We start from the raw sequence: 57,671 nt of genomic DNA, 5'->3' as shown, positions 1-57,671 counted from the left end.
AGTGCTGCCGGAATTCTCTTCCTGTCTCTCAATCGGTTTCTTTGTAACTATGCAATTCACCAGATGATCCTGTCTGGTGGTAAGCCGTATGCTGCCTGGCACCACATAATCCTGTGCACTTACTTTTTGCCTTACAGACGTCAGTTTGCTTTTCTTGATAAGCCCAATGATCAGTGCGATTACCAGACCGATCAGAAGATCTGCCGGTATCCAGAAAAGGCCCGGGGTCTCTTTGGGAAGGTGATCGGTATCGTATGCCTCTCCTGTTTTCGCCTGTGTCAGGAACTCATCGCAAAGAGAGGTAAAGTCCTCAAATGCTTCGTAATAATCATCATCCTTCAGTTCTGTGGAAATCTGTTCGATGATATACTGCTGTCCTGCATCTGTAAATGCAGTGATCCCAAAGCCGCTGGTACTGATAGCCCAGTTCCTGTCTCCCATATCCAGCAGAAACAGGATACCATCCAGATCTGGTCCCTGTCCATATCCCTGCAGGTCATAATAATCATCTGCGTATACAGAGGCTTCCTTTCCCTCCAGATCCGGCACCGTAACAATCACTACATCACAGGCCTGCTGCGAGCTTACCTCTTCAAGTTTCTTTTCCAACTCTTCATACTGTTCTTTTTCCAGGATCCCGGCATTATCTACCAGAAGGGCTCCGTGTTCCTGAACCTCTTCTGCATTCACAGGCATGATCTGTGTTGCACTCATAGTGGTGAGAACAGTCACAAGAAATAAAGTTACAGTTCTACAAATTCTTTTTCTCATTGTCTTGTCCCCCCTCCTATAACAGCATCAGCAGCCACATAAGTCCATAAAGGACAGCGCCGATGGCTGCGCCTCTGGACAGCACATATTTCCAGAATGCCTGTTTATCAGCCGGCAGATCTCCTACCATCTTTCCTGTCTGACCATTCATGGCAAAAAGATAGTGTTCCCCATTCCATGTGGTGCTTAAAAGCCATACCGGATATAGCACATACATGTACTCTGCATTCAAAATATGTATATCACTGTGCGCCATATTTACAGAAGTATAATGCTCCATATCCTGACTCATGGCGGATTCTGCACTTTTACGGATCCGCTGTGTAACCCGTTCCTGGCTGTCTTTGGCTTCCACATCATACCGGTCTGCAAAGTATCCTGCAAGATAAGCATTCTGAAACGGAACAGCCTCTGCAAAATCAAATGGTTCTATGGATTCCATAAGGGTATTATCCATTTTGCGGGATCCGTCTACCGGTAAATGGGAAAAAGACATATTCCCGCCTCGTTTTACATCATAGGATTTCCGCTCGGTATACTCCATGTCGCCCTGTTCCCATACCCGGATCTTTTCTGCTTTGTAGGAAACATCTGCATGAATATCTGAATCAAAAAGCCAGAAAGGAATATATACTCCTTTTATTTCATCAATATGATTTTCCCTTGCAAATACAGAAGGCAAAAAGCTTTTTCCCTTCAGATGGTTCTTATAAGATTCCTTTGCTGCCTTTTTATCCAGCTTGAAAGGTATGATGCGGTCCGGCTTCAGATCTCCTGCAAACTGACCTTTTACAACGATTTTATTCCCGCAGAAAGGACAGGAAGATGCTCCTGTAGTCTGTTCTGCAATAATTTCACCTCCACAGGACTGACACACATAAACCTTCATATCCTGGGTTTCTTCCTGGGACCAGGTTTCGTTACCTGTTGATGTCCACTGAGCGGTTCCCTGGTCTTTTGCATTCTGTCTTTCCCATTCTTCCACACTGATCTGGGTATCGCAGTATGGGCACTTTAACTGCTGTGTCTTGCTGTCAAACTCCATAGCCCCGCCGCAGGCCGGGCACTTATATTCCATTACATCACTCATCCGGTTGTCTCCTTTCCCTGTGTTAGTACATTAAAAAGGTCTGCTCTTTCCGCACTCCTGGCAGAATTTCCCTTTATTTACTGTGCCACAAGAACAGGTCCACTGATCCTGTACAACCGGTCTTGGAGAACCACATTCCGGACAGAATTTCCCGGTTGCAATCGTGCCGCACTGACACCGCCAGCTTCCTGGCGCAGTCTGCTGTGCACCAGGCATCCCCTGCTGCATCCCTGCCATGTTCTGCTGCGCTCCAGGCATTCCCTGCTGCATCCCTGCCATATATGGCTGTGCCCCAGGCATTCCCTGCTGCATCCCTGCCATATTCTGCTGTGCTCCCATCTGGTAAAGCCCCTGCATATTCATACCGCCTTGTGCAGATGCCATATTCATGCCGGCAAATCCCATCATGGCTCCATTCTGATTAGAAGCAGCCATCTTCATTGCCTCTGCCTGTGCTCCTGCCAGTGTGGCTGCTGCCATCGACGGATTTTGTAAAATAGCCATTCTCTGAGCCTGTTTGATCATCTCAGCATCTTCTTCAGGAAGTGTAACCTGATTCATGCCGATTGCTACGATCTTCAAACCGCGCAGTCCCTGCCATTTCTCACTGAGGATCTTATCCATAGCATCTGTCAGTTCCATTAAATGTCCCGGAATCGCATTCGGACGGATCCCCATCTCTGAAATCCTTGCAAAACCAGGCTGTAATGCTGTAAGGAACTCCGCCTTTAACTGACTGTCCAATTCCTCTCTTGTGTATTCCTCAGAAACGTTGCCGCACACATTTGTATAAAACAGGATGGGGTCAGTGATCCTGTAGGAATACACTCCATTACACCGTACAGACACATCTATATCAAGGCCGATATTTCTGTCTACCACCCGAAATGGGATAGGAGAAGGAGTTCCGAAACGGTTATCCATAATCTCCTTTGTATTAAAATAATATACTCTCTGATCCTTCCCTGTATCTCCGCCAAATGCAAATCTCTGTCCGATCTTGTTAAAGGTATTATTCAGGCTTTCTCCCAGATCACCAGAAAAAATACTTGGTTCTGTGGAAGTATCATAGACGAATTCCCCAGGCTGTGCACACACCTCCACTACCTTGCCCTGATCCACAATAAGCATACACTGTCCGTCTGCAACTGCGATCACAGAGCCATTGGAAATAATGTTGTCATCTCCTTTTTTATTGGAAGATCTTTTCCCAGTCCGTTTCCTGCCCTTCATCACAAGAATGTCCCGATCCATAGCTTCACAATAAAAATATTCCTTCCACTGATCTGCCAGCACGCCTCCAACTGCACCTATTCCAGCCTTAAGTAATCCCATACTTCTACCTCCCGTAAAAATGTTATTATTTATTATTTTACCTCATTTTCCCTTTTTTTTCATCACCTATTTGAATGAAATGCATTTTTCCTTAATTTTTTCAAAAAACGCATTAAAAAAGAAAGCAGAACAAATATCTCTGCTTTCCTTTTATGCTGTCACTGCCGGATAAATTCCAGGCTCTGTCTTTTCAGATCTTTTTAGTCCTGTCCTGTCAAATGCTTTTTCTGTCAGATACTATTTTCTGTCAAGGGTAAACCAGAATTCCACTCCGTTATCAAAATTCACAACTCCATATTTCTGGTTCATGCCTTCCATGATCGCCTTGACAATAGAAAGGCCAATACCACTGCCGCCATATTCCCTGGTGCGGGCTTTATCCACTTTGAAGAACTTATTCCACAGCTTGGGAATATCCTCCTCCGGTATAGGGGTTCCTGTATTAAAGACTGTAACCTTTACTGTACTTTCTTCTTTCAGGATCTTGATCTCTATCTCGTGTTCCCCTTCCAGATGGTTCAGGGCATTGCTTACATAATTGGTAACTACTTCCTCAGTCTTAAACTCATCTGCCCAAACATAAACTGGCTTCTTTTCCTCGAAAATGATCTTTGCCTCTTTTTGCTGGATCATAATATCCATGGTGGACAGAACCCCCTGGATCAAAGCTGTCAGGTCAAAGCGTTCCATCACGATCTCATCCCTGCCGGATTCCAGATGATTCAAGGTAAGAAGATTTTTCACCAGCTTATTCATCTTTGATGCTTCGTCCATGATCACATCACAGTAGAACTCCATGCTTTCCGGATCATCATTGATTCCTTCCTTCAGTCCTTCTGCATACCCCTGTACAAGGGCAATGGGGGTCTTCAGCTCATGAGATACATTATCCAGGAATTCTTTACGCATCTCATCAATCTTAACCTTATCTGCAATATCTTTCTGAAGCTTGTTATTAGCAGATTTAAGCTCTGAAATAGTAGCCTCCAGCTGGCCGGACATCCGGTTGAAATTATCTCCCAGAACATCGATCTCGTTGCCTGCATGGCTTTCATACTTTGCTTCAAAATTCAGATCCGACATTTTTCTTGACAGCTCAGTCAGTTCGCTGATCGGCTTTGTGATCCTTCCTGTTACGAGCCAGATCACAATACCGCTGGCAATAATGATCAGCGCTCCTACAAAGAAATAAAACTTATTGGATATGGCAGCGCTTTCCCGGATACTTTCCAGCGGACTCCGAATCAGGAAATAATTCCCATTATCAAAAACGCCCCAGCATTCTACATAATCCATACCCACAAAACGGTCATGTACCTGTTGTACCACATAGTCGTCAGTGGATTCCAGGATCTTGCTCTTTACTTTGTCATCATCCAGATTGCTTGCATACCCGAAAAACAGCTTGTTTCGCAGCTGATCCTCATTCTCCGGCCAGCAGATATACTTGGTGTTATCGCTGTTGATCAATACCCAGGTAAGATTATTTCTGGAACCTGACTGTGCGATTTGCGAAGGCAATTCCTCTTCTGTACCGTCATCGTGGACCACTTCATCAACATCGATCTGCGCCAGAACCTCTTTGGCTTCCAGCAAAACCTCTTTCTTCCGTGACACATAGTATTTTTCAAGAAAAATTCCATTGATCAACGTAATTGCAAGCACGGACAGTAAAAGAAGCCCTATAAAAGTAAAGGTGATCTGGTGCTTCATAGTGTGCAGTTTTGGGGCTTTTGCGGCTTTTTTATGCTTCCCTGGTGATTTCATTCTCCCACCTCGAACTTATAGCCCATACCCCAAACGGTCTTGATGTATTCCCCTTTCTCACCCATTTTGCTGCGCAGCTTCTTTACATGGGTGTCAATGGTTCTTGCATCTCCAAAATAGTCATAATTCCATACAGAATTCAGGATCTTCTCTCTGGAAAGGGCAATGCCCTGATTCTCCAGAAAATATGTGAGAAGTTCAAATTCTTTGAAACTTAAATCCATAGCCTTCCCATCTACAGTAGCAAGATGCGCAGCCTTATCGATCACGATCCCGCCTGCTGACAGTACATCCTGCTGGCTGCCCTGCCCTGTACGGCGCAGGATCGCCTCTACCCTTGCCACCAGGATCTTAGGACTGAATGGCTTGGATATATACTCATCCACTCCCAGATCAAAACCCAGAAGCTCGTCTCTTTCATCACTTCTTGCAGTGAGCATGATAATAGGCACTTTGGAATCCTTACGAATCTCCCTGCACACTTCCCAGCCATCCATCTTCGGCATCATCACGTCCAGGATCACCAATGCAATATCCTTTTCTTTATAAAATATATCCATGGCCTCTTCACCATCACCGGCTTCCAGCACCTGGAAATTCTTCTTTGACAGAAAGTCCTTTACCAGCTTTCTCATACGGCTTTCATCATCCACTACGAGAATCTTAAGTGTATCCATTTATAAACCTCCTTGTTATTCGCCCAAAAAATTATAAATATATAATATAACTGATTTGTGGGCATTTCAAGGCAAGTTTGTGACTTTTGTGTGAAGGGATATGATTGCTATCCACAAGTTTATCGGGGCCACCGTTCCTCTTTTGGTGGCAGCGGTTCATACCGGTTCTTCCCACCCTCCATTTGATACCAATATGCCACGCTGGACACATCATCCTGCCGCTCAAACAATCCATTATGGGACATTCCGATCTGCTGTACAGTTACGCGGATATCTTCCTGGAAATATATGGGATCCGGAATGTGGAACCTGTACATTCCCCGCATGGGAGGACAGTCATCGTTATGATAAGGATGCGTAGTCAGATCATCATGGGCAGAATAATAAGGATATCCAAGAAAAGGAGTGGAATAGGTCTGTTCTTTCATTTTACCAGGTTCCGGGCTTGCAAAACTCCAGGAACCGCCCACATAATCCTCCATTCCGGTGCCACAGATAGTAGGGTAATCCTTATCTCCATCCAAATAAAATTTCACTTCTCCCTCTCCCCACCAATACCGTTCCAGTGTCTGTAGTGCAATATAAGTTCCTACATAAATGCCTTTTCCATGGACCCCGTCCAGAATGGTATAATCCTTCTTTTTACAGGTTACAGGCTCCCGGTTCCATTTTGCATGAAAATAAAATACTGGATCCGGCAGAGAATCATACAAACAGTAATCAATCTGGTAAAAAAAGGCTGGCACAGGATTTTTATGTTGGCTGATCAAGCGGATCTGTGCTCTTTTCCTGAATGGCATAGGAAAATAACAGTTCAGTCCACGAGACGGCACTACTGCAATGGGATAAGAATTTACCATACATTCTTTCCCAAAACCACAGCAGAAGAAATCCCCCAATGGTACCTCTACAGCTGGATATTCTTCCTCATCCCAGATCATCTGGAGTATCAGGTCCCGAAGCACAAAACAGTCACCCTGAGAGGTTTTGTTATCCACTGTAATCCAAATATGATTAATTACCCCACACCCATGTATATCTGCCAGAACTGTAGTACTGCCTGGTGCAATATCAGTAAAGCATGGATGACCTTTTCGGCCTTTGCCCAGGCTTCCCGATGCCATTCCTCCTTTACCCTTTTCTCCCGTAGGATTTTCCCCATTAATGGCACGGGAACTGCCAAACTTCCCATAAGGAAAAATATTCCCAAATAAATTCATCAGCGCCTCCTGTCATCAGAACACATATCTGACAATCCAATTCTTTGGTTGCAATCTTTTGTTCTGTTATCTGATTTCGTTCTGTTCTTCCCCTTCGTACATTTCAAACTGCTGTACCTGCACGCTTCCGTATTCTGCAAAAACTCCTGCATTACCAGGTTTAAAACCATAACATCTTCCACAAAGGGCCACATCATCAACATAAGCTGCCACAATATCATTAGATGTAAGAATGAAAATCTGTACAGTTCTGTCTTCTTTAAAATGAACAGGGCGGGTTTCTTCAAAAAACTGATCCTTTTCTGTTTTCCCGGATCTTTCCAGTACCATTCGGTCATGCCCCAGTTCCAGACGCAGCTGGCACCATTGATTCATTTTGTCTCCTGATACATGGAACATGATTCCAACTGCATGAGTTCCTTCTGTCCATTGCAATCTGGCTTTTATCAGACATACATTTTTCATTGCCCCCAGCTGTATCCAGCCAAAACCATCCTTGGAAACTCCTTCTGTCAGCAAATCTGCCGTTCCTGTTTTTGAACTGCATTTCCAAAATCCAGATTTAGGAATCTGTTCCAGACTTATTCTTTTAGAAAAAGACTGAAGGATCGTATCCGGTATTTTTACACCCAGTTCTCCATTTTCTCTTGGAACCAGCTGATGGACGATCACATTTCCGCCCCATACGTACCTGCCATCATTGGTACAGTCCTTCCGGATAGACTGCCATCCCACCAGATATCGGTTGATCCCGTCAGAAACTGTTTTTGCAGCATAGAAATCCCTGCCGTCAAATTTTTCATCCCAGAGAGGCGGTACCCATGGGCCATTAAAGGAATCAGCCATTTTATATTTTGTTTCCCATTGTTTTTCATAGGAGGAATACGTCAGATACCATCTTCCATTCATCTGAAAAACGTCCTGGCATTCCAACGTGGGATCTATCCGCGGCGAACAGATGGTATCATAATATTCCCAGCTTCGTATATCCTCTGAAACATATACTGCGGTACAGCCGCTGCGATTCTTATCTCCATCCTTTTCACAGGCGGTAACCAGCATACAATACTTACCAAGAACAGGATTCCAGAATACATGGGGATCTCTCCAATGTCTGCCTGCAAAATGCTCCTCATCCGGGTAGAATATGTAATCCCTGTCTTTTTCCCATATCTGCAGATCCCAGCTTACAGCCCGAAGGATTGCCTGCTCATATTTGCCTGCTTTTCCTCTGTTTCCTTCGCAAAATCCGGTATAATAAAAATAATATTTTTCCCCATCCCAGCACACACTGCCTGTTGCAGCATGCCAGTCCTGCTCCTGTGGTGTTCCATTCTGAAGCACCAGTCTGAAATGGTCATAATGCACAAAATCTTTTGTCTCTATTGCATAAATGCAATACTTATAAAGATAAAGAAATGTATACACTCCGTCTTTGTAAAAAGGCATCAAATCCCCACACATTTCCCCATGAGGCATTCCTTCATACTGATATTCCGGTGTATAAAAAATGTAATTACATCCTGTCATAATCTCCTCACAATCTCAGCCTTTTACTGCTCCTGCCACAACGCCTTCAATAATATGTTTCTGCAAAATAAAGTACAAAATCAGAATCGGTATCACTGACATAACCATTCCTGCCATCATCAATCCATAGTCTGACGAAAAATCCCCATGGAAGGACTGGGCTGCAATAGGAAGTGTGTACAATTCCTTTTTTACCAGCACCAGGCTTGGAAGCAGATAATCATTCCAGATTGCCAGCGAATCAATGATCACCAAAGTGACCACCGTAGGTTTTAATAGGGGCAGTACCACAGACCTGTAAATCTTCATTCTGGAAGCGCCATCAATCTTAGCAGCCTCTTCCAATTCCAATGGGATAGAGCTTACAATAGCACCATGAAACATAAAGGTTCCCATACTGACCCCAAATCCTACATGCATGCAGATTAGCGTAAGCCGGCTGTTCAGCACATGAAGCACTGATCCATACACCGAAACAATAGGAATCATCAATACCTGAAAAGGGATCACCATAGACAGGATCATCAGGGAAAAGAACAGCTTATTGATCTTCCATTTACACCTTGCAAACAGATAGGCTGTCATGCTGGAAAATAGAACGATTAAAAGCACACTGACTACCGTGATCAGCAGGGAATTAAGAAAAACATTCCAGAAATCCATTCTTTTCAAAGCAAGAAGATAATTTTCCGGACAAAAGCCTTCTTCACCAATAAGCGACAGCGGATTCTTAACCACATCTCTTTTGCTTTTGAAGGAATTGATCAGCACCAGGAAAAAGGGAAATATGTAAACCAGCAATAAAACAGTAAGCAGAAAAGAACTTTTCCCGTATGTTTTTTTCTTTCTCATGCCTGAACCTCCTTCTTCTTTGTAAAATAGATCTGCATCAACGAAACAAAAGCACAAACCACGAACAGCAGAATGGCTTCTGTCTGTCCCAGGCCATAGTTTTTCTCTGAAAAAGCTTTTCTGTAAACATACATGGAGGCCATTACTGTTGAACCAAAGGGATTTCCTTCTGTCAATGAAAAGTTCAGGTCATATGTCATGAAGCATCTGGTAATTGTAAGGAAAATACAGATAATAAATGAAGAAATCATCATTGGCATAACGATATATTTCCTGCAGGCTTTTTCATCACAGCCGTCAATTTTTCCGGCTTCCAGCAGTTCTTTGGGTACGTTCATCAGACCGGCAATATAGATCAGCATCATATAACCGGAATACTGCCACACAGTTACCAGGATCAGTGCAGCCATGGCCAGCTTTGTGTCAGACAGCCAGGACTTTGAAAGGAATCCAATATCCAGGGATTTGCCAAAAGCCACCAACACCCTTCCAAAAATAAACTGCCAGATATACCCCAGGACAACTCCTCCGATCAGATTTGGGGTAAAAAAGGATGCACGGTAAAAATTCTGGAAACGTACTCCCTTCGTCACCAGCCTTGCCAAATGAAATGCTATGTAATTTACAAGAAGCAGCGCAATTCCTGTAAAAATAATGGTTAATAGAAGGGACTGCCAGAATTTCACATCCCCAAAAGCCTTTATATAATTTTCCAGTCCCACTATGTTCTTTTCTCTGGAAATCCCATTCCAATCCGTGAACGTTAGATAAACGCCGTAAACAAGCGGAACCAGGATCGTCATCACAAAAAAGAATAGCGATGGTCCGGCAAATACGAGAAATGTACCTGTATTCTTTATCTTTGTCCTGCTTTTTTTAGATATACTCATGCTGCTCTCCTATGTTTGTCTTTCATTTATTCCTATAAATCCTGCATCTTAAGATCCTGTATTCCAGGGGGCCGACACTTGTTTCAAAAGAGATGCTGTATAATCCCGGCACCAGACTTTCATCTATATATGCACAAGATCTGTACAGCATCTCTTTCTCAGGGTTCAACCAGGATTCTTAAGTTCTCTGGCTGCCCCTGGCATTATCATTCATGATTTTTCCAGTAATCGCTGACTTCGGAAATCAATTCATCACGATCCATGTCACCGGAGATATATTTCTGAAGAATAGCACCAACTACTGTATTATGATCACTTGGCATTGCCTGATACCAATATACAGAAGATCCATTCTTTACAAAGGATGCAACAGATGCACTTAATGCAGCCTCAGGCTCCTGTGTATTATTGGAAAATGCAGTAATCAGAGAACATGTATTTACCATGAATTTCTGGCCATAATCGCTGTATACCAGCCAGTTCAGAAATTCAAGAGCTGCCTTCTGCTCATCTTCAGAAGAATATGCTGCGTCAACTGCGAGCATCTTGGTAGCTCCGCTGACCAGATTATGGGCATTCACTTCATCCTTGGTATCCATCGGGTATGGCATAATTCCCACATTATCTGTAAGTTCACTTACATCTGTGGCCCAGCTTCCATTTGGCCAGAATGCAACGGTTCCTTCTTTCAGATACTCATCATTCATATCATAGGTTGCAGAAAGAGGATCATCTTTGTTGATGTTATACTCCATATATACATCGATCAGATCCATTAATGCATTAAAGTCCTCATCATTCGCCAGATCTTCTTCTCCCTTTTTCAGTCCGTCTACAAAAGCCAAAGATGCTTCTTCACTTCCATCTTCTCTTGCACAATAAGCCTGTCCAAATACATGGCTTGCCAGTGACCAGTCATCCTGGTTCAGTGCAACCGGACTTTCCATGCCGCCTTCTACCAGTTTGTCCAAAAGACCTTTAAAAGCTTCCAGATTGCTATAGTCTTCCCAGTTAAATGTTTCTCCTGTAATCTTCTCGATGGCATCCGCATTATAGATCAGCCCCATAGCTTCAATTACAAATGGGAATCCATATACTTTTCCATCCAAAGTCAAACCATACTGGGATCCTCCGTCTCCAATCCATTTCTCTCCGCTAAGATCATACAGATATTCCTGATAATCTGCCACATCCGGATAATCCATCATCATAATGGTGTACGGCTCCCCTGCTGCATACTTCTCGGTAATATGGTTTTCTTCCGTATTGGTATAGAATTCCACCTCAATACCTGTTTCTTCTTTAAATGCAGCTCCCATATCTTCCAGGTAATCCTGGATCTCTGTTTTAGTATTCAGGAATGTGATCTTTGTCCCTGAAAGATCTGATTCCTGTGCCATTACTGTGCCAGCCGGAGCCACCATTGAACCAACCATGCATCCTGCCATTAAAAGTGCAATTGCCTTTTTACTCATTTGCTTTCCTCCTTGTTTTCATTTCTTTACATTTTTTTGGTATGTTTATATTAACATATTTATCATTTATAGTCAATTATCTTTTCTTTTTTTACATCGTTTCGTAAATTATGTATAGTTTTCTTTATACTATTTGTCTTAAATCACAATATTTAGTAATACATTTTTTACTTTTTCATTTTATGTATTTACATTTTTAACATTTTACGCTATACTGAATTATAGAAAGAACCCTATATTCAGGAGATGTGAGATGAATAAGAAAAAAACAACCATACAGGACATTGCAGATTCCCTGGGTTTTTCCAGAGTCACTGTATCTAAAGCTCTGAATAACTCTGGTGATGTGTCCCAAAAGACAAAAGAAATCATTCTGAACCGTGCAAAACTGATGAATTATAAAGCCTTCCGGTCAGACACGATTCCTGAGGCAGTCAAAGAAGAAGCATTGCCTGGGCAAAGCGGCAATATTGCCTTATTTTTACATATGATACCGGATAGCTTCCATATGGCCTCCTATTTCATGATGTCGTTAGAACAGGCACTTGGAAAGATCGGCTATTCTCTGTCCCTTCATCTGATCACAGACTGTGAGCTTGCTAACCATACATTACCAGCTAGTTTCCACATCCAAAATACAGATGCTATCCTTGCACTGGAGATTTTTGACCGGGATTACTGTGAATTTCTATGCACCCTGAAAAAGCCTGTGCTTTTCTCAGACATATACAGTTCCTTTACCCAGGGAGACCTGCCTGCAGATATTCTGGTAGCAGACAATTATACTGCTTCTGTAAAACTGTATTCTTCTGTAATCGAAGAACGCAAGCCAAGCACTATAGGATTTCTGGGTGATCCGAATTACTGCCTCAGCTTTTATGACCGGTTCAAAGGCTTTCTGAACGTGGCACAGACCTACGGTTTTCTATCTACTTACAAAGAACACTCCATTATCTCTGATAATAAAAACTTCCAGGATGACCTGTGGATGCAGGATCGCTTTAAGGCCCTGGAGCTTCCAAGCCTGCTTGTCTGTGCCAATGATATCCTGGCTATGAAAGCACTCACCTGCCTGGAACGGTTGAATATCAAGGTACCGGAGGATGTGATGGTCTGCGGATATGACGGAACCCCTACCATTTCCTCCTTGTATCCATCCCTTACCACCATCATTGCCCCCAGTGAAGAAATGGGGATCATGGCTGCTGAGATTCTCAGCCACAAGATCAAGAATCCACAGCTTCCCAACATGATCATTACCATGAACTCCAAGATCAAGAAGAACCGGACTACTGGGAATTACGAAAGGTAATTGTTATTTCTTGCATATAAAAAACTGCTGCACAAACTGTACAGCAGTTTTTTATAGTGGAAGCAGTGGGGCTCGAACCCGCGACCTCTCGCGTGTGAGGCGAACGCTCATCCCAGCTGAGCTATGCTTCCTTCTCATAAATGCAGGTACACTTAAAAGCCTGCATTCTATGGACCTGGCGGGAATTGAACCCGCGTCCGAAAGTCTATCCCTTGCGGCATCTCCCATCACAGTCAATGTTTTAACATTCCCTCCACAGCACGCCCACAGACAGGCTTACTGCTTCAGTAGCTTCATAATACATCTGCCGGGACAAAGCTTAACCGACAAGGTTTCTCACATAGTCGACGCCAGGCTCCTGATGTGTGAGTGCATCAGGTCTGACGGGCAGCACTTAGGCTGCCATTACTAACTGATCGTCAGCGTTTATATTTAGAATTTCCCGTTTTAACGCAGTTCGGGAGCTGCGGATGGCTTCCTCAACTTCAAAACCCCCGTCGAAACCAGTACAAGCCCGAATAGATAAAATCGGATATCTTTGCTGGTACGCAGACGAATTGAAACTGTGTGGCAGAACATATCTGTCACTACCTGACAGCCGACAGTCTTACTATCAACTCTCTTGTTAAAGAATTATAATCATGTTTCCACCGGCTGTCAAGGCAAATTACAGCATTATTTCATATCAAATCACAACATTATTTCATATCAATCACAGCATTATTTCAAATTATTTCAACTCAAATCCTATTCTCCGAATTCCTGTGCTGCTTTCTTCAGCATCTGACGGATTGGTAAATGATAAGGACATCTTGTCTCACACTTCCCACATCCGATACATGCAGAAGCCTTCACCGGAAGCTTCTCATAACGGGCTCTTGCCCACTCTTCCAGATTGTAACGTGACAGATAACCTTCCATAAGAAAAACATTCGGAATACCGATCCCTACGCTGCAAGGCGCACAGTAATTACATCTTCTGCAGAAATTGGTTCCCAGCTGTCTGCGCACCTCATCCATCTTCTCTTTTTCTTCTAAGGTAAGAGGTGTCTGATCTGAACAGGCAGCAATATTCTCTTCTAATTCGGCAATCTCAGCCATTCCCGGGATGGTCACAGTTACATCCGGATTGGAACAGACATAACGCAGTGCAAGACGTCCATCCTCAATAGCTCCGCCAGCTAAAGGCTTCATATCAATGAATCCGATCCCCTTCTCTGCACATTTACGAATCAGCTCTTCTCCCTGATTCTCCACAATATTATATGGAAACATGATAGTCTCAACCCAGTCAAGCTCCAGTGCCTTCTCAAAAACAGCTGTAGAATGTGCAGTCAGACCTATATGTCCGATCTTTCCGGATGCCTTTGCTTCTTCAAGTGCTTCCAGTGCACCTCCTTTGCCGATCACCTGCTCCAGCTGATCCATAGAAGGATTGTGTACCTGATACAGATCAATATGATCTGTACGAAGATTATTCAGGCTGATCTGGATATCGGCTGCCATTGCATCTTTAGTCCTGGACATGCTCTTGGTTGCGATCACAAACTGATCCCTGATCCCCTCAAGACCATATCCCAGATACTCCTCGCTGACTGTATAGCCTCTGGCTGTATCAATATAATTTACGCCCTCTTCTGCCAGCTTATGCATCAGCGTCCGTGTACCCTCTGCATCAATTTTCTGGATAGGAATACCTCCGAATCCCATCCTTGAAATACGAAGCCCTGTTTTTCCTAAGTATGTATACTCCATCTCTCTCCTTTCCGGGATATTCGTTGTTCTTCAAAAACAGTGTAAAAATCCCTCACTGATAATCATTTACTGCTCATCACCTATAGAGGTGGAAAACCTCTCACATTCGGCATATATTGAAAGGGATGCTGCCATGTGCAGCATCCCTTCTGTCCGTGTATCCACACGCATCGCTCTCATGTCTGTCTGAAGCTTCTGCTGCAGGGCAGCCTGGCCGCATCAAACTCTGGAGAGATACTCTCCTGTTCTTGTATCAATCTTCAGCTTGTCGCCTTCGTTTACGAAAAGCGGTACCATAACCTGTGCACCAGTCTCAACAACAGCCGGCTTGGTAGCACCCTGTGCTGTATTACCTGCAAACCCTGGCTCTGTCTCTGTAACAAGCAACTCTACAAACAACGGCGGCTCAATAGCAAATACATTACCATTGTGAGAACAGATCTTAACCATCTCGTTCTCTTTCACGAATTTAAGAGAATCGCCTACCTGCTCTTCTGTAAGGCCGATCTGGTCAAATGTCTCTACGTTCATGAAATAATACAGTCCGCCATCATTGTACAGATACTGCATATCTACACGCTCAATACGTGCTGTAGGGAACTTCTCAGTAGGACGGAAAGACTTCTCCAGTACAGCTCCTGTAATGATATTTTTGTATTTGGTTCTTACGAAAGCAGCTCCTTTACCAGGTTTTACATGCTGAAATTCTACGATCTGACATACATTGCCATCAATTTCCACTGTGACGCCGTTTCTGAAATCACCTGCTGAAATCATACTTGTGTTTCCTCCTTAATTGTGCTTATCGCTAAAAAATATTTTATAATACCCAGGAATATTTTTCAACTGTTTTTTTACTTATCTTGCCATTTATATTTTTCCGTTTCAAATTGTCCTTTGATTTATACAATTTGTCCTTATAAATGATCTCGTTTCTTTTTATTTCTCTTTTAATTTTTCCTCAATCTCACTGATCAGATCATCAAAGGGCTTTACACCTGTAACAACCTGGATATCGGCAAAACCTGCATAAATAGGATCTCTTTGCTTCAGAAGCTTTTTCATCTTCTCATCCCTGTCATCACCTTCCAGAAGCGGATTGGTATTCCCACTGCCTTCCATACGCTTTTTAAGCACGTCTGCAGATCCTTTCAGGTAAACAACAGTACCCAGCTGTTTTATATACTTCTGGTTCTGTTCCTGTACCGGAAGACCGGAGCCAAGAGAAACGATCTTTTTCTCCTTGTCCTCGATCAAGCCTTTGATGGTCATTGTTTCCAGTGCTCTGTAATACGGTTCCCCAAATCTCTGAAAAATCTCTTTGATAGACATATCCATCTTTTTGCTGATCACTCTGTCCACATCAATAAATGGCAGTCCAAGATCCTTGGACAGACGTTTCCCCACTCGAGTTTTTCCTGAACCCATAAATCCAATGATAACGATATGGTTCATGAATTCCCCTCCTTCTTTTGCTTTTGATAAAAAAATAAAACTATTTTTTCCAGATAACGCTTAAGAACGATCTGAATCTCTTCTTTTGGATGGATCGGCTTCACAAGAATGCAAAAAAGCCCTGCCTTCTTTGCACCGTAAATATCAGTAAATAGCTGATCTCCGATAAAAAGTGTATTCTTCCGCTCCGTGCCCAGAAGCTCCATAGCCTTCTGATAGCCCTTTGGTGACGGCTTGCCAGCCTTATATACACAGCATCCACCTGTCTCTTCACAAAAAGGCTCCACTCTATCCTTTTTGTTGTTGGATACAAAACAGTATCCAAAGCCAAGTTCTTTCAACCTTGCAAAAAGGGCTTTGGCCCTTTCATCTGCCGGTGCCCCATGAGGCACCAGCGTGTTATCAATATCAAACAGAATCCCCCGGAAGCCTTTGGCATATAGCTGTTCAAAATTGATCTGATATGTGGAATCCAAATATTGATCCGGATAAAAGCACTTAAACATTCGCTATCCTCTTTCATACAATTTCTGTTTTTGTGTTTCCGTCCCTGGCCTGGCTTCCTACTTTTCAAGATAAGCCTGCATCTCTTCCATACGCTGCTTCATCAGCTGGTACCCATGATCATAAAACTCTGTCAGCTTATCTACATTCTGCTCAGTTCTTGACACAGGCTCCACCTCCGGACGGATCACAAAAATATGGCCTTCTTCTTCCCATTTCTCCACCAGCTCCATTACCCGGTTGTAATTCCGGTAACGGTTCAAAAGTGCGTTTAAAAGATTGGGATATTTCTTCAATGCAGCCGTATAAAGAAGTCTGCTTTTCCCGGGTGCTTTCTTACGATAGCCTTTATTTCGAGTAAGCACTACCACATTCTTCTGATGCCCCAGCTTCATGGAATGAATCAGAGGCACAGAATCTGCCACGCCTCCATCCACACAAGGAATACCATCCACATCTACCACAGGACTTATTAATGGAATACTGGAAGAAGCCCTGCAGATCGTGAGAAGCCGTTCCCTGTCCTGCTTCTCTGAAAGATACATAGCCTCTCCAGTAAGACAATTGGTCACAACCACTTCACATTGGATATCAGAAGCAAAGTAAGTATCAAAGTCAAAAGGAAAAAGCCGGTTAGGATATTCGTCAAAAAGTCTGTCCATATCAAAAAGATATCCCTTTTTCAAGGCATCCTTTGTACCAATATAACGATTCTTCCGATCCTGGATGATCGTACAGTCCTTTGTCCTGCCGATCTGTTTTGAAACATAATCTATCGCATTACAGGCACCTGCTGAAACGCCGATCACATAAGGAAACTTAACTTCCTTTTCCATCAGGTAATCCAGCACGCCGGCAGTAAACACACCTCTTGTGCCGCCGCCTTCCAGTACCAGTGCTGCCTCTTTTTTGCCATTCACTTGTGTCAATGCCCCCTTACCTGTCGCTAAGCGGCACATACTCTGACGGATCCAGTACATTCTTATAAGCCGGACGGATGATCTTGTCTACATTGATCAGCTCTTCCATACGGTGCGCACTCCATCCTACAATACGTGCCACAGCAAACATAGGTGTATATAATTCCAGAGGAAGATCCAGCATGCTGTACACAAAACCGCTGTAAAAATCCACATTGGCGCTTACGCCCTTGTAGATCCGGCGCTCCTGTGCGATCACCTCCGGTGCCAGGTGCTCTACATTGGCATACAACTGATAATCCTTCATCCTGCCCTTTTCCTTGGCAAGCTTCTCTACAAAGCCCTTCAATACCTGTGCACGTGGATCAGATACGGAATAAACTGCATGTCCCATACCATAGATCAGTCCCCGTTTATCAAAGGCTTCTTTGTGAAGAAGCTTCCTCAGATATACGCGGATCTCATCTTCGTCAGAGAAATCTTTGATATGCTTCTTCATATCATTAAACATGCTCACTACTTTAATATTGGCACCGCCATGCTTTGGTCCTTTTAAGGAGCCAAGAGCTGCTGCCACAGCAGAATATGTATCTGTACCTGAAGAAGACACAACTCTTGTGGTAAATGTGGAGTTATTACCACCGCCGTGTTCCATATGAAGAATCAGTGCAAGATCCAGGATCTTTGCCTCCAAATGGCTGTATTTCTTATCTGGGCGCAGCATACGGAGAATATTCTCCGCAGTAGACAAATCCTTCTTAGGATTATGGATATACAGGCTCTTCCCACATGAATAATGATTGTATGCCTGATAGCCATAAACTGACAAAAGCGGGAATACGCTGATCAGGTTCAAACACTGACGCAGAACATTAGGCAGTGCAATATCATCTGGATTTTTGTCATAACAGTAAAGAGTAAGCACACTCCTTGACAGTGAATTCATAATATCCTTGGAAGGTGCTTTCATGATCACGTCTCTGACAAAATTGGTAGGCAGTGATCTCTGATTTGCAAGAAGTTTGGTAAAATCCTGCAGTTCCTGCGCAGTTGGCAGTTTACCAAACATTAAAAGGTAGGTTGTTTCCTCAAAGCCAAATCGGTCATCCTCAATAAAGCCTCTGGTAAGATCCTTGATATCATATCCCCTGTAAGACAGCTTTCCTGCACATGGCACTTCCTTGCCATCCACTACCTTTGTGGCACACACATTGGATACCTGGGTAAGTCCGGCCAGCACACCTTTACCATTCACATCTCGCAAACCGCGCTTTACATCATATTTCCCATAAAGAGAAAGGTCCAGGGTGGAATGATCTTTACAGATCTCCGTCAGATTTTCAATTTCCGGCGTTACTTTCATATTAAATCCTGTCATTAAACAATCTCCTTTCTATTGGCAATATTATAACATCATATTTCCTTCAGGTAAACCAAAGAATCCATCCAGCTGCATTCCCGCACAAATTCATGTTATTGTTCACTCTATTCAAAGTATCCCGGTATCCTTAAAGAAGCTGTCATAAGCTGATTCTTATCATCGCTGATGATAAGTGGAAAGGAATTCTCTCAACCTGTCAGTTGCCTTTTCCAACTGGCGCACATTTGGCAGATACACAACGCGGAAATGATCTGGCTGTCCCCAGTTAAAGCCTTTTCCAGGCACAAGAAGTACCTGCTTCTCATGAAGGAAATCCAGGGCAAACTGCTCGTCATCCATAATATTGAATTTCTCAGTATCGATCTTAGGGAAAATGTAAAATGCAGCCCTTGGTTTTACTGCTGTAATCCCTGGAATATCAGTAAGTGCCTTGTAGATATAATCTCTCTGCTCATAAATCCTTCCACCCGGCTGGATATATTCATTCACGCTCTGATAGCCGCCAAGAGCAGTCTGTACGATAGACTGAGCAGGAACGTTGGAGCAAAGCCGCATGGAGGAAAGCATATTCAGGCCTTCGATATAACCTTTTGCCTTGTTCTTTGCACCGCTGAGGATCATCCACCCAATACGGAAGCCTGCGATCATATGAGATTTGGACAGTCCTGAAAATGTAACACAGAACAGATCCGGTGCCAGGGACGCAATGGAAGTATGTTCATATCCATCCATAACAAGACGGTCATAAATCTCATCTGAAAAGATGATCAGTTCATGCTCTCTTGCGATCTGTACGATCTGCTCCAGCACTTCCTTGGGATATACTGCACCGGTAGGATTATTGGGGTTAATGATAACGATGGCCTTTGTCCTGTCTGTGATCTTGCTGCGGATATCATCCATATCCGGATACCAGTCAGACTGCTCATCGCAGATATAATGGACAACATTTCCACCTGCAAGAGTAGCTGTAGCTGTCCATAAGGGGTAATCCGGCGAAGGAATCAAGATCTCATCCCCATTATTCAGGAGTGCCTGCATGCACAGATTGATCAATTCACTTACACCGTTACCTGTATAAATATCACTCATGGTAACATTGGGAAGCTTCTTCAGCTGAGAATACTGCATAATAGCTTTTCTTGCAGAAAAAATCCCTTTGGAATCAGAATAGCCCTGGGATGTACGTACATTACTCAGCATATCCAGAATTACCTCCTGGGGTGCTGAAAAGCCAAAGGGATAGGGATTGCCGATATTCAGCTTCAGGATCTCCATACCGTCCTCTTCCATCCTTGCTGCCTCATCTACTACAGGTCCACGCACATCATATAATACATTATCAAGTTTACTGGATTTTTCAAATTTTCTCATAATTACCTCTTTTCTGCCCTGAGGGCACAACGATTATATTTATCTTCTCATATTTACCGATTTTTCGCAAGTCCTCATCCCATGAAGATTGTTAAAAAAAAAATTAATTGTAACTCTGTTAAAAAAAAATAAATGTAGCTCTTTTCTTTTTTAATACTTTAGTGTATAATAGCACTCGAAAAAATTTTCATATCAAAATCAATATGGATGAGGAGGAACTACAATGTCTTATACTGAAGAAGTTTATGAGAGAGTCGTAGCACAGAACCCTGGCGAGCCGGAATTCCATCAGGCTGTAAAGGAAGTTCTTGATTCTCTTAAAGTAGTAATCGACAAAAATGAGGAGAAATACCGCAGTGTTTCCCTTCTGGAGCGCCTTGTTGAGCCGGAAAGAATTATCTCCTTCCGTGTTCCGTGGGTTGATGACAACGGTGTTGTTCAGGTAAATAAAGGATATCGTGTACAGTTCAACAGTGCGATCGGACCTTACAAGGGCGGTCTTCGTTTCCATCCGTCAGTAAACCAGGGTATCCTGAAATTCCTTGGTTTTGAGCAGACCTTCAAAAACTCTCTGACAGGTCTTCCTATCGGCGGTGGCAAGGGTGGTTCCAACTTCGATCCTAAGGGTAAATCTGACAGAGAGGTTATGGCATTCTGCCAGAGCTTCATGACAGAGCTTTCCAAATATATCGGTGCTGACACTGACGTACCGGCTGGTGATATCGGCGTAGGCGGACGCGAGATCGGTTATCTGTTCGGACAGTACAAACGTATCCGTGACCTTTATGAGGGTGTTCTTACAGGTAAGGGTCTTACCTATGGCGGTTCCCTGATCCGTACCCAGGCTACAGGCTATGGTGTTGTATACATGCTGGACGAGATCGTGAAAGCACACAAGGATGCAATTGCCGGCAAGACTTTCGTAGTTACCGGTTCCGGTAATGTTGCTATCTATGCAGTAGAAAAAGCACAGCAGTTAGGCGGCAAGGTTGTTGCCATGTGCGATTCCAACGGATTTATCCATGATCCGGAAGGCATCAAGCTTGATATCGTAAAAGATATCAAAGAAGTGAAACGTGGACGTATCAAAGAATATGCAGACCGTGTTGAAGGTGCTACCTACACAGAAGGTCTCGGCATCTGGAATATCAAATGTGATGTATATCTGCCATGTGCAACTCAGAACGAGCTTTCTCTTGACGGTGCAAAAGCACTGGTAGCAAATGGCTGCAAATATGTAGTTGAGGGTGCTAACATGCCTACTACTCTTGATGCAACAAGCTACCTGATGGAGAATGGTGTTCTCTTTATGCCTGGTAAAGCAGCTAACGCTGGTGGTGTTGCTACTTCTGCTCTTGAGATGAGCCAGAACTCCATGAGACTTTCCTGGACTGCTGAAGAGGTAGATGAGAAGCTTCACAACATTATGATCAATATCTTCCACAAGGCAGATGATGCAGCAAAACGCTACGGCATGGAAGACAACTATGTAGCAGGCGCTAACATCGCCGGCTTCGAGAAGGTTGTTGATGCTATGATGGCTCAGGGTATTTGCTAATTTTCCAGAGCACTTATCGTCCGATAATGATTTACCGCCTGTGTAATTTTACACAGGCGGTATTTTTTCTTTTTGTGTTTTCATATCTGATGTTGGTGGATAGGCATGACTTTCCACATATGCCATCATTCGGTTGTACAGCACTATATAAAAAAATACAGCAATCATACTGCCAATTGCGCCCAAAAGCACATATGCATCTGTATCCTGTAATTTTAGTTTCAGGGATATTACAAGGCCTACCCAGGCAACGACACACAGAATGATCGTTGCAATATGTTCATGCAGCCATTTTTTCTTAAAAAATGTTATCTTTTCTTTCAGCGTAAAAGTGCTGTTATCCAGCGCTGTCATAAGATTGCTGTCGGCAGCTTCCTTAAAGGTCTCTGCAGCAAGCCGTTCTCCACTTATAATCTCGTTAATACTTACGCTAAATTCTTTTGACAGTATTGACAACATTTCAACATCAGGCATATAGTTGCCATTCTCCCAACGTGAAATTGTTTTATTGGTTACACCCAGCTTCTCTCCCAGCTGTTTCTGTGTTAAACCTTTTTCTTTCCGCAAGTCAGCTATAAATTTTCCAATTTTAATTTGATCCATTTTATGCACCTCCGAAAAAAAGTATAGCATATTTTTGATAAAACAGCTTCCCCATAAACAGCGAATGCGTTACCCACAGAAGCAGAATTCTTTTTTTATTGCTAATCACCATTCTTAACAGCATTTTCTTTGCAAAACCAATTCAGATAATCGTCTAAAAGCTTATGATCTATATGTTCCTTATTATATCCATATTTCTGATCCAATTCATAATCCATCAGACCATGGATTGTCATGGCAAAGCTGACCGCACTCATATCTGCATTTTCAAAATGAAGCATCTTATGTACTTCCATTGCATAGAATAACTGCTTGGTTGCAATAATCATCCGTTCCGTTTCTTCTGCTACAATTCTTGCTGCCATTGGTTGGATACTACGCTCAGAGTATATCACCTTATAGAAGGCAAGCATCTTTTCCTGATGGTTCATATTGATATAGCCTTGCACCACTCCCTGCAATGCCTCATATGCAGTTTTTCCCTGAAAAAACAGGCTGTAATCCAACGGTTTTATACCAGCATTCTTCTTGGACTGTTCTCTTAAATACTGATACATTGCTTCCACAATTTCTTCCTTAGAGGAAAAATGCTTATAAAGCGATGGTTTCTTGATGCCAATCTTATCAGCTATCATGCTCATGGAAACACCTGCAAGACCTTTTTCAGCAGCAAGCTCTAGTGTTGTCAATATGATCTCTTCTTTTCTGTTATGATTCAATCCATTTTACCTCTTCAAAAAATTGCATTTATACGGCTTTTAAGCTATCGTTCGTTAGCTATATGGTAATATATTCTTTACATTATTTCAAGGGATTTTTAATAAATTCCTGCAATCATTCCTTTATTTTACTCAAAGCACCAAGATGCAGAACTATGCAAAAAAGACCTTGCGGATCTGATTTCTCAGACCTGCAAGGTCAATTCTTACGTTTGGACAATTATCAGGGTGGCTGGCAAAATCACCTCAAACTAGGATATCCTGCGCTGCCCTTTTATAATAATTTAATTATGCGTTCTTCTCAGCGATTGCTGCCTGAGCTGCTGCCAGACGAGCTACCGGTACACGGAACGGTGAGCAGGAAACATAATCAAGACCGATCTTGTTGCAGAACTCTACAGAAGACGGATCTCCACCATGCTCGCCACAGATACCTACATGAAGGTTTGGATTAACCGGTTTTCCTAATTTGATAGCTGTTTCCATCAGCTTGCCAACGCCAACCTGATCCAGTTTTGCAAATGGATCGTTCTCGAAGATCTTAGCGTCATAGTAAGCATTCAGGAACTTACCAGCATCATCACGGGAGAATCCGTAGGTCATCTGAGTAAGGTCGTTTGTACCGAAGCAGAAGAAGTCTGCCTCTGTTGCAATAGCGTCAGCTGTGATAGCTGCACGTGGGATCTCGATCATAGTACCAACTTCGTACTTCAGATCAACACCTGCTGCTGCGATCTCAGCATCTGCTGTCTCAACAACGAATTTCTTAACATATTTAAGCTCTTTTACATCACCTACAAGCGGGATCATGATCTCTGGGCAGATGTCCCAATCAGCGTGTGCTTTCTTAACTTTGATAGCTGCACGGATGATTGCAGTTGTCTGCATCTTAGCGATCTCAGGATAGGTAACTGCAAGACGGCATCCACGATGACCCATCATCGGGTTGAACTCGTGAAGGGAAGCGATGATCGTCTTGATCTCCTCAACGCTCTTGCCCTGTGCCTCAGCAAGCTTCTTAATATCCTCTTCCTCTGTAGGAACGAACTCATGAAGCGGCGGATCCAGGAAACGGATAGTTACCGGGTTGCCTTCCAGAGCCTCGAACAGTCCTTCAAAGTCATCCTGCTGATATGGCAGAACCTTTGCAAGAGCTTTCTCTCTCTCCTCTGCTGTTGTGGAGCAGATCATCTCACGGAATGCATCAATACGTCCCTCGCCGAAGAACATATGCTCTGTACGGCAAAGACCGATACCTTCTGCACCAAGCTCAACTGCTTTCTTAGCGTCAGCAGGAGTATCTGCGTTTGTACGAACCTTCATAGTTCTGTATTTGTCAGCCCAAGCCATGATACGGCCGAACTCACCAGCGATTGTAGCATCTACAGTCGGGATGATACCGTCATAGATGTTACCTGTTGTACCATCGATGGAGATGAAGTCTCCCTCATGGAACTCTTTTCCGCCAAGTGTAAATTTCTTATTAGCTTCGTCCATAGCGATATCACCGCATCCGGATACACAGCACTCACCCATACCACGGGCAACTACTGCTGCATGAGATGTCATACCACCACGAACTGTCAGGATACCCTGAGCAGATTTCATACCTGTGATATCCTCTGGGGATGTCTCAAGACGAACAAGAACAACCTTCTCGCCTCTCTCAGCCCATTCAACAGCGTCATCAGCTGTGAATACGATCTTACCGCAAGCAGCTCCAGGAGAAGCTCCAAGACCTTTGCCCATCGGTGTAGCAGCTTTAAGAGCCTTAGCATCGAACTGAGGATGAAGAAGTGTATCAAGGTTACGAGGATCGATCATTGCAACTGCCTCTTCCTCAGATCTCATTCCCTCGTCAACAAGGTCACAAGCGATCTTCAGAGCAGCCTGAGCGGTTCTCTTACCATTACGTGTCTGCAGCATGTATAACTGGCCATGCTCAACAGTGAACTCCATATCCTGCATATCTCTGTAGTGTGTCTCCAGAGTATGGCAAACTTCTGTAAATTTAGCGAATGCTTCAGGGAACTTCTGCTCCATCTCAGCAATGTGCATAGGTGTACGAACACCAGCAACAACGTCCTCGCCCTGTGCATTGGTAAGGAACTCACCAAACAGACCTTTGTTTCCTGTAGCTGGGTCTCTTGTAAATGCAACACCAGTACCACAGTCATCACCCATGTTACCAAATGCCATCATCTGTACGTTTACAGCTGTACCCCAGGAATATGGGATATCGTTGTCACGACGATAAACGTTAGCACGTGGGTTGTCCCAGGAACGGAATACGGCTTTGATTGCACCAACTAACTGCTCCTTCGGATCAGATGGGAAATCAGCACCGATTTTCTCTTTATATTCAGCTTTGAACTGCATAGCAAGCTCTTTAAGGTCGTCAGCTGTAAGCTCAACGTCAAGCTTAACGCCTCTCTCAGCTTTCATTTTGTCGATCAGCTCTTCAAAATATTTCTTACCAACTTCCATAACTACGTCAGAATACATCTGGATGAATCTTCTGTAGCAGTCCCATGCCCAACGTGGATTGTTGGATTTCTCAGATAATACAGCAACAACGTCTTCGTTTAAACCAAGGTTCAGGATAGTATCCATCATACCTGGCATAGAAGCTCTAGCGCCAGAACGAACGGAAACAAGCAGAGGATTTTCTTTATCACCAAATTTCTTGCCGGTGATTCCTTCCATTTTGGTGATTGCTTCCATGATCTGACCCATGATCTCGTCATTGATCTGTCTGCCGTCCTCATAATACTGTGTGCAAGCCTCAGTAGTGATTGTAAAGCCCTGCGGAACAGGAAGACCCAGGTTTGTCATTTCAGCAAGGTTGGCACCTTTACCACCCAGAAGGTTTCTCATATCAGCGTTACCTTCTGTAAACATGTAAACCCATTTTGCCATTTTACATTTTCCTCCTAAATAAATTGTTCTTTCAACATGAAATATGTTTTTTATACGCACATAGTTATTTTATAGAGTTATCCGGCAATAGTCAAGGCTATTTTTCGCTGTGTCTGTATTTTTACCAGTCTTTTTTGTCTATTTTCGTTTTTTTCCTGCATTTTTATTTAATACCAGGTGTCTGGGCAGTCCGTTTACCATCATCGGAGGATAGTCTCCCTGGATCAGAGGCTTGATATAATCAATGAAATCCTTGGTAACATTGGTAGCATCCTTATTCATCCAGCTTCTTGGAACCAGCTTCTCCTCATTGGCGATCCTGTGCACATCATAAATCCCGGTAGCAGCCATGTAAGGATCATCTGATACACGGTCGATCACGATCATCTTACCTGTATCTCCTTCATCTGCTGCTTTCACCGCAGCGCCGCCTACCATAAATGCTTCGTCAATGTCAACTCTGGATGCCATATGGGATGCACTTCTTTGTAAAGTAGAAAGCTCCACTGCACGGGTCTTGCATCCACACTCTGCTGCCAGGAAATTGGCCAGATAAGTAGCTGTACCCTGCAGCTGCTTATGTCCGAAGGCATCTACATAGTCTCCTACATTTCCAAGCTCGCATACATAACGTCCATCTGCCAGTTTGATACCCTCAGAGACTGCGATCACAATAGAGGATTTCTTTTTCAGCAGTTCCTTTACCTTTACCAAAAAACGGTCAATATCAAAAGGAACCTCTGGCAGATAGATCAGATCCGGACCTTCACACTCTTCTGTCTTGGCAAGAGCAGTGGCACCGGTAAGCCAGCCTGCATTACGGCCCATGATCTCCATAATAGTGATCATATTTTTCTTATAGGTAAGGCCTTCCGCATCCCGGATCACTTCCTTTGTGGATGCCCCAATATATTTGGCAGCACTACCAAAACCAGGAGTATGGTCTGTCAGTGCCAGATCATTATCAATGGTCTTAGGCACCCCAAGGAACTTCTGGGTCTGGCCGGTAAGGATGGCATAGTCGGAAAGCTTCTTAATGGTATCCATAGAATCATTACCGCCAATGTAGATAAATGCATCAATATCCAGCTTGTTCAGGATCTTGAAAATCTTCTCATAAATATCTCTGTCTTCATGGATCTCCGGCAGCTTGTACCTGCATGACCCAAGAAAAGCAGACGGTGTTCTCTTCAACAGTTCAATATCAATCTCGGAATGGATCTGCGTGGACAGATCAATGTACTGTTCATCCAAAAGTCCCTGGATCCCGTGCAGCATACCATAAACTTTGTTGAAGCCTCGCTCAATGGCATTCTTGTATACGCCTGCAAGACTGGAGTTAATAACAGAAGTAGGACCTCCTGACTGACCTACGATAATGTTTCTTTTTTTCCCCATAGTGACATTTCCTCCTCTACATTGGTTTATAATAGTAAATTTTAACAACCAAAGTGTAGGAAGTCAATGTTTTATTGTAAGATTTTGATTAATATATTTTTTACGCCAAATAAAATCATGGAAATAATAGCTGTACATGCAAATATCAGCACAGGTGCATATGTGCTATATGCCATACTCCACGGATCTGTACCGTCTTTCAGATAAAGATCCATCACTGTGATCACAGCCGGGTGAAGGATATAGATCATTGTTGCACAATTCCTGCCCAGCCATGCAAAAAATCCGGTAAGAATCCTTCTTTTGTAAAAACCTGCCCAGCAAAGGAACACACAAAATACACACACAGTAAGAAACGTAGTGCTGATATAATGCTCCCGTGGTGCATTTGCCTGCACAGACTCCAGATATCGTCTTTCGTAAAAGCTGGTCCAGGTAAATACTGCCCCACCTGCAAGAAACAAAAGTCCCTTCCACCAGCGGCTTTTTTCCAGCTTTTTCTCTTTATGGATCCCTAACGCCCAGCCAATGGCAAAATAAGGAATCCCTACAAACAGATAATTTCTTACGTAAATATAATCAATCTCCTGGTTCCATAAAAGCAGTGAATACTTTCCAAAGATCAGATCCCCGGCAAGAAGAAAGGGTGTCAGGATCAGCATCCAATACTGTTTTTCTTTTTTTACAAGCCAGGCTGCCAGGATCAGCACATACAGGATAGCACCCAGATACCACAGATGGGAACGAAAAGGAGATTCATTGGTAATGAGCAGATCACGGATCTTCTCAGGGGTAAGAAGCTTCTGAAGCTTTCCCTCAATATTGCCTGTGCCATAATAATACACAATAAAAAGATCCCATACAAAATAAAACAGGTTCGCCAGGATCCCTATCCTCAGGATCTTAAGGATCTGTTTTTTTTGTTTCCCTTTTCTTATGGTATCACTGTAGAAAAACCCTGTGATCATAAAAAACACAGGAACTGCAAACCTGAAAAAGATCTTCAGATACATCCCAGTGTCTCCCGGAAATCCCCGATGTATGCTGATCACACCAAAAGCACATATACATTTCAGGATATCCAGTGTTTCCCATCTTTTTTCCATAAAATAAACAGGGGCCTGCCCTTTCACAGGCAGACCCTTTTACCTCCGATTATTTACCTACCTCAAAAGTGAACTTATCTGCAAAATATGCATCCAGCTCATCGATCTTAATACGTACCTGCTCCATGGAATCACGCTCACGTACGGTTACGCAGCCATCTGTTTCAGAATCAAAGTCGTAAGTGACACAGAACGGTGTACCGATCTCATCCTGTCTTCTGTAGCGCTTGCCAATATTTCCTCTGTCATCATACTCACAGTTATATTTCCTGGAAAGACTGTGATAAATAGCCTCAGCACCATCATTCAGCTTCTTGGAAAGCGGAAGTACACCAATCTTTACAGGTGCAAGTGCCGGATGGAAACGAAGCACAGTACGTACATCATTCTTCTCAGCATCCAGAACTTCCTCATCATAAGCGCTGCACAGAAATGCCAGTACCATACGGTCAGCACCAAGTGATGGCTCGATCACGTATGGGATGTATTTCTGCTTCTTCTCATCATCAAAATAACTCAGATCCTGGCCGGATACGTTCTGGTGCTGTGTCAGGTCATAATCAGTCCTGTCTGCAATCCCCCACAGCTCGCCCCATCCAAATGGGAACAGGAACTCAACGTCTGTGGTAGCCTTGCTGTAGAAGCTTAACTCCTCCGGTGAATGGTCACGGTAACGTACCTCATCCTCCTTAAGGCCAAGGGCACTAAGCCAGTCAAGACAAAACTTCTTCCAGTATGCAAACCACTCCAGGTCTGTATCTGGCTCACAGAAGAACTCCAGCTCCATCTGCTCAAACTCACGGGTACGGAATGTAAAGTTACCTGGTGTGATCTCATTACGGAAGGATTTACCGATCTGAGCAATACCAAATGGAATCTTCTTTCTGGAAGTTCTCTGTACATTCTTGAAGTTAACAAAAATACCCTGTGCAGTCTCAGGTCTTAAATATACAGTGTTCTTAGCGTCTTCTGTAACACCCTGGAATGTTTTGAACATCAGGTTAAACTGACGGATGTCTGTAAAGTTGTGCTTCCCACAGGTGGGACACGGAATGGAATGGTCTTTGATAAAGTCCATCATCTTCTCCTGGGACCATCCGTCAACGGATCCGCCTTCGATCTCCAAGCCTTTCTCTGCACAGAAATCCTCGATCAGCTTATCTGCGCGGAAACGCTCATGGCACTCTTTACAATCCATCAGAGGATCAGAAAATCCTCCCAGATGTCCGGAAGCGATCCATGTCTGAGGGTTCATAAGGATGGCACAGTCAACGCCTACATTATAAGGAGACTCCTGAACAAATTTCTGCCACCAGGCACGCTTTACGTTATTCTTTAATTCCACACCCAGATTGCCGTAGTCCCATGTGTTCGCCAGACCACCATAAATCTCTGAACCGGGATATACGAAGCCTCTGGCTTTTGCCAATGCTACGATCTTGTCCATTGTTTTTTCCATAACAGTTCTCCTCATTTTCTCTTCATGATATTCCGCCTGCAAGCAGCGGTTTTATTTATTCAGGAATGCTGTCATTCCTGCTGCAAGATGCGCATGTCACCTTACATCTGATGTTCCTAATTATACTAGCATCCCCTTGGTTTTTCAACCTTGAAATTATTTCATCACTTCCAGGACCTGAAGACTTTTAAACTTTCTGTCTGTATTTCTTTCCACATATGTATGGATGCAGCGCTCCAGTTCCTTAAGTACCTGTTCGTTCACAGTAAAGGTATACAGCTTATTCATTGGCTGGCTTACAATAAATTCCATGGCATATACTGCAGCACCGGAGACCCTGATGGCATCCGGTGCTGTCCTTTGCTCCACACATTCCCGGCAGACAATGCCGTGAAGGCTCTGGGAAAAGAAAAGCTCTTTCATTTCTCCTGCTCTGCGTCCGCAGCTGCCACAGGAAAAAACCTCCGGCATCAGTCCCTGTTCCGCCATAGTACGCAGTTCAAATATGCACCGCACCAGTCTGTCATCAATCTTTGGATTCAAAAGCGCACGTACAGAAAGATATAAAAGATTCATCATTTCTTTTTCATCTGTGCCTTCCTGTCCAAAATAATCAGCCAATTCCAGGAAATAGTAACCATAATAGATACCCGGCTGCTCTCCTGCAAGCTCCACAAAATGATGGGTAACTGATACCTGGTTCAGGTTGTAACTGCTGCGCCCTTCATAAAGGGTAAAACTTCCAAAAACGAAGGGATTGGCAGCTGCCATAAACGGACTGTTCTGCCGCCTTGCTCCCTTTGCAAAAGCTGAAATCTTCCCCCGCTCCCTTGTAAGAAGAAGGATCCGTTTGTCATATTCTCCTACAGGCATTGCAGACAGAACGACTCCCTGTACTGTGATCAGATCACTCATTTTCAGATTTCCTTCTTGTCATAACCAAAATTCTTGATCATAAAATCACTGTCGCGCCAGTCTTTCTTTACTTTTACCCAAAGCTTAAGATTTACCTTTGCTTCCAGCATCCGTTCCAATTCATATCTGGCATTGCTGCCGATCTTTTTCAGCATGGCACCGCCTTTGCCGATAATGATCCCTTTATGGGAATCCCGCTCACATATAATAGTTGCTTCTATATCATACATCAGGTTCTTCCCAGGACGCTCCTTCATTCTGTCAATGGCCACTGCGATTCCATGGGGGATCTCTGCATCCAAAGCATGAAGAGCCTTTTCACGGATGATCTCTGCTACGATCTGTCTCTGGGGCTGGTCTGTAACAGTATCCTCATCGTAAAACATGGGGCCATAGGGAAGATACTTGAAAATACTGTCAATAATGTCCTCTGTATTCTGTCCGCGAAGCGCAGAGCAGGGAATGATCTCTGCAAAATCACAGATTTTGCGGTAAGTGTCAATGGCAGGAAGGATCTCTTCTTTTTTGACGGTATCGATCTTATTGATAATCAGGATCACCGGAACCCCTACCTGCTGAAGCTGCTCGGCAATATGCCTTTCGCCTGCCCCGATAAAGGTGGTGGGTTCTACCAGCCACATAATGGCATCTACCTCTTTCAGGGTACGTTCTGCCACAGCAACCATATACTCTCCCAGTTTATTTTTGGCCTTATGGATACCAGGTGTGTCCAGGAATACGATTTGTCCCTGATCACAGGTATATACGGTCTGGATCCTGTTTCTTGTAGTCTGGGGCTTTTTAGAAGTAATAGCGATCTTCTGGCCGATCAGATGGTTCATTAATGTGGATTTTCCCACATTCGGCCTTCCGATAATAGCCACAAAACCGGATTTAAAATTTTCATTCATAAAATACGTATTCCTCTCTAACAGGTGATCAGTGACTTTGTTTCCATGAAAAGATCTCTGTTCTTTTCTACTTCGCTTTCGCTTCCTACCACGCAGATCTGGCCGTCAGACAGCACAGCCTCCACAACAGGTGCCAGATTGTGGATGTCTTCTACGGTTGCATCCAGGATCTGATCACGCTCCCTCTGAAGCATTTCCTCTGTAACATGAGAAAAATAGGCTGTTTTGGAAATCGCCCCCTGCATCATTGGAGTCCTTGGCACATCCTTGCCACTGATGGTACCGATAATATATTTGGTCATTTCTCTTTCATCTGAGTTGAAATGACGGATGTATTCCGGAACCCCTTTATATACATCCAGAGTACGTGCCAGATGAGGATCCCTGTAAGAAACAAAAAAGCTTTCTCCATTTCTCTTAAATCCGCTCATACAACCGTATGCGCCGCCTTTTACACGAAGATTGATCCAGAGATAGTCATAGCTTAATGCCACTTTCAGAATATCCAGAGCACCTGTATAAGCAAAGCCCTTTTCCACAAAATTACCTGTCTGGGCTACATACTGTACCTGCCCGGCTGTTTTGAAGCCTTCGTTTTTCTTTGTACAACTGATCTGCTGTTTTCCGTCTGTTTCAGTCATATGTGCCATAAGCTTTTTCAGGGAAACAAACTGTGTCTTTACCATCTCCACAGATTCTTTTTCACCGGTATAGCTAATGCTCATATTTTCCTGGCAAAGGATCTGTCCCATCACCAGCTGCAGGTTCTGCACGATCTCATCTTTCTTTGCTTCAAAATCCTTTTCCAGATTTTCGATAAAGTGATAATAACCGATTCCTGCCATTTCATCCTGAAATGCAGCCATCCGGGATCCATAGGATGAGCCTCGAAGCACAGCTGTCTGATGTCCTGCTGATACAAGAGATGCCTGTGCTCTGGATTTGATCTGGGCAATGATCTCATAGAGCCGCTTTGTATCTGTAAGCTTTGAAGTACACAAAATCTCACGGATCATAGAAAACAGAAATTCATACTTAGGATAAAGAGCTTTACCTCTTACTGAAAACATCGCTGTGAATTTCTGAGGATCCTTTGCATCATCAAAAACTTCCACACCGCACATGATCCCGCCTGTGTTTTCATTGATCTCATTAAACAATGCACCGTAGGTATAATTCTCTGTATCTACCAATCCAAGCACAGACTTTAACAATCCAAGATAATGGATCTTTTCTATTTCCATATCCTGTACCTGGAACATCAGATCTGTATATCCGATGCCATTAGTACACACATCATGGTAAAGGAACAGACTTCCATCCACCTGCTGGGGATCGTTGGTCAGCTTTGCAGCTTCCCTTTTAATGTCTGTCCGTTTCAACATAGGGATACACTCCAGAAAAGCCGGATCCTCCTCAGCTTCCTGATAGGCTTCCAGTTCCTGTGTCCTTTTAACCATTTCAGCCAGTTCTTTTTCTGACAGACTCTTGCGGTAGTTCTCCAGCTTATCTGCCAGTTCTTTTTCACGCTTTGCTGCCAGCCCTTTTTTGGGAACAAGACAAAGCACAGCCCCATGGGGATTCTCAAGCAGGCAGTCGCGGATCAGCTGTTCAAAATATCCCTCATCTACAGATTTTTTCAACTGCTCAAAAACAGCCAGCTGCTGAACCTGTGCAAAGGGCTTTTCATCACCATACAGCCAGTCACCCATAATGTCCAGTCCGTACATCAGCCCCTTGGGATAAGAACCAAAGTCTGCTTCTCTGTATCGGAACTCCATATAATTGATTCCTGCCAGGATTGCTTTTTTATCTACACCATTGTGGACGATCTCACCTAAAACCTGACGGATCAGACTTACAAATTCCTCTTTTTTATCAAGATTGGATCCTTTTGCCACAATTGTAAAATATGGCTGTAAAATCCCATCCTCAAAGGAACCGTAAATGTCTTTACCAATCCCTGCATCCAGAAGGGCTTTTTTCAAAGGTGCCCCCGGTGCACTTAAAAGGGCATAATCCAGCACCTCAAATGCCAGGCATTTCACATTATCAGTAGTATCTCCCACGACCATATTGTAAGAAAGATAAGAGTTGTCCTCTTCTCCTTCATTCTCTGCCACAGGATATTCCTTCACAGTATCCCTGCAGGCTTTAAATGCAGGTTGGGGAGCAATGTGGGAATCCACATCCAGTGCTTCAAACCCGGACAGATAATGTTTGTCAATAAATTCCAGCTTTTCGGCCATATCCATATTGCCATACAAGTAAATATAGCTGTTGGAAGGGTGGTAATAGGTTCGGTGAAACTGAAGGAACTGTTCATAAGTCAGATCCGGGATAGACTCCGGGTCACCGCCTGATTCTACCCCATAAGTAGTATCCGGGAAAAGAGTATTCATGATCTCCCTTTCCAGTACATCATCCGGTGAAGAGAAAGCTCCTTTCATCTCATTATAAACAACTCCATTATAGGTCAGCGGTCCTTCCGGCTTTTCCAAATGGTAGTTCCAGCCTTCCTGGCGGAAAATCTCTTCTTTTTGATATATATTTGGAAAAAATACAGCATCCAGATATACATGCATCAGATTCTGGAAATCCTGATCATTACAGCTGGCTACCGGATAACAGGTTTTGTCCGGATATGTCATTGCATTTAAAAATGTATTCAGGGAACCTTTTACAAGTTCCACAAATGGATCCTTTAACGGAAACTCCTTAGACCCGCACAGCACGCTGTGCTCCAGAATGTGAGGAACTCCAGTGCTGTCCCTGGGGGTAGTGCGGAATGCAATGGAGAAAACCTTGTTCTCATCATCATTTTCAATCAGCATTACCCTTGCCCCTGTTTTCCTGTGGGAAAGAATATATCCCTTAGAATGAATATCTGTCAGATTCTCTTCCCTGATCAGTTTGTAGGCTGTTAATTTTTCTTTATCCATAAATGCCTCCAGTTATTTACCATTGATCTTTTTTATGCACTGATTATAAATACGCTTATAGGTAGTACTATCATAGTGAAGACCGTCATCATACCGTACAGTCTTTCCCACACCGCCTAAAGTACTGTAGCCTGTACGCATCAGAAAGCGGTATGTATCAATATAAGTAAAGCTGTCACTAAGTCCGGCTTTCAGTCTGTTATTAAAGTCCCGGATCTTGGTCTCGTTTTTATATACAGACCTTCGCATAGCATTATTCATTGGATTCACAGACATGTAAAAAAGCTTACATCCTCTTGCTTTCAGCTTTTCTGCCAGTTGATTCATATAGGTAATGTATGCGTTACAGTAGGACAGGTCATTTGCACCAAGGTTAAATATTACAGCTGCAGGCCGTTTCTCTGAAGCAGGGCAGCGAACCTCCGCAAACAATCTTTGCACTGCAGTCTGCTTCAGCCAGTATAGCCCCTGTCCTCCTCTTGCGATCATGGATACGCCCTTAGGCACCTTTCCAAAATCAACCAGAAAGGTTTTCTCCATGCCCCGTGTTCTGGAATCCCCTACAAAAATCACCTTACGGTATTTGGACAGGTTTACTTTCTCCAGCTGATTTTCTTTCAGATCCGGCTCCCTGTTTCTTCTGAACATCACTGCATAAAGCTTCTGATTTCTATTAATCCGTATCCTCTGACCAGTTTCATATTTTGGTGCTTTCGTCTGCCCCGGTTTGTCCGACCAGCCCATAAATGTGCAGGCAGATGTATTCTTTATCCCAGGCAGGGTAATATAACCTTCCTTATCTACGGATACTGTTTTATATAGTGTGCCGTTTTTTCTGTAAAAAGATACTTTATTTGTATTTTTGCTGTCTGAAACTGCAGGCGGAATATCCTTGATCTGTATGCTGTTCCCTGAGGAAACAGCAGGTCTGCCGTATACAGTCTGGGGCATGCAAAGACAAAGCGCACAAACTGCTGCTGCCGTTTTTTTAACAGCCTTGCCCCATCTTCCCTTTATCCAATCTGTAAACTCCCTCATGTTAATAATCAGATGCCTCCCTCTCCGGGAAAGTAGAGTTCATACACCTCACGGGCGGCTCTGGTGATAAGACTAAGTTCTTCTTCCATTTTGATGGACATTGGGAGATGAATGGCTGTTTCATAAATATCCTTCTGGATCTTCTGCTTTGCTTTGTCCTTGCTAATGCTTACGATCCCGCAAAGAGTGGTATTATAGGATCTGTCTGTCTGGCAAAGATCCACATACATCTGTACAAGATGACAGCATTCTCTGTACAAAATCTCCTCATACAGCTCCCCCTTGCTTCTCAGCTGATCAAACTGAAGGCGGTTTAAATGCTTGTTGATCTCTTTCTGTGCACCTTTAAATCCAAACAGCTTCTTACCTGCTTCTTTATTGAATTCCATGACCATCCACAGTGAAAGGAAACCGTCTGCACGATTCTCCTTGTCTACTTTGGATGGCTCTGCATAACGGATCTCCCACAGTTCCTTACGGATCTGATTCTCCTCGGGACACTCTCCTGCTGCAATGGACTGCTCCAGCAGCTCTTTTCTTTTCATGGGGTCATGTTCCTTATAATACTGTGTAATAATAGGTGTATCCATAAATTCAATATCCTCCTGGTTTTCTCTTTCTGTTGTTACGATTGGCGGCAGGTCACTGTTCCTCATAGGTCAGTTCTGTCTCTGCCATATTCAGGGCTTCTTCGATTACTTTATCCATATCCATATAACGATACATACCCAGACGTCCGCCGAACAGTACATTTTTCTCTTCTAAGGCTCTGCGCTCATATTTGTCAAACAGTTCACTGTTCTTCATGTCGTTGATAGGATAATAGGGCTCTTTGCCCTTTTCCCATGCTGCCGGATATTCTCTGGTGATCACAGTCTTAGGCTGTGTGCCAAACTCAAAATGCTTATGTTCAATGATCCTGGTATAAGGCACCTGATAATCTGTGTAATTCACAACTGCATTGCCCTGGTAATTGCCCATATCCAGAACCTCAGTTTCAAAGCGAAGTGAACGGTACTCCAGTTCCCCATAGCAGTAATCATAAAATTCATCGATCATTCCTGTAAACAGGATCTTGTCAGCCTGTGCAGACAGCTCCTGACGATTGGCAAAAAAGTCCGTTTTCAGGCACACTTGCACTCCTTCCAGAAGTTTCTTAATGATCTTGGTATATCCCCCCACTGGAATTCCCTGATAAGGATCTTTAAAGTAATTGTTATCATAAATGTAGCGAAGCGGCAGACGTTTGATAATAAATGCAGGAAGATCCTTACACTCTCTGCCCCACTGCTTTCTGGTATAGCCCTCTACCAGTTTTTCGTATACGTCCTGTCCAACCAAAGCAAGAGCCTGCTCTTCAAGGTTCTTTGGATGGGTGATATGCATACGGCTGATCTGCTCCTGGATCTTTGCCTTTGCCTCTGCCGGAGTCTTTACTCCCCACAGCTGATGGAAGGTGTTCATGTTAAAGGGCAGGTTGTAAAGCTCATCCTTGTAGATAGCTACCGGAGAATTTACAAAATGATTAAACTCTGCAAACTGGTTCACGTATTCCCACACATTCTTCTTTGATGTATGGAAAATATGGGCTCCGTATCTGTGTACCTGGATCCCTTCTACTTCTTCTGTATAAATATTTCCGCCAATATGATCTCTTTTATCGATCACAAGACAAGTTTTCCCTTTTTGGGCCGCTTCATGTGCAAACACAGCCCCAAACAAACCTGCTCCAACGATCAGATAATCATATTTCTTCATTTAAAAAGCCCCCTTTTGTAAGTTTGTTATTTACGAAGATATACATTTTTAATATAATGAAGCGCTTTTTCTTCCCCATGGTCACTAAGGATCCGAAGAAGCGCTTCCAGATCTCTTTTGGTCTTTGGATGTACAAACCATAATTTATTTTTGCTTTTCAGATAATACTGTAATGGAGCCTGACAGGTATAAGCATCTCCCATATAGGTTCTGGATGCACTGATCCTGTCCATCACCATCTCCGCAATATATTTTCTGGGCATAGGCGCACCCATGATCACATGTGAATCATCAAGGGAATAATCTACCCAATGCTCATAATGATGTTTATTCCTTCCCTTATGGTGAAGCCATGCTGTGGAAACTCCGGTGGCCTCCCTTTCTGCATTGTTAGGGCTACGGTCTCCCTGATAATACCTGCATCCTACAAGAAATTCCGCAGGCGAATACTTGGAAAGATCATGAAGAAGGCCCTGCTTATATAGTCCGATACGAAAGCAATAACCCATTACCATCAGTTTATGCTTTGTGATTGTTTTGAAGTGAAGCCACGGATGCATGTTTTACCTCCTGCCCTGCATTTTTTGTATCACGTATTTTCTTTTTTCTTTTGCTGGGAACAGGAAGCCGTTCTCCAAGAAGCACTACAATGCTCCTTGGCTGGATTTCCACAGACTTGGTATACTCCCTGGCATTCTCTTTCTCATAGAAGCCGTCTCCGGTCAGATCCCAGGTATCAAGCACCTTTTTCCATTGCATGGTATCCGGCAGATCCGGTAATGCCAAAGAACGCTTTTCCCAGTAGAAATTATATCCAATGTAAATATTCTCATCGGCTGTTTGATCTCCTGCATATGCACCGCAGTACAAAATGCCCAGCATGCGGCTGGTATTCTCTGAGCTGCAAAACCAGGCACGTTCGCCGTGGAAGGACATATCTGGAAGCCCCATTGCCAGATAATCTGACTCTCTTAGCTGCGTTGCCCCGTGAAGGATGGGATGCTCCATTCGAAAACGGATCAGCTTCTTTACAAACGTATGGATTCCCTGATTTCTCTTTTGGCCTTTCCAGTCTACCCAGCCAATGCTGTTATCCTGACAATAGGCATTGTTATTTCCTTCCTGGGAATTACAGATCTCATCTCCACCGTAGATCATAGGTGTCCCCTGTGCAAGAAGTACCATGGCAAATGCATTACGGATCTGCCGTTCCCGAAGCTGCCGGATGGCTGTCTTCCTGCTTGAACCTTCTATACCACAATTCCAGGAATAATTATAAGCGCAACCGTCCGAATTATCCTCTGCATTGGCTTCATTGTGTCTGTAATTATAAGATACCATATCATTCATGGTAAATCCATCCTGGCTGGCCATATAATTGATCACACCGTAAGTGTCCGGATTTCTGGAGAGGCGGTATCTGGCTGCTGAAACCATATCCTCGTCACTTTTCAGAAAGCGCCGCATATCCTGAAGAAATCCCGGATTGTATTCAGCAAAGCTACGGTGCACAAATTTCCGTCCTCTGTAAAATTCATTCATATCGTATCCCTGGGTCATGATCATTGTGCCGGCAAGAAGGCCATCCCGAAGAAGCAGTTCCAGCGGAACTCCGTCTCCCAGAAGATGAAAACCGTCTACATGGTAATATTCTTTCCAGAACTGAAGGGCATGTAAAGGAATCAGTGGACTGATATCCCTAGGGAAGAACATTTCCATAATGCAGCCGATTCCAGCCTTATGAAGTGCTTTGACCATATCCTTAAACTCCTGTACCGGATCTCTGCCGGCGCAGTAGGCTTCCTTTGGGGCAAAGTAACTTCCAGGAATATACCCCCAGAAATTCACTTCGTCCTTTTTCCTTCGGCTGGTGATCATCCCTTCCTGTTCCTTTTTATCGGCCACTTCCTGAAATTCATAGGCAGGCATCAATTCAATGGTATTGATCCCTAAATCCTTCCAATAAGGGATCATCTCTGTCAGCCCCTGAAATGTACCTTTTTTCTTTATGGTACTTCCGGCAGCCTTTGTATAGCCTCTTACGTGAAGCTTGTAAAGGATCATATCCTTATATTCTCTCTGGATCCCTTCATCTCCTTCCCAGTCATATGGAGTATCTTTAAGAAGCTCACACCGTACTGCATGAGGATCCTCAGTATACGGACTTCCAAATTTCCTCCTGCCTGTCAGACGGCAGGCACAGGGATCCTGAACCACGCTTCCGTTGATCAGAAAATTGTACTGGCAGCTGGCAACGCTTTTATCTGTAAGACGGATGGCAAAAACTCTGCCTGTCCGGTATTCCCGGCCAATAGGAATCTCCTCAACTGGTGCAAGCTGATTTCGTTTATATAAGAGCAGGGAAACCTGGGCATCCTCAGGAGCTTCAACTGCAAAATTGTATCCGCCCTCCAGCTTGTAAGCTCCAAGGACCTGTGGATATCCCGGTTTAATTCTGGTGTTATTCATAGACTGCATATGCTGCCCTCCTACTTTTTATTCAAGAATGCCTCGGCATTCTTGCTGCGAGGTGCGCGTCATGCAATTGCATGACATACTTCTCCTGCGCACCTCTGCAATCCTGCCGGAGGCTATATCAGCTGGGGGATTGGCTCCCAGCTGATATCAAAGATCGATCTCCAATTCCACCGGACAATGATCGGATCCCATGATCTCTGTATGGATCTTTGCATCTTTTAATCTATCTTCTAATGAAGAAGAGGTAAGAAAGTAGTCGATCCTCCATCCTGCATTTTTCTCCCTGGACTTAAATCTGTAGGACCACCAGGAATAAATCCCTTCCTGTTCCGGATAAAAATACCGAAAAGTATCTGTAAAGCCATGATCCAGTAATTTTGAAAAGCAAGCTCTCTCTTCATCAGTAAATCCTGGATTCATGCGATTATTCTTAGGATTCTTAAGATCGATCTCTTTGTGTGCCACATTCATATCGCCACAGCAGATCACAGGCTTTTGCTCATTGAGCTTCTGCAGATAAACAAGAAAATCCGCTTCCCACTGCTGCCGGTATGTAAGGCGGCGAAGTTCACTCTGGGAATTGGGTGTATATACAGTAACTATATAAGCTTCCGGAAATTCAAGTGTGATCATCCGCCCCTCTTTATCATGCTCTTCTATACCCATTCCATAAAAAACTGAAAGAGGTTCCTTTTTTGTAAAAATGGCTGTACCGGAATATCCTTTACGATTGGCATAATTCCAATACTGATGATAGCCCGGAAGTTCTATTTTCACTTGCCCTTCCTGACACTTGGTTTCCTGCAGACAGAAAACATCTCCGTCCAGCTTCTTGAAACTCTCCTCAAATCCTTTGGTCAGGCAGGCTCTGATCCCATTTACGTTCCATGAAATAAGTTTCATTCTTTGCTCCTTTACCAGGGCAGGATACCTGCCCATATGATGCTGCGAATCTGTTTTCAATTGCTTTTATCCATTTTCGCATACTGTTATAAGTATAACACAATTTGACAGATAAAAACAGCTTTTCTTGCTTGCATACCTAAAACAGCAATGCTATAATTGTTCCGTTACAAAGGAACCTTAAAATACCTATTATATGAGGGGGAATTATGAATGGAAACTTATGAGATTTTTAAAGATCTGGCCATTATCCTGATCTCTGCCAAATTGTGCGGTCTTCTCGCCGGAAAGCTGAAAGCACCGCAGGTTGTAGGGGAGATCATTGCAGGACTTCTGATTGGTCCTTGTATGCTTGGTCTTGTTCAGCAAACAGATCTGATCAGCGGTCTGGCCGAGATCGGTGTTGTTCTGCTTATGTTTTTTGCCGGTCTTCAGACCAGTCTGAAGGATCTGATGCGTACAGGCTGGAAAGCCTTTCTGATCGCCTGTTCAGGAGTACTGGTCCCGCTTCTTGGCGGATATCTGCTTTATAGCTGCTATTATGGTTTTGCTCCCGGCGGTTCTTCCGGTTTTTACTCTGCGATCTTTACCGGAGTGATCCTGACAGCCACCTCTGTAAGTATTACGGTTGCCACCTTGAAGGAGCTGGGCTATCTTAAAACAGAAACCGGAACAACCATTATGAGTGCTGCGATCATTGACGATGTGATCGGGATCATTGTACTGACCTTTGTAATTGGTATGAAAGATCCTAATTCCAAGCCTTCCAAGGTGATCATTTCCACTGTGCTGTTTTTCCTGATCTTCTTCATCCTGGGTGTTCTGATCTGCAAATTCTTCCAGTGGCTGGACAAGCGTTATCCTCATACAAGGAGACTTCCTATTTTCGGCTTTGTACTTGCCTTTGCCATGGCCTATATTGCAGAAAAATATTTCGGCATCGCTGATATTACCGGTGCTTATGTGGCAGGTATTATCCTGTGCAGCATTGATGATGCAGAATACATTGCCCGCAAGGCAGATGTAAGCTCATACATGGTATTCGCTCCTGTTTTCTTTGCCAGCATTGGATTGAAAACAAACATTGATCAGCTGACACCTGCTCTTCTTCTTTTCTGTGTACTTTTTGTGGCAATAGGACTGATCACCAAGATTATAGGCTGTGGACTGATGTCCAAGGTACTTGGTTTTAGCGGCGAAGATTCTATCAAAATCGGAATAGGCATGATGACTCGTGGAGAGGTTGCCCTGATCGTTGCTCAAAAGGGCCTTCAGGTTGGTATGATCGAGTCCAAGTATTTCACAGCTGTGATCCTGCTGATCCTGGTATCTTCCGTGATCACACCTATTTTCCTGAAATTGATTTACTCCCGTTCCTCTTCCAGGGCGTTAAGCAAATAAGGAATACCAGTGATATATTGAGTAAATATACAATACCAGTCATACATTAAGTAAATAAACAATACCAGTCATACATTAAGCTACATTAAGCAAATAAACAATACCAGTCATTGCAATCTGGTTACATATCTGTTAGTATAATGATACCTGTGGGTGTGCAAAGCATAAAGCGATCCACAGGTATCATATTAAAGAAAAGCGAGGTTCATTTTTATGAGCGATACAGAATTTGGCTGCAGTGGCAGTACTTCCTGCAGCCCCAGCGACTGCGCTTCCTGTGCAGGCGGCTGTGGCGGCAGTGACATTTCTTCCCACCGTACCATCACTCTCACCATGGAGGATGATACAGAAGTAGAATGTGCCATCCTGACCATCTTCCCGGTAGATGCAAAAGAATACATTGCACTTCTTCCTCTGGATGAGAACGGTCAGAATACTGATGGAGAGGTATATCTTTACTCCTTCACCCGCACAGAATCCGGCGATCCAATGCTGGCAAATATTGAAGATGATGAAGAATACAATAAAGCAGCCGTTGCTTTTGATGTTGTCCTTCAGAATGCACGGGATGCAGAAGAAGCCGGAGCTCCCCTGGAATAATCTTCCAGGGGCTCCGGCCTCTTTTTTGTCTGCCAGGTTTTCCTTATTTTCCTGTGGTACTTCCAAACCCGCCATTTCGCACATCTGTTACATCATCATCTACTGTAATACCGTATTCTACAAAGATTCCCTGCATGAAGCCTGTGCCTGCAGCAATCTCCACAATTTTCCCTTCCTTTGAATCATTGGTCAGCTTTGCAAAAATATGTCCCTCATTATCAGAATAGAAATAATCACTGTCAATGATCCCTACTGTATTATTCAGCTGCAGCCTATATTTAAATCCAAGACCGCTTCTTGGATAACATTTCAATACCCAGTCCTGTTCCATTTCCACACGGATCCCAGTAGGGATCTTCACAGTTTCACCAGGCTTAATGGTATAACTTACCGGTGCAAAAAAATCATACCCGGCACTTCCTGCAGTGGCTCTTCTGGGAAGAGAAAGATTCTCATATACAGCCTTTACTTCTTCCTCTTTCATTTCCGGAAATGAATCCTTCCAGTCACCGGCAAATCTTTCAAAGCTTACTTTATGGAATTTTCCGATTCTTCTCATAATTCTAACTCCTGTAAAAAGAGCTGCCACATCAATCCTGCAGCAGCCCTTTGCTCTTATTGTAATAATAGAATTTATTTTCTTGCTTCTGCCGGAACATCCTTGATGCTGAAGCTCATTCTTCCCATCTTGTCTTTTCCAAGGCAGATCACTGTCACCTTATCTCCAAGTGTAAGTACATCCTCTACCCGGTTGATGCGCTCCTTGCAGATCTTGGAAATATGAACCATACCCTCTTTGCCTGGTGCAAACTCAACAAATGCGCCAAACTCCTTAATACTGATCACACGGCCGGTAAAGATCTGACCCTGTTCAAAATCTGTAGCAATGATCTCAATCATTTTCTTGGCTTCTTCCATACTCTTGGCATCAACACCACAAATGGAAACTGCGCCTTCGTCTGTAATATCGATCTTAACACCTGTACGCTCAATAATCGTATTGATGGTCTTTCCACGCTGTCCAACTACATCACCAATCTTCTGCGGATCGATCTGGATCTGGATGATCTTAGGTGCATAAGCACCAACGCTTGGACGTGGACCTGGGATACATTTCTCGATCACTTCTGTAAGGATGTACTCTCTTGCCTCTTTGGTACGTGCAATTGCTTCCTCTACGATCTGTCTGGTAAGACCATGGATCTTAATATCCATCTGGATAGCTGTGATACCATCATGGGTACCTGCTACCTTAAAGTCCATATCACCAAAGAAATCCTCAAGACCCTGGATATCGGTCAGTACGATGTAATCATCATCTGTATCTCCGGTAACAAGACCGCAGGAAATACCTGCAACCGGTTTCTTGATTGGTACTCCGGCTGCTTCCAGAGACATGGTAGATGCGCAGATACTTGCCTGAGAAGTAGAACCATTGGACTCAAAAGTCTCAGACACTGTACGGATTGCATATGGGAACTCTTCTTCACTTGGAAGTACTGGTACAAGAGCTCTCTCTGCCAGTGCTCCATGACCAATCTCACGACGTCCCGGTCCTCTGGACGGCTTTGTCTCGCCTACAGAGTAGGATGGGAAGTTGTAGTGATGCATATATCTCTTGGATGTTTCAAACTCATCCAGTCCGTCCAGTCTCTGTGCCTCGGCAAGCGGTGCCAAAGTAGTCACTGTACAGATCTGTGTCTGTCCTCTTGTAAACATGGCAGAACCATGAACTCTGGGGATAATATCCACTTCTGCAGCCAGAGGACGGATCTGCTTGATGGCACGTCCATCCGGACGCTTGTGGTCTTTCAGGATCATCTTACGTACAGTCTTCTTCTGATACTGGTATACAGCCTCGCCAAGTACAGCCAGCCATTCTTCTTTATCTGCAAAAGCTTCTTTCAGCTTCTCAGTAACCTGTGCCACATTGTTCTCTCTTGTCTGCTTGTCATCAGAGAATACTGCCACTTCCATTTCTTCTGGAGGAACGATCTCTTTGATGGCTGCAAAAAGCTCTTCCGGAACTGCACAGGACTGATACGTATGCTTTTCTTTACCACACTCTGCTACGATCTTATCGATGAATTTGATGATCTCCTGATTGACTTCATGTGCCTTGTAGATGGCTTCGATCATCTTTGCTTCGGGAACCTCATTGGCTCCGGCCTCGATCATGATCACCTTGTCTCTTGTGGAAGCAACTGTCAGCTGAAGGTCAGACATATCCTTCTGTGCAAGAGTAGGGTTGATAATAAACTCTCCATCAATCAGTCCAACCTGTGTGGTTGCACATGGACCGTCAAATGGAATATCGGAAATACAGGTAGCAATGGAGGAGCCCAGCATTGCAGGGATCTCAGGATTGCACTCCGGATCAACAGACATAACCATATCTACCAATGTAACATCATTTCTATAATCCTTAGGAAACAGAGGACGCATTGGACGGTCAATCACACGGGAAGTAAGGATCGCATGCTCACTGGCCTTTCCCTCTCTCTTGTTGAATCCGCCCGGGATCTTCCCAACAGCGTACATCTTCTCTTCATATTCTACACTTAAAGGGAAAAAGTCAATTCCCTCTCTTGGCTCCTTTGATGCTGTAGCTGTTGCCAGTACAGTGGTATCGCCATAATGCATCAGGGCTGCACCGTTTGCCTGCTTTGCAACACGTCCGATGTCTACAGTAAGCGTTCTTCCAGCTAATTCCATGGAATAACTTTTGTACATCTTTTTTCTCCTTTTCAATTCTCTTATTTTCTTTGATCTGACACAGAAGCCCGAAACAACTGAAAAAACCATTTGCCTGCCAAAGCAACTGGGCTTTTCAGTAGTCTCGGAATAACTTCTGCTGCCTTAACATAAGAATCCTGCAAAGCAGGATTCTCCGCCTGCGGCGGGTCGCCTTAAGCGACATCTACCCTTCCGCCGCAGTGCGATCCTGCCCGGTAGGGCTTTTTTATGTACTAGGAAATTCCAACGGAATTTCCTAGTACATAAAACAGGGACGGATGGAAATCCGTCCCTTCCGCATACTAATTACTTTCTTAAACCTAATTTTTCAATCAGTGCACGGTATCTTGCGATATCTGTTTTCTTTAAGTAAGCTAACAGACCACGTCTCTGTCCAACCATTTTCAGAAGACCTCTTCTTGAATGATGGTCTTTGTGGTTGCTCTGAAGATGCTCGGTAAGTTCCTGGATCCTTGCTGTAAGGATAGCTACCTGAACCTCCGGTGAACCTGTATCACCTTCGCTTCTTGCATACTCTTTCATGATCGCTGCTTTCTTTTCTTTTGAAATCATCTTTGATTTCCTCCTTAAAATAATATTATAGATGCTCCGGCAAATCCTTACCGTAAGCCTGCAGGTAAACGCCGCATATTAAGAGACGGTCGGAGTTTCCAACCTCTGAATATGGGCTGTACCCACACAAAAGACAGTATAGCATATCCGCCTTTTTCTGTAAACCTTTTTCCATAGAACTTTTCAGTTGTTTTTCATGAAATTTATCATGACTTTTCATGAAACGTTCCTTTTGTTTCTCATAAAACTTTTCAGTTGTTTTTATAAAACTATTCAGCTGCTTTCCCAGTTTAATTGTTACCAGATACAGCTTTATCTTCCAGCGGCTTTTGCACGCTCCTCTTTCTGCTGCTCAATAGGATCGTCGTCCAAAAGGGAAAAAGCAATGTTGGTAGCATGGTCAGATACTCTCTCCAAACCGGATATAATATCAGAGAACATCATACCTGCGCTGGCTGTACATTCGCCTCTGGTAAGACGCTGGATGTGTGACTCCTGCAGTTCCCTTTCTGTTTCATCTACATGATCTTCCAAATCCAGGATCTCCTGCATATGTTCCTGATTATTGCTTGAGAACATATCCAGCGCATATGTGGTAATCTTGATCACCATGTCCAGCATGCTGGACAACTCACGCTTGGCAGATTCGCTGAAGCCGATATTCTGCTTCAACCGGGCTACTGCTGCGTCTGCAATATTCTCCGCATGATCCCCGATACGCTCAATATCATTCACCACATGGAACAAACCGCCAATGCTCTTTGCGTCATCTGCCGGAAGAGTAGTACCATTTACCTTTACAAGATAACTGGTGATCTCATGATTCAGATAATCGATCTGCCTCTCCACCTGATATACCTGTTCGATCTCCTGCTCATCCAGCGTAACCAGTGCATTCATGGCACGCTCCAGATTGGAAATGGCCATATGTCCCATTCTCTCCATCTCCCGGATCGCATCGAATACAGCAGTTGTAGGAGAATAAACTGATTTTTCGCCAATATACTGAAGATGGAAGCCTTCTTCTTCCGTCTCTTCCTTTCCTCTTACAACCCAGCCGGTCATCTTTACGATCTGCTTGATAAACGGTGCAAGGATCAATACCTCCACGATCTTGATCAATGTGTGGGCATTTGCCACCTCACGGCCCGGATTGCTTCCGGAAACAAATTCAATAAAGTGTGTGATCGGTTCCAATGCCACAGTCAGGGCCACATACATGATGATCGTACCCAAAATATTAAACAGCAGATGGATCATTGCCGCTCTCTTTGCATCACGCTTGCCATTCAGACCGGCAAGAAGTGCAGATACACAGGCTCCAATATTACATCCAAGGATAATGAAGAAACAGATCCTCATATCCAGCAGCCCCTGATTTGCAAGGAGGAGCACAATACCAACCGTAGCTGAAGAGCTCTGAAGGACTGCTGTAACCACAAGACCTACGATCAATGCTGCAAAATGACCGTTAAGAGATCCCATGATCTCAACTACCTGAGGGGATTCCCTCAAAACTGCCATGGAACTGGACATTGTATTCAGTCCCATAAACAGGATACCAAAGCCAAGAAGTACCTCGCCCACTCTCTGGACTTTCACCTTCTTGGAAATCATTACCAGTATGATACCAGCCATAACAATGGCAGGTGCCAGTGCGGAAAGGTTAAATGAAATCAGCTGTGACGTGACTGTAGTACCAATATTAGCTCCCATGATCACGCCTGCGGCCTGGTACAGATCCATCAACCCTGAGTTTACAAAGCTGACCACCATAACTGTACAGGCACTGGATGACTGGATCACTGCTGTAAAAAGAGTACCTACAAGGATCCCACGTAATGGGGTCTTTGTAAAGAACTCAAGAATCGCTCTCATCCTGGCTCCAGCCGCCTGTTCCAAGCTGTCGCTCATCAACCTCATACCATATAAGAAGAGCCCAAGCCCTCCCATAAGTCCAAGAATAATCTCTGCCATTGCTCAATTATCTCCCTTGTATTTTACACTTTTTTTACTGTTTCTTTACAGTAGCTACATCATTAACTATATATGATATTTTGGTTTTTGTCCATGAAATCTTTTCCCTGTTGTGCATCTTTTAAAAGCTGGGTCTTCAAAGCCTCAAGGGATGGGAATTTATGTTCTGGCCTCAGATAATGCAGAAATTCTACCTTACAGGGCTTTCCATATAGATCCTGGCTGCAATCAAACAGGTAGGTCTCAACGCCGATAAAGGATTCTCCTCCCACTGTAGGCTTACACCCAATATTGGTGATTCCCCCATATACCTGGTTTTCAAAATGAGAAACGGTTACATAAACACCGTTTGGAGGCATCAGCTTATCCGGATCAGGAATCATATTTGTTGTTGGAAGAAGCATTCTGTGTCCAAGGCCTCGCCCATGCAAAATCTCTCCGGCAAGAAAATAGGGTCTGCCCAGCAGATCCTCTACTTTTTCCATTTTTCCCTTTTTCAGTTCTTCCCGTATAAACGTACTGCTTACCTTTCGTCTGCCATCCATCTCTTTTGAGATAACTTCAGCATGGAAACCGTATTTTGCACCAAAACTTTTCAAAAGCTGGGGAGTACCTTTCCTGCCGTATCCAAACCGATAATCTTCTCCTACTGCTACAAAACCGGCATGCAAATCTCCAAGCAAAATCTCTTTTATAAAATTCTCAGCCTTCTGATGCTTAAAGCTGTCAGTCAAAGGACACTCCACCAAAACATCTATACCTGCTTTTTCAAGGAAATCAGCCCTTTCCTTACGGGAAAGGATCATCTTTTCATTTACATCAATGGCAAAAAGCACTGCCTTAGAGCCTGTCATATTCTTGTATTCCAGTACCTTTTCCACCAGACGCATATGGCCTCTGTGGATCCCGTCGAACTTTCCCAGGGTCACACCGCAAGGTGCAAGCCTTGGAAATTCCCCGTTTATCTTCAGATATTCCATCATCTGCTCCTTAATTCAATTCATGTCCAATACTTGTAAAAATATCACTCATTCAAATAAACATTTTTACAGGGAAATACCTTTGTTTCCCTTGATCCCACTGATAGATCCCCACAAAATTCCCTGTGCTGCCATACATACGGACCCAGCCTTCTTTAACATTTTCATTTACCAGCTCCTGGATCAGGGGATTTCCATTTTGAAGAAGCCTGTCACCAGCCTGGGTACACATCAATTTGGGATACTCACCAAGGACCTGTTCCACAGGAATCACAAGATGGGATATCTTTCCCTGATCTCTTATCTCTTCCACCTGTGCCAGCGTATAGGCTTCTTCCAGCGTATATCGTCCCACCTTTGTCCTTACAAGGCTTTCCATACAGCCTCCGCAGCCTAATGCCTCTCCAATATCATTGCACAGGGTACGTATATATGTCCCCTTGCTACAGGTGACTGTAAGCTTTATAAGCGGCAGGGCAATCTTCTGGATCTCTATACCGTAGAAAAATACAGGCCTGGCCTTACGCTCTACCGTCTTACCTTCTCTTGCCAGTTCATACAGCTTTTTACCATTTACCTTCAGTGCAGAATACATAGGTGGAACCTGCATCTGCTCTCCAAGGAAACCATTTACTGTATCTTGGATCTGCTCTTCGGTTACATGTACAGGATGCTCTTCAAGAACCGTACCGGTCATGTCCTGGGTATCTGTTACCACTCCCAGGCGAAGTACCGCTTCATAAGTCTTTTCTTTGTCTGTAAGCATATCCACCAGACGGGTACCCTTGCCAAGAGCAACCGGAAGCACACCTTCTGCCTCCGGATCCAGGGTACCTGTATGGCCGATCTTTTTCATGGATAGAATCCCACGAAGCTTAGCTACCACATCATGGGAGGTATATCCTTTTTCTTTTCTGATTACAATGATTCCGTCCATTATTTGTCCTGTCCCAACAGCTGTTTTTCAATCTGTTCGGATATGTTATTGATCACATCATATACAGAACCTGCCATATCACAGCCTGCTGCTCGCATATGTCCGCCTCCTCCGAAATAAACGGCAATCGCACTTACATCCACCTGGCCATTAGATCGGAGAGAAACCTTAAACACCTGGCTTTCTACTTCATACAGGAACATGGCTACCTCTACGCCCTGGGTAAGGCGGAGCTGGCTTACAACTCCATCCAGATCCTTGCCTTCCACACCGTAAAAATCCATGTCTCTTTTTTTCATGCAGCCTACAATGCATCTTCCATCCAGCAGCATAATGCTTTCTGCCAAAATACGACCCATTACCTGATTCTGCAGGTAGGTTTTCTGATAAAAAGATTCATCAATGATCTTGCTGAAATTAAATCCTGTTTCCATCAGCGTGGCAGCGATCCGCATCGTTTTTGGTGTGGTGGAAGAATACTGGAACACGCCTGTATCATGAACGATCCCTGTATAAATAGCAGTTGCAATGTCCTTATCCACTTTTTCAGGATCGAGAAGCCCGTAAAGCACTTCGCAGGCTGAACTGACTTCTCCCTCCACATGATTCACATCTGCAAAGCCAAGATTGCTTACATGATGATCCACGCAGGCAGTTTTCTTTGCATGTTCAAAATATTCCCCGGCAACTGCCAGCCTGTCTCTTGAGCTTACATCACAGGTAACAAAAAGGTCATACTGTCTGTCCCCGTCTGCTTCTGTCTTAATATCTTCAATGTGACTGATATAATGAAAAACCGGCTTTGGGCTTTCCAGATAAATGTCCGCTTTGATCTGCGGAAAATATTTTCTGATGTACAGATATAATGCCATACAGGAGCCTACACAGTCTCCATCCGGCCGGACATGACCTCCGATTCCCAATGTCTTAACGCCATTCAGTATCTCTTCAATCCTCTCCATATCTTACCTCGTCACTCTTCCCTTCCGTCTCCTGATTTTTCTTCCTGGTCAGGCTGTGATGTTTTTGCATCCTTCATCATTACGTCATCGATCAGCTTTGACATATTCACGCCATATTCAATGGACTCATCCAGAATAAAACGGATCTCCGGTGTATTCCGCAGATTCAATGTCCTTGCAAGCTCCCGGCGGATATATCCTTCTGCATTCTTCAGACCCTTGATCGTGGACTGCTTTGCTTCCTCGTTACCCAGGACACTGATAAATGCCTTACATGTTTTCAGGTCAGGCGCTACTTCCACTGCCATGACAGATGTCATTGGATGAATACGTGGATCCTTGATCTCTTCACGGATGATCTTGCTTAATTCTTTCTGCACTTCACCGTTTATCCTGGTATTCTTAATGCTGTTTTTCCTCATAATTATCTCCTATCCTGACGCTTGCCCGGATGTTCTATCTTGGCACTTCTACCATGATATACGCTTCAATCTTATCTTCTTCTTTTACGTCATTGAAATCATTAAATACAAGACCACATTCGTAGCCTGCCTTAACTTCTTTCACATCGTCTTTAAATCTCTTCAGGGATGAAAGCTCGCCTTCATAGATCTGCTCCTCACCTCTGGTAATACGTACTTTGCAGTTTCTCTGGAACATACCGTCCAGAACGTAACTTCCTGCGATCGTACCGATACCGGAAGCCTTGAACAGCTGACGAACCTCTGCATGGCCGATCACCTTCTCTTCGTAGATTGGATCCAGCATACCCTTCATAGCTGCTTCCACATCCTCGATTGCCTGATAGATCACTTTGTACAGACGCAGATCTACCCCTTCCTGCTCAGCCAGCTGCTTTGCAGTAGTATCAGGACGTACATTAAAGCCAATGATGATCGCATTAGAGGTAGCTGCCAGACTTACGTCAGATTCATTGATAGCACCAACACCACCATGGATCACTCTTACTACAACTTCCTGGTTAGAAAGCTTTACAAGACTCTGTTTTACCGCTTCCACAGATCCCTGTACATCTGCCTTCACGATGATAGGCAGTTCTTTCAGGTCACTTGCCTGGATCTGGTCAAACAGATTGTCAAGAGAAAGCTTGCCTTTCGTTTCTTCCAGCAGACGGTTTTTATTCTCAGATACAAATGCTGCTGCAAAATTCTTGGCGTCTTTATCATTCTCAAAGGACATCAGCACCTCTCCTGCGTTTGGCACATCACCAAGACCCAGGATCTCCACAGGTGTGGATGGTCCGGCTTCTTTTACCCGGCGTCCCTTGTCATCCATCATTGCACGAACCTTACCACTGCAGGCACCTGCCGCAATAAAGTCTCCCACATGGAGAGTACCCTTCTGTACAAGAATGGTAGCAACAGGTCCTTTACCTTTATCCAACTGTGCCTCGATCACAAGACCTCTTGCCGCACGGTTAGGATTGGCTTTCAGTTCGGAAACCTCTGCAGTAAGAAGGATCATCTCAAGCAGATCCTCAATACCCTCCCCTGTTTTTGCTGAAACAGGTACAAAGGCTGTGCTTCCGCCCCAGTCCTCAGGGATCAGTTCATATTCGGAAAGCTCCTGTTTTACACGCTCAATATTGGCACTTGGTTTATCGATCTTGTTAATAGCAACAATGATCTCCACTCCCGCTGCCTTCGCATGACTGATCGCCTCTACAGTCTGTGGCATCACACCATCATCTGCTGCAACTACAAGAACTGCAATATCTGTAGCATTGGCACCACGCATACGCATAGCTGTAAATGCCTCATGTCCTGGTGTATCAAGGAATGTGATCTTCTGACCATTGATATCTACCACATAAGCACCAATATGCTGAGTGATACCACCAGCCTCGCCTCTTGTAACATTTGTCTTACGGATCGCATCAAGAAGAGATGTTTTACCATGGTCAACGTGACCCATTACACATACAACCGGAGGTCTGGGAACCATAGTGGACTGATCTTCTTCATCTTCTTTCAGAAGCTCGCCGATCACATCTACCTTTTCCTCCTGTTCTGCAATGATGTCGAATTCCATGGCGATTTCCTGTGCTTTTTCAAAATCGATCTCATGGTTTACAGTTACCATCTGTCCCTGCATGAAAAGCTTTTTCACGATTACAGATGGCTGCATCTTCATAGCTTCTGCCAGTTCACGGATGGTCATTTTCTCCGGCAGGGTAATTTCTTTTACTTCAGGCTGTTTTTTCTCTTCCGGCTGTTTCTGCTGGGGAGCCAGCTTCTGAAGTGCCTTTGGCAGTCTGGATACCATACCACGGCCACCCTGGTTTGGTCTGTGTCCGCCACTTGTCTTATCAAAATCTTTCTTTTTGTTTTTATTTTCTCTGTCACGCTCACGCTTGCTGTCCTTGGTGCCTTTGGTAAGTTCTGGAGTAAATACTGTATCGGAAGCACCTGTGCTTCTTCTTGCACCCTGACGCTGTCCGCCTCTTCCCTGGCTGAAACGTCCGTCTCCTCTTCCTTCACCTCTGTTATCACGATTATCCGGACGGCCTTCTCCTCTGCCTGCACCCTGTGGTCTGCCCTGGCCAAAACGTCCGCCCTGGCCTGCACCCTGGCGCTGTCCTGGTCTGGAATCTCCTGGTCTTGACGGTCTTCCCTCATTGGAACGTGCCGGGCGTCCGCCTGCTTCTCCGAATCTTGGATTTCGCTGTGTACTATCTCCGTTTCTCTGAGGACGGCCGCCGCCCTGACGGTCAAAGCTTCTTCTTTCCCCATTACGGTTATCATTCCCACGGAATCCTCGTCCGGACTGTCCGTTGCTGTTTCCAGCTGGACGGCCTTCTCCTCTGCCTGCGCCTTGTGGTCTGCTGCCTTCATTTCTCGGTCTGTCAGATCCCTGTCTTGACTCAGCCGGTTTTGCTTCAGCCGGTTTTGCAGCCTGTACCGGTGCTGCAAATGGTTTTGCTGTCTCTGCTGGTTTTGCAGTCTCAACCGACTTTGCACTTTCTGCCGGTTTAATGCTCTCCACTGGCTTTGCTGCCTGTACTGGTGCTGCAGATGGTTTTGCAGTCTCAACCGACTTTGCACTTTCTGCCGGCTTTACGTTCTCTGCAGGCTTTGCTGCAGCAGGTTTTGCCGGTGCCACTGCCTGGCTTCTTGGCTGTGCAGGGCGTGCCCCCTGTGGTCTCTGGCGCTTCTCGCCAAGCGGTTTCTTTCTTCCTTTTCCGCCATCACTGGCATTCTGTGCATGATATACGCGGATAATATTTTTTTTCTTTTTCGGCGCTTCTGTTTTTTCAGCATCCGTCTTCGCCGTAACTACCTTTTCTTCTGTCTTAGGAGTCTCCAATTTCGTATCTTTCTCCTTTCCTAGATCCTTTATTTTTTTTCTGATAACAGCTGCCTGGGATTCCTCCACATTGCTCATATGGCTTTTTACGTCAATCCCTTCAACTCTTAATAATTCCATAATCTCCCGATTTTGCTTTCCCAGCTCTTTGGCAAGCTCATGTACCCTGATTCTGGTCATTTACCTTCCTCCTTCTTACCAAATACCTGTAAAGCAGATGAACTGCTTTATTTCTCTTTTGCAAAACGGAATCTGTAACAGCTGGTGGTTATGCCTCTTCTGGAAACACACCACTACCAGCCAGTTTCTTAATGAGAGCATTTGCAAAATTCTCATCCTGCACTGCTGCACTGGCCCGAAATTCTTTGCCCATGGCTTTTCCCAGCATTTCCTTGTCTTCTTTCAGGATAAACAAAGGCACCTGATAATAAGCACACATATTCCGGAATTTCTTTTTTGTGTTATCGGATGAATCACCGGCAACAAGAACCACATAACCTTTGCCGGACTTTACGGATTTTTCAGTGGAAAATTCGCCGCTTACCGTCTTTCCGGCCTTTGTGGCCAAACCTAACAATGATAATGCTTTATTTTGAATCAATTCCGTCGAACTCCTTTTCCAGGCTGTCATAAACCTCATCCGGTATGGATACCTTCAGGGAGCGCTCCAGTCCATGATTTTTCCTGGCCTTTTCCAGGCATTCCCTGGAAAAACAGAGATACGCACCACGGCCATTCTTCTTCCCTGTTGCATCCAGAAGGATCTCTCCTTCTCCGGTTCTTAAAACCCGGATCATCTCTTTTTTATTTTTCATTTCCCTGCAGCCAGTACACTGCCGCATAGGGATCTTGCCTTTTGTTTTCATGCTTCCTCTGTTTCTTCTGAAGATGGCTCTTTGTCAGCTTCCGGCTGAGGCTCCTGGGAATCCTGTACTTCTGCTTCTACAGGCTCCTCATATTCGTCCTCATCGTAATACTCCTCATCTTCATCCTCATCATAGTCATAGAAGTCTCCGGATTCTTTAGCCTGTGTCTCACTCTTGATATCAATTTTGAAACCTGTAAGACGGGCTGCCAAGCGGGCATTCTGTCCTTCCTTGCCAATAGCAAGGGAAAGCTGGTAATCCGGCACTACAACAAGTGCAGTCTTCTCATCCGGATCCGCCATAACAGCGATCACCTTTGCAGGGCTTAATGCATTCTCGATGAGAATAGCCGGATTCTCATCCCAGTTGATAATATCGATCTTCTCTCCGCGAAGCTCATTTACGATGGCTCCTACACGGGAACCGTTCACACCCACACAAGCTCCTACAGGATCTACATCCGGATCATTGCTCCATACAGCGATCTTTGTACGGGATCCAGCCTCTCTGGCAATGCTCTTGATCTCTACAGTACCGTCTTTTACTTCTGCAACTTCAGACTCAAAAAGACGTTTCACCAGGCCCGGATGGGTCCTGGACACAAGAATACGGGGACCCTTCGGGGTATCCTTTACTTCCAGGATATAAACCTTGATATGCTCTGTAGGCTGGAATGTCTCCCCCTTCACCTGCTCATTCTCGCTAAGGACTGCATCAGCCTTTCCAAGGTTAATGCTTACATTTCTGCCCATCACCCGCTGTACAATACCTGTTACAACTTCTTTCTCAATGCCGTAATACTGATCATACAGCACTTTACGTTCTTCCTCACGGATCTTCTGAAGGATCACATTCTTAGCATTCTGTGTAGCGATCCTGCCAAACTTATCTGAATGGATCTGAACCTTTACCACATCGCCGATCTCTGCATTTGCATTGGTCTTTCTTGCATCCTCCAGGGATACTTCCTCCACCGGATCCTCTACATATTCAACAACGGTCCGGTCTGCATATACGCTAAAGTCGCAGGTATCCCTGTCAATGCTTACATGCACGTTGTCAGCCTTTCCAAAATGGTTCTTGCAAGCCTGGATCAGAGACTGCTCAATTGCTTCCAAAAGAGTTTCTTTGCTGATATTTTTTTCTTTTTCCAGCGTATCCAGTGCCTCCATTAACTCTCTGTTCATTTTTCTCTTTTCCTCCTAATAAGTCCTTAAAACTGAATTGCCAGCCGGATCAGTGCGATCTCTTTCCTATCGAATACTCGGTTCTGTCCATCTTCGTCAATTGTCACACTGTTACCATCATATGCGGTCAGAACACCGCAAAATTCTTTCTGTTTTTCGATTGGCCGGTAGGTCCGGATTTCTACCAGCTTTCCAAGGCTCCTGGCAAAGTCCTTTTCCTTTTTCAGTGGACGGTCAAGCCCAGGAGAACTGATCTCCATAATATAGCTGTCTTCGATAAAATCCTGTTCATCCAGCTTATCACTGAAAATACGGCTTACAGCTTCACAGTCATTCACTGTAATCCCGCCGGGTTTGTCAATATAGCCTCGCAAATACCAGCATCCTGCTTCCTTTACATATTCTACGTCTACCAGTTCAAAGCCCTGTTCTTCTACAATAGGAGCCAAAAGTGCTTCTGCCCTCTGCTGATATTCTTCTCGTCTGCTCATGCTTCCCACCTGCCTTTCCAACATGTCCCTTTATCAGCAAAAAGAGTGGGCGTCTGCCCACTCCTATGCCAACAAGTTCTTAGTTTCTTTTGCCATTGTAGCACCAATCCTAGGGAATTGCAAGGGCTTTTTCCTTAATAAATGTGTTACAGCCTTGGTTTTACCCCTTTTGTATCCCTTTTTGCCAGTTTCACCTTATTCAGGGAATACTCCTTCTCTTTGTAAGTAATGTTATATTCCCTGTGGCCTTCCAACAAATAAGCGTGCTCCACAGCATCACCCTCTGTCAGCTTCATGCCTCTTACACCAACTGCTGTTTTCTTCATGGATGAGACTTCCTGTTTCAGGAACCTTAGGAAATATCCCTCCCTGGTCTGAAATACCACCTGCTCCATCTCATCTGCAAGACCAACAAAGATCAGGTAATCCTCCGGGTTTAATTTGGTGGAAGCTATCGTTCTTTTTGCCACATCAAATTCTTCGCCTTTTACCAGCTTACACATGGAAGCTGCTGTCACAAACATAAGGGAGCCATTTCGAATCTGCTCCATAGGTGCCACATATATGATCTGTTCCTTTGCACTTTCATAATTGCTCAAATTATCTGCAGGTGTGCCCT

General features: G+C 44.1%; 50 protein-coding genes, 1 tRNA gene and 1 other RNA gene (2 of these 52 cut by a window edge). 4 read left to right on the top strand and 48 right to left on the bottom strand.

Annotated features, from left to right (window positions below):
* The 10 genes from AB5916_RS01595 to AB5916_RS01550 form a co-directional block, all read right to left on the bottom strand.
* Window positions 1-771: the 5' portion of a TPM domain-containing protein gene (locus tag AB5916_RS01595; RefSeq protein WP_173727067.1), read on the bottom strand. Its footprint begins 54 nt before the window's first position; only the first 771 of its 825 coding nucleotides appear in the window; the start codon lies at window positions 769-771; the stop codon falls past the left edge of the window.
* Window positions 772-787: 16 nt separating this feature from the next.
* Window positions 788-1,861: a hypothetical protein gene (locus AB5916_RS01590; RefSeq protein WP_368188982.1), complete on the bottom strand. Its 1,074-nt coding sequence runs from the start codon at window positions 1,859-1,861 to the stop codon at window positions 788-790.
* Window positions 1,862-1,891: 30 nt separating this feature from the next.
* Window positions 1,892-3,196 carry an SPFH domain-containing protein gene (locus AB5916_RS01585; RefSeq protein ID WP_368188981.1) on the bottom strand — a complete coding sequence of 435 codons (1,305 nt, stop codon included), beginning with the start codon at window positions 3,194-3,196 and terminating at the stop codon, window positions 1,892-1,894.
* 237 nt (window positions 3,197-3,433) lie between these two features.
* The gene (locus AB5916_RS01580; RefSeq protein WP_368188980.1) at window positions 3,434-4,963 is read right to left on the bottom strand and encodes a sensor histidine kinase; all 1,530 of its coding nucleotides are present in this window, start codon (window positions 4,961-4,963) and stop codon (window positions 3,434-3,436) included.
* Window positions 4,960-5,640, bottom strand: coding sequence for a response regulator transcription factor (locus tag AB5916_RS01575; RefSeq protein WP_158422808.1), 681 nt, complete (start codon window positions 5,638-5,640; stop codon window positions 4,960-4,962). The genes AB5916_RS01580 and AB5916_RS01575 overlap by 4 nt, the downstream gene beginning before the upstream one ends.
* Before the next feature lie 119 nt (window positions 5,641-5,759).
* Window positions 5,760-6,860, bottom strand: coding sequence for a glycoside hydrolase family 172 protein (locus AB5916_RS01570; protein WP_368188979.1), 1,101 nt, complete (start codon window positions 6,858-6,860; stop codon window positions 5,760-5,762).
* A gap of 66 nt (window positions 6,861-6,926) precedes the next feature.
* Window positions 6,927-8,390: a hypothetical protein gene (locus tag AB5916_RS01565; RefSeq protein WP_368188978.1), complete on the bottom strand. Its 1,464-nt coding sequence runs from the start codon at window positions 8,388-8,390 to the stop codon at window positions 6,927-6,929.
* A 15-nt stretch (window positions 8,391-8,405) separates the two neighbouring features.
* Entirely contained in the window at window positions 8,406-9,242 is an 837-nt protein-coding gene (locus AB5916_RS01560) for a carbohydrate ABC transporter permease (RefSeq protein WP_158422811.1), read from the bottom strand.
* Window positions 9,239-10,132, bottom strand: coding sequence for a carbohydrate ABC transporter permease (locus tag AB5916_RS01555; RefSeq protein ID WP_368188977.1), 894 nt, complete (start codon window positions 10,130-10,132; stop codon window positions 9,239-9,241). The genes AB5916_RS01560 and AB5916_RS01555 overlap by 4 nt, the downstream gene beginning before the upstream one ends.
* A gap of 206 nt (window positions 10,133-10,338) precedes the next feature.
* Window positions 10,339-11,607 (bottom strand): ABC transporter substrate-binding protein, encoded by a 1,269-nt coding sequence (locus AB5916_RS01550; protein WP_173727063.1) that lies wholly within the window; start codon window positions 11,605-11,607, stop codon window positions 10,339-10,341.
* Window positions 11,608-11,860: 253 nt separating this feature from the next.
* On the opposite strand from AB5916_RS01550, the gene AB5916_RS01545 reads away from it, so the two are divergent.
* Entirely contained in the window at window positions 11,861-12,919 is a 1,059-nt protein-coding gene (locus tag AB5916_RS01545; protein ID WP_158422814.1) for a LacI family DNA-binding transcriptional regulator, read from the top strand.
* 57 nt (window positions 12,920-12,976) lie between these two features.
* On the opposite strand, the gene AB5916_RS01540 is transcribed toward AB5916_RS01545, so the two are convergent.
* From AB5916_RS01540 to AB5916_RS01500, 9 genes are all read right to left on the bottom strand, one after another.
* A tRNA-Val gene (locus AB5916_RS01540) sits at window positions 12,977-13,050 on the bottom strand.
* A gap of 36 nt (window positions 13,051-13,086) precedes the next feature.
* Window positions 13,087-13,435, bottom strand: a transfer-messenger RNA (tmRNA) gene (ssrA, locus tag AB5916_RS01535).
* Window positions 13,436-13,666: 231 nt separating this feature from the next.
* Entirely contained in the window at window positions 13,667-14,674 is a 1,008-nt protein-coding gene (locus AB5916_RS01530; protein ID WP_368188976.1) for an aldo/keto reductase, read from the bottom strand.
* 219 nt (window positions 14,675-14,893) lie between these two features.
* A complete protein-coding gene (gene efp, locus AB5916_RS01525) occupies window positions 14,894-15,451 on the bottom strand; it encodes an elongation factor P (RefSeq protein WP_158422019.1) in 558 nt (185 codons plus the stop codon).
* 162 nt (window positions 15,452-15,613) lie between these two features.
* Complete coding sequence (locus AB5916_RS01520) at window positions 15,614-16,129, bottom strand: shikimate kinase (RefSeq protein WP_368188975.1); 516 nt, start codon at window positions 16,127-16,129, stop codon at window positions 15,614-15,616.
* Window positions 16,126-16,635: a YqeG family HAD IIIA-type phosphatase gene (locus AB5916_RS01515; RefSeq protein WP_158422021.1), complete on the bottom strand. Its 510-nt coding sequence runs from the start codon at window positions 16,633-16,635 to the stop codon at window positions 16,126-16,128. Before AB5916_RS01515 ends, AB5916_RS01520 begins: the two co-directional genes overlap by 4 nt.
* A 57-nt stretch (window positions 16,636-16,692) precedes the next feature.
* Entirely contained in the window at window positions 16,693-17,553 is an 861-nt protein-coding gene (locus AB5916_RS01510) for a patatin family protein (RefSeq protein WP_368188973.1), read from the bottom strand.
* Between the two features lie 16 nt (window positions 17,554-17,569).
* Window positions 17,570-18,931: a citrate/2-methylcitrate synthase gene (locus AB5916_RS01505; RefSeq protein ID WP_368188972.1), complete on the bottom strand. Its 1,362-nt coding sequence runs from the start codon at window positions 18,929-18,931 to the stop codon at window positions 17,570-17,572.
* Between the two features lie 159 nt (window positions 18,932-19,090).
* Window positions 19,091-20,308, bottom strand: coding sequence for an aminotransferase class I/II-fold pyridoxal phosphate-dependent enzyme (locus AB5916_RS01500; RefSeq protein ID WP_368188971.1), 1,218 nt, complete (start codon window positions 20,306-20,308; stop codon window positions 19,091-19,093).
* A gap of 223 nt (window positions 20,309-20,531) precedes the next feature.
* Here AB5916_RS01500 and gdhA point away from each other — a divergent pair, with 223 nt between their 5' ends.
* Window positions 20,532-21,866 (top strand): NADP-specific glutamate dehydrogenase, encoded by a 1,335-nt coding sequence (gdhA, locus tag AB5916_RS01495; protein ID WP_368188970.1) that lies wholly within the window; start codon window positions 20,532-20,534, stop codon window positions 21,864-21,866.
* 48 nt (window positions 21,867-21,914) lie between these two features.
* On the opposite strand, the gene AB5916_RS01490 is transcribed toward gdhA, so the two are convergent.
* From AB5916_RS01490 to AB5916_RS01420, 15 genes are all read right to left on the bottom strand, one after another.
* Window positions 21,915-22,469, bottom strand: a complete 555-nt coding sequence (locus AB5916_RS01490; protein ID WP_368188969.1) for a helix-turn-helix domain-containing protein — start codon at window positions 22,467-22,469, stop codon at window positions 21,915-21,917.
* A gap of 101 nt (window positions 22,470-22,570) precedes the next feature.
* The gene (locus tag AB5916_RS01485; RefSeq protein WP_368188968.1) at window positions 22,571-23,188 is read right to left on the bottom strand and encodes a TetR/AcrR family transcriptional regulator; all 618 of its coding nucleotides are present in this window, start codon (window positions 23,186-23,188) and stop codon (window positions 22,571-22,573) included.
* Window positions 23,189-23,476: 288 nt separating this feature from the next.
* The gene (ppdK, locus tag AB5916_RS01480; RefSeq protein WP_368188967.1) at window positions 23,477-26,107 is read right to left on the bottom strand and encodes a pyruvate, phosphate dikinase; all 2,631 of its coding nucleotides are present in this window, start codon (window positions 26,105-26,107) and stop codon (window positions 23,477-23,479) included.
* A 138-nt stretch (window positions 26,108-26,245) separates the two neighbouring features.
* Window positions 26,246-27,505 carry a 6-phosphofructokinase gene (locus AB5916_RS01475; RefSeq protein ID WP_158422027.1) on the bottom strand — a complete coding sequence of 420 codons (1,260 nt, stop codon included), beginning with the start codon at window positions 27,503-27,505 and terminating at the stop codon, window positions 26,246-26,248.
* A 71-nt stretch (window positions 27,506-27,576) separates the two neighbouring features.
* On the bottom strand, window positions 27,577-28,611 hold the full coding sequence (locus tag AB5916_RS01470; protein ID WP_368188966.1) for an acyltransferase: 1,035 nt from the start codon (window positions 28,609-28,611) through the stop codon (window positions 27,577-27,579).
* Window positions 28,612-28,660: 49 nt separating this feature from the next.
* A complete protein-coding gene (locus AB5916_RS01465) occupies window positions 28,661-30,070 on the bottom strand; it encodes a glycine--tRNA ligase (RefSeq protein WP_158422029.1) in 1,410 nt (469 codons plus the stop codon).
* Window positions 30,071-30,226: 156 nt separating this feature from the next.
* The gene (gene recO / locus AB5916_RS01460; RefSeq protein ID WP_368188965.1) at window positions 30,227-30,985 is read right to left on the bottom strand and encodes a DNA repair protein RecO; all 759 of its coding nucleotides are present in this window, start codon (window positions 30,983-30,985) and stop codon (window positions 30,227-30,229) included.
* A 2-nt stretch (window positions 30,986-30,987) separates the two neighbouring features.
* The gene (gene era / locus AB5916_RS01455) at window positions 30,988-31,896 is read right to left on the bottom strand and encodes a GTPase Era (RefSeq protein WP_368188964.1); all 909 of its coding nucleotides are present in this window, start codon (window positions 31,894-31,896) and stop codon (window positions 30,988-30,990) included.
* A gap of 17 nt (window positions 31,897-31,913) precedes the next feature.
* A complete protein-coding gene (locus AB5916_RS01450; protein WP_368188963.1) occupies window positions 31,914-34,838 on the bottom strand; it encodes an insulinase family protein in 2,925 nt (974 codons plus the stop codon).
* Window positions 34,839-34,850: 12 nt separating this feature from the next.
* Entirely contained in the window at window positions 34,851-35,876 is a 1,026-nt protein-coding gene (locus tag AB5916_RS01445; protein WP_158422033.1) for an SGNH/GDSL hydrolase family protein, read from the bottom strand.
* 8 nt (window positions 35,877-35,884) lie between these two features.
* On the bottom strand, window positions 35,885-36,532 hold the full coding sequence (locus AB5916_RS01440; RefSeq protein ID WP_368188962.1) for a DUF6553 family protein: 648 nt from the start codon (window positions 36,530-36,532) through the stop codon (window positions 35,885-35,887).
* Complete coding sequence (gene glf / locus AB5916_RS01435; RefSeq protein ID WP_368188960.1) at window positions 36,519-37,634, bottom strand: UDP-galactopyranose mutase; 1,116 nt, start codon at window positions 37,632-37,634, stop codon at window positions 36,519-36,521. The genes AB5916_RS01440 and glf overlap by 14 nt, the downstream gene beginning before the upstream one ends.
* Before the next feature lie 26 nt (window positions 37,635-37,660).
* Window positions 37,661-38,194: a DUF5662 family protein gene (locus tag AB5916_RS01430; RefSeq protein WP_158422035.1), complete on the bottom strand. Its 534-nt coding sequence runs from the start codon at window positions 38,192-38,194 to the stop codon at window positions 37,661-37,663.
* A complete protein-coding gene (locus AB5916_RS01425; protein WP_368188959.1) occupies window positions 38,154-40,112 on the bottom strand; it encodes a Type II secretory pathway, pullulanase PulA and related glycosidase in 1,959 nt (652 codons plus the stop codon). The genes AB5916_RS01430 and AB5916_RS01425 overlap by 41 nt, the downstream gene beginning before the upstream one ends.
* 147 nt (window positions 40,113-40,259) lie before the next feature.
* The gene (locus AB5916_RS01420) at window positions 40,260-41,015 is read right to left on the bottom strand and encodes an exodeoxyribonuclease III (RefSeq protein WP_368188958.1); all 756 of its coding nucleotides are present in this window, start codon (window positions 41,013-41,015) and stop codon (window positions 40,260-40,262) included.
* Between the two features lie 213 nt (window positions 41,016-41,228).
* Between AB5916_RS01420 and AB5916_RS01415 the strand changes: the two genes are divergently transcribed.
* Entirely contained in the window at window positions 41,229-42,416 is a 1,188-nt protein-coding gene (locus tag AB5916_RS01415; protein WP_158422038.1) for a cation:proton antiporter, read from the top strand.
* 213 nt (window positions 42,417-42,629) lie between these two features.
* Entirely contained in the window at window positions 42,630-43,016 is a 387-nt protein-coding gene (locus AB5916_RS01410; RefSeq protein ID WP_158422039.1) for a DUF1292 domain-containing protein, read from the top strand.
* A gap of 43 nt (window positions 43,017-43,059) precedes the next feature.
* On the opposite strand, the gene AB5916_RS01405 is transcribed toward AB5916_RS01410, so the two are convergent.
* The 14 genes from AB5916_RS01405 to AB5916_RS01340 all read right to left on the bottom strand — a co-directional run.
* Complete coding sequence (locus AB5916_RS01405) at window positions 43,060-43,575, bottom strand: deoxyuridine 5'-triphosphate nucleotidohydrolase (RefSeq protein ID WP_158422040.1); 516 nt, start codon at window positions 43,573-43,575, stop codon at window positions 43,060-43,062.
* 74 nt (window positions 43,576-43,649) lie between these two features.
* Window positions 43,650-45,749, bottom strand: coding sequence for a polyribonucleotide nucleotidyltransferase (locus AB5916_RS01400; RefSeq protein ID WP_158422041.1), 2,100 nt, complete (start codon window positions 45,747-45,749; stop codon window positions 43,650-43,652).
* A 309-nt stretch (window positions 45,750-46,058) separates the two neighbouring features.
* Window positions 46,059-46,325 (bottom strand): 30S ribosomal protein S15, encoded by a 267-nt coding sequence (gene rpsO, locus AB5916_RS01395; protein WP_158422042.1) that lies wholly within the window; start codon window positions 46,323-46,325, stop codon window positions 46,059-46,061.
* Between the two features lie 312 nt (window positions 46,326-46,637).
* Window positions 46,638-48,302 (bottom strand): Na/Pi cotransporter family protein, encoded by a 1,665-nt coding sequence (locus tag AB5916_RS01390; RefSeq protein ID WP_368188957.1) that lies wholly within the window; start codon window positions 48,300-48,302, stop codon window positions 46,638-46,640.
* A gap of 62 nt (window positions 48,303-48,364) precedes the next feature.
* Window positions 48,365-49,282, bottom strand: a complete 918-nt coding sequence (locus AB5916_RS01385; RefSeq protein ID WP_368188956.1) for a bifunctional riboflavin kinase/FAD synthetase — start codon at window positions 49,280-49,282, stop codon at window positions 48,365-48,367.
* A 52-nt stretch (window positions 49,283-49,334) separates the two neighbouring features.
* Window positions 49,335-50,222, bottom strand: coding sequence for a tRNA pseudouridine(55) synthase TruB (gene truB, locus AB5916_RS01380; RefSeq protein WP_368189023.1), 888 nt, complete (start codon window positions 50,220-50,222; stop codon window positions 49,335-49,337).
* Window positions 50,219-51,181, bottom strand: coding sequence for a bifunctional oligoribonuclease/PAP phosphatase NrnA (locus AB5916_RS01375; protein WP_368188955.1), 963 nt, complete (start codon window positions 51,179-51,181; stop codon window positions 50,219-50,221). The genes truB and AB5916_RS01375 overlap by 4 nt, the downstream gene beginning before the upstream one ends.
* 11 nt (window positions 51,182-51,192) lie before the next feature.
* Complete coding sequence (rbfA, locus tag AB5916_RS01370; protein WP_158422046.1) at window positions 51,193-51,603, bottom strand: 30S ribosome-binding factor RbfA; 411 nt, start codon at window positions 51,601-51,603, stop codon at window positions 51,193-51,195.
* Window positions 51,604-51,637: 34 nt separating this feature from the next.
* Window positions 51,638-54,688, bottom strand: a complete 3,051-nt coding sequence (gene infB / locus AB5916_RS01365) for a translation initiation factor IF-2 (RefSeq protein ID WP_368188954.1) — start codon at window positions 54,686-54,688, stop codon at window positions 51,638-51,640.
* A gap of 88 nt (window positions 54,689-54,776) precedes the next feature.
* On the bottom strand, window positions 54,777-55,109 hold the full coding sequence (locus AB5916_RS01360) for a L7Ae/L30e/S12e/Gadd45 family ribosomal protein (RefSeq protein ID WP_368188953.1): 333 nt from the start codon (window positions 55,107-55,109) through the stop codon (window positions 54,777-54,779).
* Entirely contained in the window at window positions 55,096-55,374 is a 279-nt protein-coding gene (locus tag AB5916_RS01355; protein WP_158422049.1) for an RNase P modulator RnpM, read from the bottom strand. Before AB5916_RS01355 ends, AB5916_RS01360 begins: the two co-directional genes overlap by 14 nt.
* A complete protein-coding gene (nusA, locus tag AB5916_RS01350) occupies window positions 55,371-56,561 on the bottom strand; it encodes a transcription termination factor NusA (RefSeq protein ID WP_368188952.1) in 1,191 nt (396 codons plus the stop codon). Before nusA ends, AB5916_RS01355 begins: the two co-directional genes overlap by 4 nt.
* A 26-nt stretch (window positions 56,562-56,587) precedes the next feature.
* Complete coding sequence (gene rimP / locus AB5916_RS01345) at window positions 56,588-57,052, bottom strand: ribosome maturation factor RimP (protein ID WP_158422051.1); 465 nt, start codon at window positions 57,050-57,052, stop codon at window positions 56,588-56,590.
* A gap of 146 nt (window positions 57,053-57,198) precedes the next feature.
* Window positions 57,199-57,671 carry the 3' portion of a DNA topoisomerase (ATP-hydrolyzing) subunit A gene (locus tag AB5916_RS01340; protein ID WP_368188951.1) on the bottom strand. It continues 1,774 nt past the right edge of the window, so the window shows 473 of its 2,247 coding nt (coding positions 1,775-2,247); its start codon lies off the right edge, out of view — the gene reads right to left on this strand; it ends in the stop codon at window positions 57,199-57,201.

This window comes from Blautia sp. 1033sp1_1033st1_G9_1033SCRN_220408, assembly GCF_040929965.1.
GTDB lineage: Bacteria > Bacillota > Clostridia > Lachnospirales > Lachnospiraceae > Blautia_A > Blautia_A ammoniilytica.
This window is presented reverse-complemented; position numbering and strand designations above follow the sequence as displayed.

Excerpts from the sequence above, each read along its gene's own strand:
- AB5916_RS01575 (WP_158422808.1), bottom strand. The coding sequence starts at position 5,640 with ATGGATACACTTAAGATTCTCGTAGTGGATGATGAAAGCCGTATGAGA.
- era (WP_368188964.1), bottom strand. The coding sequence starts at position 31,896 with ATGAATGAAAATTTTAAATCCGGTTTTGTGGCTATTATCGGAAGGCCG.
- AB5916_RS01440 (WP_368188962.1), bottom strand. The coding sequence starts at position 36,532 with ATGAGGAACAGTGACCTGCCGCCAATCGTAACAACAGAAAGAGAAAAC.
- gdhA (WP_368188970.1), top strand. The coding sequence starts at position 20,532 with ATGTCTTATACTGAAGAAGTTTATGAGAGAGTCGTAGCACAGAACCCT.
- efp (WP_158422019.1), bottom strand. The coding sequence starts at position 15,451 with ATGATTTCAGCAGGTGATTTCAGAAACGGCGTCACAGTGGAAATTGAT.
- AB5916_RS01515 (WP_158422021.1), bottom strand. The coding sequence starts at position 16,635 with ATGTTTAAGTGCTTTTATCCGGATCAATATTTGGATTCCACATATCAG.
- nusA (WP_368188952.1), bottom strand. The coding sequence starts at position 56,561 with ATGAACAGAGAGTTAATGGAGGCACTGGATACGCTGGAAAAAGAAAAA.
- AB5916_RS01385 (WP_368188956.1), bottom strand. The coding sequence starts at position 49,282 with ATGGAATATCTGAAGATAAACGGGGAATTTCCAAGGCTTGCACCTTGC.
- AB5916_RS01410 (WP_158422039.1), top strand. The coding sequence starts at position 42,630 with ATGAGCGATACAGAATTTGGCTGCAGTGGCAGTACTTCCTGCAGCCCC.
- AB5916_RS01530 (WP_368188976.1), bottom strand. The coding sequence starts at position 14,674 with ATGGAGTATACATACTTAGGAAAAACAGGGCTTCGTATTTCAAGGATG.
- AB5916_RS01355 (WP_158422049.1), bottom strand. The coding sequence starts at position 55,374 with ATGAAAACAAAAGGCAAGATCCCTATGCGGCAGTGTACTGGCTGCAGG.
- AB5916_RS01430 (WP_158422035.1), bottom strand. The coding sequence starts at position 38,194 with ATGCATCCGTGGCTTCACTTCAAAACAATCACAAAGCATAAACTGATG.
- AB5916_RS01505 (WP_368188972.1), bottom strand. The coding sequence starts at position 18,931 with ATGACAGGATTTAATATGAAAGTAACGCCGGAAATTGAAAATCTGACG.
- rimP (WP_158422051.1), bottom strand. The coding sequence starts at position 57,052 with ATGAGCAGACGAGAAGAATATCAGCAGAGGGCAGAAGCACTTTTGGCT.
- AB5916_RS01520 (WP_368188975.1), bottom strand. The coding sequence starts at position 16,129 with ATGAACCATATCGTTATCATTGGATTTATGGGTTCAGGAAAAACTCGA.
- AB5916_RS01585 (WP_368188981.1), bottom strand. The coding sequence starts at position 3,196 with ATGGGATTACTTAAGGCTGGAATAGGTGCAGTTGGAGGCGTGCTGGCA.
- AB5916_RS01445 (WP_158422033.1), bottom strand. The coding sequence starts at position 35,876 with ATGAGGGAGTTTACAGATTGGATAAAGGGAAGATGGGGCAAGGCTGTT.
- AB5916_RS01420 (WP_368188958.1), bottom strand. The coding sequence starts at position 41,015 with ATGAAACTTATTTCATGGAACGTAAATGGGATCAGAGCCTGCCTGACC.
- ppdK (WP_368188967.1), bottom strand. The coding sequence starts at position 26,107 with ATGGCAAAATGGGTTTACATGTTTACAGAAGGTAACGCTGATATGAGA.
- AB5916_RS01475 (WP_158422027.1), bottom strand. The coding sequence starts at position 27,505 with ATGGGGAAAAAAAGAAACATTATCGTAGGTCAGTCAGGAGGTCCTACT.
- AB5916_RS01545 (WP_158422814.1), top strand. The coding sequence starts at position 11,861 with ATGAATAAGAAAAAAACAACCATACAGGACATTGCAGATTCCCTGGGT.
- AB5916_RS01465 (WP_158422029.1), bottom strand. The coding sequence starts at position 30,070 with ATGGAAAAAACAATGGACAAGATCGTAGCATTGGCAAAAGCCAGAGGC.
- AB5916_RS01590 (WP_368188982.1), bottom strand. The coding sequence starts at position 1,861 with ATGAGTGATGTAATGGAATATAAGTGCCCGGCCTGCGGCGGGGCTATG.
- AB5916_RS01450 (WP_368188963.1), bottom strand. The coding sequence starts at position 34,838 with ATGGATAAAGAAAAATTAACAGCCTACAAACTGATCAGGGAAGAGAAT.
- glf (WP_368188960.1), bottom strand. The coding sequence starts at position 37,634 with ATGAAGAAATATGATTATCTGATCGTTGGAGCAGGTTTGTTTGGGGCT.
- AB5916_RS01550 (WP_173727063.1), bottom strand. The coding sequence starts at position 11,607 with ATGAGTAAAAAGGCAATTGCACTTTTAATGGCAGGATGCATGGTTGGT.
- AB5916_RS01470 (WP_368188966.1), bottom strand. The coding sequence starts at position 28,611 with ATGGAAAAAAGATGGGAAACACTGGATATCCTGAAATGTATATGTGCT.
- AB5916_RS01500 (WP_368188971.1), bottom strand. The coding sequence starts at position 20,308 with ATGAGAAAATTTGAAAAATCCAGTAAACTTGATAATGTATTATATGAT.
- recO (WP_368188965.1), bottom strand. The coding sequence starts at position 30,985 with ATGAGTGATCTGATCACAGTACAGGGAGTCGTTCTGTCTGCAATGCCT.
- AB5916_RS01570 (WP_368188979.1), bottom strand. The coding sequence starts at position 6,860 with ATGAATTTATTTGGGAATATTTTTCCTTATGGGAAGTTTGGCAGTTCC.
- AB5916_RS01425 (WP_368188959.1), bottom strand. The coding sequence starts at position 40,112 with ATGCAGTCTATGAATAACACCAGAATTAAACCGGGATATCCACAGGTC.
- rpsO (WP_158422042.1), bottom strand. The coding sequence starts at position 46,325 with ATGATTTCAAAAGAAAAGAAAGCAGCGATCATGAAAGAGTATGCAAGA.
- infB (WP_368188954.1), bottom strand. The coding sequence starts at position 54,688 with ATGACCAGAATCAGGGTACATGAGCTTGCCAAAGAGCTGGGAAAGCAA.
- AB5916_RS01580 (WP_368188980.1), bottom strand. The coding sequence starts at position 4,963 with ATGAAATCACCAGGGAAGCATAAAAAAGCCGCAAAAGCCCCAAAACTG.
- AB5916_RS01375 (WP_368188955.1), bottom strand. The coding sequence starts at position 51,181 with ATGGAGAGGATTGAAGAGATACTGAATGGCGTTAAGACATTGGGAATC.
- AB5916_RS01560 (WP_158422811.1), bottom strand. The coding sequence starts at position 9,242 with ATGAGAAAGAAAAAAACATACGGGAAAAGTTCTTTTCTGCTTACTGTT.
- AB5916_RS01555 (WP_368188977.1), bottom strand. The coding sequence starts at position 10,132 with ATGAGTATATCTAAAAAAAGCAGGACAAAGATAAAGAATACAGGTACA.
- AB5916_RS01390 (WP_368188957.1), bottom strand. The coding sequence starts at position 48,302 with ATGGCAGAGATTATTCTTGGACTTATGGGAGGGCTTGGGCTCTTCTTA.
- AB5916_RS01405 (WP_158422040.1), bottom strand. The coding sequence starts at position 43,575 with ATGAGAAGAATCGGAAAATTCCATAAAGTAAGCTTTGAAAGATTTGCC.
- AB5916_RS01490 (WP_368188969.1), bottom strand. The coding sequence starts at position 22,469 with ATGGATCAAATTAAAATTGGAAAATTTATAGCTGACTTGCGGAAAGAA.
- AB5916_RS01565 (WP_368188978.1), bottom strand. The coding sequence starts at position 8,390 with ATGACAGGATGTAATTACATTTTTTATACACCGGAATATCAGTATGAA.
- AB5916_RS01400 (WP_158422041.1), bottom strand. The coding sequence starts at position 45,749 with ATGTACAAAAGTTATTCCATGGAATTAGCTGGAAGAACGCTTACTGTA.
- AB5916_RS01415 (WP_158422038.1), top strand. The coding sequence starts at position 41,229 with ATGGAAACTTATGAGATTTTTAAAGATCTGGCCATTATCCTGATCTCT.
- rbfA (WP_158422046.1), bottom strand. The coding sequence starts at position 51,603 with ATGAGGAAAAACAGCATTAAGAATACCAGGATAAACGGTGAAGTGCAG.